Here is a 57,671-nt window from a genome sequence, read left to right as displayed (position 1 = left end):
TGGTGGTGGAAATGATGTGCTAACCGGAGGTGATGGAGCAGATACGTATCGGTTTACAGCTCCTAGCGATCGCCTGGATACGATTAATGGCTTCAGCGGTTCTGCTGGCGACAAAATACAGATATCTGCTGCCGGCTTTGGTGGCGGATTGGTCGCAGGCACCCTCACCCCAGACCGTTTTCGTTCCGGTGCGGGCATTAGCACAGCAAACACGACAACTCAGCGATTCATTTACAATACATCGACTGGAGCTTTATTCTATGATGCCGATGGCAGCTTAGGAGGTTCTGCACCATTACAGATTGCCGCCTTATCTGGTAACCCTGCCTTGAGCAACACCAATATTGCGATTATCTAAACGCCAAAGATAATTTTACAGTCTTTTTTATCTATTTGAACCATGATCCCCTGTAGGCGCACAACTAGCTGTGTGCGCCTCAAGCATAATTTAATTACTCGAAAATTAGTCTGAAATTCACACGCCTACTTTGGTTAATTCCACTTCCCGCCGCCTGGGTATTTCATGAACCATGAAATCATAAGCCATGTCGGTACTCTTAAAAATAGCCCGAGCTTCCTGAAGCAAATCTTTTAACTCTAAGTTATTTCCAGGAGCATAGCGGGGACTAAAATGGGTCATAATCAGCCGATGTGCCCCAGCGGCTAAAGCTGTTTGGGCTGCCATTGTGCTTGTGGAATGCAATCGCTGAAAAGCCATATCTGCATCTTGATGAGCAAATGTGGCTTCATGAATTAATACATCTGCATCATCAGCTAATTCCACTGCGCCATCACAAAAAATGGTGTCTGTACAATAGGCAATCTTGCGACCAATTTCTGTAGGGCCGCACAATTCGACGCCATTAATCACCCGTCCATCGTTAAGGGTTACTGTTTCACCACGCTTGAGTTGACCATAAATGCGACCAGGAGGAATTTGCAACGCTTTGGCTTTTTCAATATCAAAGCGTCCTGTGCGGTCTTTTTCAGCTACGCGATAGCCGAAAGCTGTAATCCGGTGATGTAAATTACCGCAGCTGACGATGAAGTCATCATCTTCATAAATGACGCCAGGACGGATGGCATGAACTTTAATCGGGTAGGAAAAGTGTGTGTGGGAGTAACGTGAAGCGGTTTGAATATATTCATTTAACCCAGGTGGACCGTAGATGTCAATTCGTTCTACATTGCCAGCTAAGCCGCAAGTAGCAAGAAGTCCCATCAAGCCAAAAATGTGGTCACCGTGCATGTGGGTGATAAAAATTCGGGAGAGTTGACTGATTTTTAGTTCACTCCGCAAAATTTGATGCTGAGTACCTTCGCCACAGTCAAATAACCATAGCTCTCCCCTTTGAGGTAATCTCAGGGCGACGCTGGAAACATTACGCGATCGCGTGGGTACACCGGAACTCGTCCCTAAGAATGTTATCTGCACAGCGTTCTTTAGTCTTCCTCTTACTCAATTTGCAGCTCTATTTTCTATAGTGGCACGGTTGATGAGCAAAATACTCTTTACAGCCAACTTAAGTAAGTCGGCGTTAGCAATTGTTGTTGGGATTAAGCAATACCCATAAGGATTTTATCTTATTTAATTTTCCTTGACATAGTTTAATTTTTTGTACCAGCTTACTTATAGTTGATTTTGCCAATAAGCTAGTCGGGTTTGAAGGGTGCTGATATGAATTAGATGCCGTTCGAGTAAAGTTTTTAGTTCTCGCGCTCTTGTAGTACAATTTTGTTTATAGACTAATGCCTGACGAACTTTATCTTCACTAGAGTTTATCGAGGCAATTTCGATTTGTTTTTCCCAAGCGATCGCCAAAGCTTGGAGGCGATCATAATCTTTTTCAACAATTTGCTTGGCTGTATTTGACTCAGCAATAGCCTCCTGTAAACTTTGAAGATAACAATTCCAGGTGTCTGCTAGCGGCTTAACGTTTTTATCGTCTGGTTGCTGATTTTGTGGATATGAATGTGATTTTACTTGGGTAAAGAAGTGATTTAATTCTACCATATTTTTACCCCAGTTAATAGTTATTTTACTTAAATTAACGACTTTTGAATAAGTTGTAAGTCTTATTGCTCAGTATATAAAGAAGTAATTAGCCAAGTCATTAGCTTTTGTTGATAACTTTATTACAGAATTGAGAATAAAAATTTTGAGTTTTGGGAAGCGAGTTATTTCTATAAAATACACATTCTTAAAATGGGTAAGTAAAATACTTGGTTCATCCGTTAGACAAACCAATTTATTATTTAAATATAGTAAATTTTCTGCTTGTTTGTAATTTTATACTTAACTCAACTGCAAGGCAAAATAGCCTTGATTCACTCAAGTAGACTAAGAGATTTTTTTAGTATATTTAACTGTAAATAACTATATAATTAGCAAATACTTACTATATAAATGATTACGAACAATCATTTATTAGAGTACCAAAACTTAGTTATAGGCCAAGACAATTCACAAATTGTTCCTCTTGAAGAAAATGGTACTCGTTGAAATTTACCTTTGAGTTGTTTTGCTAAATTTCTAAACTGTTGGGTGCCGCGACCTTCTCGAGATGAATTGACACCCAAACCATCATCTATAATACTCAAAGTGTACCAGCCTTCAGATGAAAAGCAAGTGACTTCGAGGCGAGTTACTCCTGTAGCATGTTTCCCAACATTGCACAAAGCTTCTTCAAGAAATCGGCAAAGTCCTTGCTTTTCTTGTATGCTTAAATATCGCTCATCGATGGGTTCAAAAGTACGGATTTTCACTTTAATTGTTCTAAAGCAAGGAAAGTCTCGCGCTAAAGTATGACTGTAAACTTGATAAAGAATTTCGTGCAGAGGATCTTGCAAATTTAATACTAAAGTATTTCCTAAATAAAGACTACTGTCTTGAGTCGGATGTTCTCGTTGTAAAAAATCATAAATTCCTCGAAGTTCGTGGTTGAGTTTATCAAGTTCTTTTTCCAATTCTGGAAGTAATTCTTTAATTGGCAAATCTTCACCTCGAACCATTTTTAAAACTTTAGCAAGGCTTTGCAATGGCCCATTATGGATTGTTTCAAATGTACGTTCAATAACATCTTGCCTAGCTTTAATCCCCGATCGCAAAGCTTTATCGCATTGATATAAAGCAGTGAGTTCTATCCCATTGAGAGTTAAAACAATAATTGTCGGAATTACTGGAACCCACCAACCCCAAGTTAAAAGTAAATAACTGGCGACTACTAAGCTTGAAGTTGTAGTACCAACAATTATCAGATTTGCCAAAGGAGACTTACTCAATCGAGCGATCGCAATTCCTAAAAACCCCCAGGCAAAAATCCACAAATATTCCCATCCATCTGACCAAGTATTTAAAAGTGGTCTGTCATCAAGCACTGCGCTAACAATTTGGCTAACAGCATGTGCTTGGATTTCCACTCCATAAATTGGTCTTTTGATAGGTTGGCTAGATGGAATTGTGGAAGTATTCATCAAGTCTTTATGGCTAGGGTAAGTTATGCCGAGAATCACAATGCGATCGCGTAACCATTCAGAATTAAATTTACTGCTATTAATATCATTTAAAGATATAGTTCTAAATCTTTTTCGACCACTACGAAAATTCAGCAGTACTTGAACTCCGGTTGCATCAGTCTGGACATAGCCTCCAGAGTTAGGAAAAAGTTTTGGTAGCGCCAGATTACCAAAATGGATGGTAGTGCCATCCATACTACTATTTTTAAAGCTAATATCTTGATGAGTTAAATAAATTTCTGCTAAACGTAGAGAGAAAGAAAATTTGTCTCCTTGAGATGTTGGTATTATTAATAAACTTCGTCTGAGTTTACCGTCACCATCTGTAATTTGGTCTGCAAAGCCAATTTGTTCAAAAGACAAATTTGGTGGCGGAGCAATTTGCTTGGGCAATACTTTTTCAATAAAAATTAAATTTTTGATATTTTTAAAAGCTTCTACCAGTTCTGTATGACCGGGATTAACTGGAAAATTTCTATAAATATCAACACCGATAACTCTAGGTTGACAACGATGTAATTTCCACAATAGTGCTGCTAAATCTTGATCTGACATTGGAAAATTTGTCAAGCGATCATCTTGATTAATGCCCACAATTACAATTCGTTCATCTATAGGTTCCTCAGGACGCAGACGTAGAAGACTATCAAAAGCTAGCCACTCTAAAGATTGCATTAAACCACTCAACCGAGCAACTATCACCAATGCAATGATTATAATTCCTGGGAATACACCTACACGCCAAATGCGAATTTCTTCTTTGATTATTTTCCAAAGTCCAGGCTGCATAAGCTTTCCTCCTAGCCTTTAGCTACAAGTAACTATTTAAAGAATTTTAATAAATAATAATTTTTTTTAAATGCTAATAATTATAAAATTAAATATTGGTAAAAACTTAATCAATTAATCCTTCTTCTCTAGCTCTAATTTCCGTTTGAATCCGAATATTTTTTCCTTCATCAGGATAAACATTCAAAGCATCTTGTAGCTTACTCCAATAATGACGTACCATCCGTTCAGATATACACATTTTTTCAGCAATAGTTTTGTCTTGTAATCCTTCTTCAAATGCTAGAGTTAATACTTTGAGCCACTCTGCTTTTAACTCTAATCCCGAATAGATTCCTTTAATATCTTTGGTGTGAGTTAACCCTTGTAGTGCCCAATCAACTCTAGTCAACATTTCTTGGCTAGAAAGACTTTTATCCGCGACTGTAAAACCTCCTTTATGACTATCAATATCAGGTCTAATTCTTACTAATGTTCTCACATGAGCGGTTTGGACAATAATATTCAAGTTGGGATATTGTCTCATGAAAATTCTAAGTAGTTGAACACCTGTGTCAGGTCGCGCTGTAATCCCATAATTTTCTGGAATCGAAAGATCCATAACTACAAGATCTAAGTGTAAACTACTAACTTGATTGAGAGCTTTATTAGCATTGATAGCAGTGATAATTTCAGCACCAGGGTAATGCTTTTGTAAAATGTCTACTGTTCCACTTAAAACTGACTCATGGTCATCAATTACTAAAATTTTCAGCAACGCCTTTTCGGATACTTCTTGTTTCATAATTCATAGCCTGCTGAGAAAGTACACAATTATAAATTCTTACTTATCATCTACATTTGCTAATCATTTATTAACAAAAAGATGAATAAAAATTACCAATAAAAACACCAAGAAATTCTCAAATTACTAGTTGTACTAAAACATTTACCTGAAGTGAGTAATCGAAAACTTTCATAAAGGTAATTTAATTCTGGTAGGCGAGAATGAAGTACAAATGAAGACATATTAGTATAAGTAATTTCTACAATTAGTTTTCCAATACTTTTCTGCTCTTTTAAATTGATATAAATTGATGTTGATGCCATAACTTCTGCTAAAGTTATGGTCAGTAACTCATTTAAAGCTGTTAAAACAATTAAACTACGTTCAGCTGGCTCATGTCGCCAATAAACGGGTAAATCAATTTGAAAGTATAACTGGGGATTGGATACTAACCAAGGTTCTAATAAGTATTCGATGGCTAAGGGAAAACTGTCTTGAAGGGATGCTGGAAATAAGCGATCGCTCAGTTGTACTAAAGAGTGGTGAAAATTGTCAATTTGTTTTAAACATTCTTGAATTTTATTGTCTGATACATTCAGATTATCTACTCTCAACAAATCTAAATTGCGACGTATTGTAAAAGATTCTTGTAACAAATCATCCCGAATTTTCTCTGCTTCCACAAAGAGTTTCATCGACTGTCTAGAAGACCACCATTGCAATGATTGTTGAATTCTCTGATAAGATGTCAGAAACCGCACAAGGGACATAACGTAGACAATTCAAAGTATAATTTGCTTACACAATTTCACGCTCACATAATATTCTTATGTCAGCTATTTTAGTAGCATAATCAAAAATTTATATGCAAMCCACGACATATTTATGCCAAAAAAATGCCAACCCGTACAAAATAATTGCCCAAAAATGCCACAGTAATTTATTAATCCTTTCTCATGTATTATTAATGCATTTCATATCAAATTTATCGATTTTACTAAATTTAAAAAAGACAAAACTCTCTTCCCTGGTTTAAATAGGAAAGAAGGAGTTATGATGGGTAGATACTAGATATTACATTGATAGAGCAGAAATCAGAAATTCTGATTTCTTAGTTTTTACTTATTAAAGGTCAGTAATTAATCTGGCCTTTCTCAGCATAAATTGTAATGCAGTCTCTTCTTGGGAGATAATATTAGCTTTTGCATTCATCCCCGATTGGATATGACACTGAAGACTACCATTGCCAAATTTTAGCATTTCAGGTTGAATTGTTGCTTCAAAATAACCACCAACAGCAGTTGATGTAGCTACGTTGATATTGCCAGCCATAGGTGTAATTACATCCGGAGAAATAGCGCTGACAACAGCTTTGAGAGTGCCATAATCAGGATATGGACAAGCATCAATTCGCAATTGCACTTTTTGACCAACTGCAACCTTTTGAATTTCTGCGGTAGGAATCATTGCTTTAATCACCAAAGCAGCATTTTGAGGAACAATCTCAGCAATAGATTCGCTAACACGCACAACTTGGCCAGGATTTCGTAAATTGAGCTTAAGAATTGTGCCATCACTAGTAGCACGAATAATGCTGTTTTTTAATTGAGTTTCAATTTGCTGAAGTTCTTTTTGATATTGCTTGAGTTGGGTTTGCATTTCCACACGCTGCTGGATTAAAGCTTGTTTTTCTTTATTTAAAGTAGCGATGGTGGCTTCACCTCTAGCAATTTCTTGAGAAATGCGTTCTTCGGCGATCGCAATTCTTGCCATACTGGGATTAACTACAGCTTGGGCTGATTGTAGTTTAGCTTGAGCAATTTGAACAGATATTTTTTCAGATTCAATTGTTAATTTAGTCTGCTCAACAACTAATTTTTTCTGCTCAAATTCACGCCGCCCGATTGCGCCAACTTCTGCTAATTGTTCATAGCGATCGCTATCTATTTTGGCAAAGTCTAAATCGGTTTGAGCTTTTTGTAGATCTGCCTTGGCTTTTTGCAAGCTAGCTACTGAAACTAACAATTCACTTTCAGTAGTTATTTTTCGTTCTTGATACTCTCGTTGGTTACCTGCCAAATCTGCTTTTGCTGAAGAAACAGTTCGTTCTATATATCTTTTTTCAGCTAACACTTGAGTATTTAAAATAGCAACTTGCGAATCAATTTGACTTACTTGTAATCTACTTTGTTCGATATTACCTTGAAGTTGACTTTTTTTGATTTGCAATTGTTGGGTATCCAGGCGAGCAATCGCTTCTCCCTTTTTGACAATTTGATTTTCTTTGACAAAAATGGTTTCAACAGTTCCCTCCATTTCTGGTTGTACTAACTTCGTGTCGCCTATGGGACGAACAGTAGCAGCAGTTTCCACCATAACATTGTATTTAATCCATGAAGAAAGAGCGATCGCAGAACCAATAGTTCCAACCAGAAATACTCCAGCTAAAGATGTCCAAGCACTGATAGGAGGAAGAAACTCATCCTTTTGAAGTGATGGTAGAAACTTTTGATTATGGGTGTACAGCATATTTTTCCTAATAATTGAAAATCGAGCAATTACAATTCCGAACAAGTTTTGTATAATTACTAAATTTGAGAGAAGGAATTTAAATAATTAAACATCATACAAAGTTTTATATTTATGAGGAAACAAGACTTTTCAATAGTTTAAATGCCTCATAAATTTAATTCTGATTTCTTCAAGATATTAAAAAGTCCAGATGCTCTCCTGGTTTTGTTCGCAATTCTTGCAAAGAACCTTGAAGCTTTAATTTGCCACGATCTAGCAATACAATCCAATCAGCCCGATTAACTACTTTCGGACGATGAGTAATTAAAATCGTAGTTTTACCCCAGCGATGCTGAAATAATTTATCTAGAACTTCTGCTTCACTTACTGGATCTAGTCCACCAGTAGATTCATCTAAAATTAGAACTGGCGGATCTGTAACAATGGCTCTTGCTATTGCCAGTCTTTGACGTTGCCCACCAGAAATATTTGCACCAAATTCACCTAAAATAGTTTGATATTTATCAGGTAAATTACTAATAAATTCATCAGCCTCAGCGATTTTACAAGCTCTTACAATTTGCTCAAACGTTACCTGGGGTGCGCCTAAGCGAAAGTTTTCAACAATAGAACGACTCCAAAAATGAGGTTCTTGAGGAACAAGAACTACTTGTTGACGTAGACAATCAAGAGAAAGGTCTTGGAGGTTATAAAGTCCAATACAAATATTCCCAGATTGCAGTGGATATAACCCAGCAATCAATTTTGCTAAAGTACTTTTACCACAACCAGATTTGCCGATAACAGCAATAACTTTTCCACCCGGAATTCTTAAAGAAAAGTTATCTATTAAGTCAAGCCGACCAGCATAGTGAAAGTTGATATTTGTACAAATTATATCAGCATTTTCAGGAATTTCKGCGAAAGGTTTTATCTCATCGCCCTCCGTTTCTGAAGTAGCATCTATAACTTCTGTAAGACGTTGTGTGGCTGTTTTAGCCCGTGTAAATTCCTCAACAAAACTGATTAAAGTAGCAATTAACCCCAGGAAATTACCGTTCATTGAGTTAAAAGCAAGTAGTTGACCAATGCTGAGGTTTTCTGCTGGAGTTATTACTAAATTACCACCGAACCACAGCAATATTACACCACCAATTCCCGCTACCAAGCCAGAGAAAGTATTATTGATAATTCCAATTTGAATCGTGCTAAATGTCACGTTAGCGAGACGACCAAATCTGCTTTGAAATTCATCCCAAAATTGCGGTCTAGATGTGGTAGTTTTGAGTGTGAGAGCGCCTTTAAAAGTTTCTACTAAAACTCCTTGGGTTTCAGCTTCTTGAACTAAAAGTTCACGAGTTTTTTGACGCAAAGTAGGCTGGAATACTATTGTAGATAAACTCATCACTATCGCAATGAATACAGCTACTACTGTAAGTTTCCAGCTATAAAAAACCATCAATCCAAAAGAAATTAAAGCGATAAAAAATTGACTTGGAAGAGTAATAATTAAATTAGCAACTAACTGATTAATCTGGTTAATATCTCTCAGACGGCTAACAATTTCACCGCTACGTCTGGCTTCGTAATAAGAAAGAGGTAATCGTAAAATTTGCCGCCCAAATTCCATAACTAGACCTAATTGCAGACGTTGAGCAAAGTGAGCAATTAAGTTAGACTGTACAAACGAAAGACTCCGAGAAACAACATTCATTACTACTACAGCGATCGCTACAGTAGTCAGTAGTTTTGTATCACCTCGAACTAATACATCATCAGTAAGAATTTGCAGCAGAAAAGGAGAAGCTAAAGATAGCAAACCTAATGTTAAATTCAAAGGCAAAACTTGAGCTAAAATCGTGCGATAAATCCAAACACGTTTGAAAAAACGCCAAAACCCACCAACTTTATCATTCTCTTGGGTAAAAAACCGTATTGGATCGGGTTCTAATAAAAGTATTAACCAATCTGTCCAGCCTTCTGCTATCTCTTTTTGAGAAAGATAACGCACACCTACCGCTGGATCTGCAACTAAACATTTTTTCCCTTTCCTACCATATAAAACAACCCAATGATTTCCTTTCCAGTGAATAATTGCTGGTAGCGGTGCTTCATTCATTCGACTGAGAAGTTCGGACGAAGTTTTCACTGGACGAGCATTAAACCCAAGTGTTTCGGCTCCACGTTTTAAACCTAATAAAGTAGTCCCAAATTGTCCAGTACCCACTGCTTCCCGGATGCGGCTGAGAGTAAAAGTACGTCCGTAATATTTAGCAATAGTAGCAAGACAAGCAGCTCCACAATCTTCTTTACTATGCTGTTTAACAAACTGGTATTTCATCGGTAAATTACTCTAGATAATGATAACTTTTACCGCAGATACATAAGCTATAAGAGATTATTAAAAGTTAAATAATCTTAGTTCTTTAACTTTTAAACGCAGCAAATTAATACTGATTATTTTCAAAATATCAGTCTAATTCAATAGCTTGAAAATTAATAAAAAATGGCTACTTTTTACTGAAGATGTAATAGGTTAAAATTTTAGTTAGAATAGGCTTGATAATGTCAATCATATCAATAAAGTAAAGTAGACTTTATTTGACAATCATTTTTATTCTAAACTTTTATTTTGAAAAGGATAATTTTGAACAAAATATGACCCATATAATTATATTATTATGGATCATATGTTGGATCTTTCGTATCAAGTTATGTTAGAGTGTGCCGATAATCTAATATTATCAATTCTGACCTTTCCACTTACACCTCTAGGAGATTATTTTTAGCGGTGGTTTTCCTTGAAAATATCAAAAATCTGATTAGCATCTAAAGCTAAAAAAGCTAACCCAGCAGTCTTAATATTTGTAGATCTACCATGAGAAGTAGTAACGCTACCATTTGGCCCGGAATAGCTACTTCCACTGAGAATATTTTCGCTAGCTTGATAAAAAGTACCATCTATTTGAAAATCAGTACCACCAGCTACTACTTCTAGTTGTTCATCGGATAAATCTGTAAATAATTCGTCAGACACAGCTGCAAACCTCATAATTTTGATTTGAGAAATTTTAGCTATTAGTTACGTGAGATCACATTCTCATCGGAGATAGGCAAGGTTAATTTTTTATGATTAATGCCATTCATCTCTAATGCTTTTTACTAAACTATTTTGATGGAACTCACGTATTAATTTATTAGATTTTTTAGCTGCTAAACTTAACAGCTGTATCTTTAGAAAATATCAGGAATGTCACAAGCATCCAAGCCTAAAAAAGCTACTCCAGCAGTTTTAATATCTGTAGACTTACCGTTAGACCAAGCGTTACTGCCATTTGGATCCGAACTGCTATCGCCATTGAGAACATTTTCATCTGCTGCAAAAAAAGTTGCATCTAGTTGGAAATTTACACCGCCAGCTACAACTTCTAGTTGTTCGTTCGATAAATCAGCAAACAATACACTAGACATAGTTAGAAATCTCGTAAGTTGGATTGGGAAATTTTAGCTATTAGCTACGTGAGTTTATAATTGAGTGTCGAAAAGTTAATGTTTTTACTTATCAACCTCTTTTTATTAAACTCACGTATTAGCTAATTGTAGTTTTTTAGCTACTCAAATTAATGACTATATCCTTTTGAAATATCAGGAATGTCAGTAGCACCTAAGCCTAAGAAAGCTAGTCCAGCAGTTGTAATATCTGTAGATTTACCGTTGGAGTTAGCGCTGCTACCACTAGGGTCAGAACTGCTACCACCATTGAGAACATTTTCATCTGCGGTAAAAAAAGTTGCATMTAGTTGAAAATCAACACCACCAGTTACAACTTCTAGTTGCTCGTTGGATAAATTTGTAAACAATATACTAGACATAGTTAAAAACCTCGTAAGTTTGATTTAATGAACCTTTAGTATTGACTATGTGAGTTCAAAACGAAAAGTTAGAAGATTGATTTGTTAGAATTAGAGAGAAAATCTCTAATTCCTTTTTAACAAACTATTTTGCTTGAACTCACCTATTAGTTGATTGCTATTTTTTAGCTGCTCGACTTAATGGCTTAATACTTTTGAAAGATCAGGAGTGTCACTAGCATCCAAGCCTAAGAAAGCTAGTCCAGCAGTTGTAATATCTGTAGATTTACCGTTGGAATTAGCGCTGCTACCACTAGGGTCAGAACTGCTACCACCATTGAGAACATTTTCATCTGCTGTGAAAAAAGTTGCATCTATTTGAAAATCAACACCGCCAGCTACAGCTTCTAGTTGTTCGTTTGATAAATCTGTAAACAGTACACTAGACATAGTTAGAAACCTCGTAAGTTTGATTTAATTAAGTTTTAGCTAGCTATTAGTTGATTACCTTTTGATTGGCTGCTCAACTCGCTGCTTGTTTAATACGATATAGGTTAATAACTATGCAAGTCATTTACAATTTATGCAAACTTAATTACCATGCTGAGAAGAACTTGTTGCACAATTAAGCCAGTAGTCTGTCTGAAAAATACATATATATAAAACTTCTATTTCTACACTCTATCTTGAGGGTGATTAGTTATAAAAAGTGCCAGCTTAGCTCATTTATACTCTCCTAATGCCTGTTACATCTTTATTCTTGCTGATAATTTGTTTAAAGTCGCTTGTGTAACTAAAATTACCTCATAAAAGTAAATATCGTGTTACCAATGTCGCAATTTTTGTTACAATACTCGGTGAAATTAGGTTAGCGATCGCTTTATACCGAATTCCTATTTGATTGCGTAAAAAACTCGCCTTCAACTCCAAAAGCCCGACCGTCAGTCTAAACGATCAATTTTCGACTGCACATGATATTACCTGTATATGCCAATATCATTTGAGTTGTAAATTGCTGTAGTTATGTTCAAGCCTCGTTTTGTTCGCTTCTTTCGTCACCTCAATTGGCGGACACTTCAAAAAACTTTCGCCAGGACAATTGAAAGACGACTTTTGGGATTAGCCTCGGAAATTGCTTTTAATGCGATGTTATCGTTGTTTCCAGCGATTCTTGCTCTGCTTACAGCTATTGGCTTATTAGCAGAATCTTTACAAAATACTTTTAAACAACTGGCGGCGCTACTGAGTCAAATTTTACCTGAAGAAGCTTTAGTTCTGATTCGTGATTTTGCCACTACAGAAATTGCCAATTCCAAAAATAGTGGTTTATTTTCTCTAAGCTTTTTATTAGCAATTTGGACTGCTTCAGGCGCGGTGAGTACTGCAATGACAGCCCTCGACCAAATCCATCAAATTCCTCCAGAACAAATACGCCCTTTTTGGAAAGCCAAGCTCGTTTCTCTGGGCTTAACACTGGGTACTATGTTGCTTTTGGTGTTGGCTTCTTTTTTAGTGTTTACCAGCGATTGGCTTTTGGCAATGGTAGCGCGTGAAAATGCTTCTTTAATCTTTTTGTTCGATATTTGGCAGCTGTTACGCTGGCCTTTAGCTTTAAGTATTGTTGCTTACGCTTTTGGCTTTGTCTATCGCTACGGCCCGAGTGTGTGGAACTCAGGTACGCCAATGATGCCTGGAGCAATTTTAGCAGCTGTTTTCTGGGCGATGTTATCTGCTTTATTTCGGCTTTATGTGGCGAACTTTGGGAATTATAATAAAGTATATGGTGCAGTTGGAGCTGTGATAGTTTTAATGCTTTGGCTGTCGATGAGTGCTGCTGTGATGTTAATCGGCGACCAGTTAAACGTAACTGTTGGCGAAGATATGCGTTCAAAAGCACAATCACAATCTGCCGAAAAGTATTAAAAAATATTAATTGATAAATCCCTAAAGAAACTTTTGCAAAAGTTCGATTGGGGAGTAAAATGTCTAACGATTGAATACAAAATTAGCGATCGCTTTCATGCCTGATTCTTCTTTTCGGTCTTCGATGATTGAACCTGATGCCAAAGCACCTACCTTAAAGCGCCTGCGTCAAATCAGTCGGCTGCTGGATAATGCTATTACTATTCCCGGAACCAAAGTTGGTATTGGTATCGATCCAATTATAGGATTACTACCTATTGGTGGTGATTTTTTGGGAGTCATGTTTTCTTGCTACATCATTTTAGAAGCAGCACGGCTGGGTGTATCTAGAGCCGCCTTAGGCAGAATGGTTTTGAATGTAATTATTGATGGTTTAGTAGGCGCTATCCCAGTTGTGGGAGACGTTTTTGATATTGCTTGGACAGCTAACAATTATAATCTGAAACTATTGGAAGAACACTTGAAGTTTCMCAGCCAGCAAAAGAGTGCAGATAAGTGGTTTATCATTGCCGTTTTGGCTGGGTTATTGCTAATTTCTATTGTCTTAGTGGCATTACCTGTGATATTAATTAGAATAGTGTGGAATGCCTTAACTGGTACTTAAATTATCATAATTTAGAATTGAGAATTCAGAATCTGGAAGTCACAATTAAAAAGACCCTGAAACTCAAGCTTAATAATTTGAGTAATATTCAAAAGCTATAGTACCCTTGATTTTATAATACAGCAGATTTAAAGTTAGTGAAGTACACTATCTATGTCTAGTAGCTAGGCAGACAGACGATTATAATTTTGAATTCTGAATACTTACCTGAAATTATTGATTTATTAAGGAATGAAAGACTGGTGGCAAGCTACTTTTCCTAAAGGGCGGCAAAATTTGATTATTAGTGATGCTTATGGGTATCCTGTACAAATTGCTTATGGCGAAGTAGGTAGAGGAAAACCGCTAATTCTCTTACATGGTATGGGCAGTTGGAGCTACAATTGGCGCCATCTGATAGCACCATTATCTAAATATTTTCGGGTCATTTGTTTTGATGCCAAAGGGTTTGGTTTTTCAGAAAAACCATTGTTTCGTAAAGAATATAATGGTCATCAAGTTATTGAATTTAAAAGAATTATTCAAGTATTATGCGATGAACCAGCAGTGATTGTGGCTGAATCTCTGGGAGGATTAATTGCTCTTGCCCTTGCTCAAGAACATCCTCAAGTAATCGGGCGGTTGGTAGTAGTAAACGTACCTATCTTTCCGGAACGTTTACCGCATTGGGCAATGTGGTTACTTGCCCAAACACCTTTAGAAATCATGCAAACAATAGACTCCTTGCGTCTGGCATATCTGTTTGCACCTTTATTGAGAGAAATTATGGCAATAGAAAGACGTGCAGTACTATTCGATCCTTCAATTCTGACACAGGAAGATATTTATTGGATAACTTACCCGTTTATTGAACTACCTGGTACAATCGGCAAAGTTGCCGAAGAATTACAAATAGCAGCGCGGGAAATAGAGAATTGCCAAGCAAATAAGCCAAATATGCTCAATAAAATTCAAAATAATTTAAGTCAGATTCAGTGTCCTACATTAATTTTGTGGGGAGAGCAAGATAGTTGGTTTCCTGCTAGTCATGGTGAAAAATTACATCAACAGATTCCAAATTCTAAATTCCAAATGTTGTCTAACTGCTATCATGATGCCTCAACTGGTGCTTCTGGGGAAATGAATACAGCAATTCTAGAATTTTTGCAAGACACTGGCTTTGACTAAATAAAAACAATTTATACTGAATATTGACTTCTGAGTTCTAAATTCTTATATCATGTTCGGCTAATCACTTATGATATATTTAAAGCGAGTACAACCAAGTGAAACCAACCAATCACTTGGTCTTGTATAATTGCTTGGTTTCGTATCCTACGCGTTCTCCGTTCGCGTAGCATTTATCCGAACATAATATTATTCATAAAAAGAGAGTGGGAGGAAGCATATCAGTCAGCTTTCAAACTCCCACTCTACCATTTGCTACTGAAGTGAACAGGAATGTATACAGACGTTGCTAGTGATTTGGGGGCTAATGCGTACTTCAACAACAATGCCCATATACATTTAAGATTCCTGTTATAGCAAATGTTAAACCTAATTATTGATGTTTATCTACTGTAAAAATTATCTTCAAATAATTTAATATAGATGCTCGATTTGGGATGTCAATCAATTAGTAGATAGTATTTTTAGAAAAAGATTTCCTTGCTTGGTAGTCCCTGATAACAACACCCTTGAAGTCATTTATCTTCTATAATTTAGCTTGGTTCATCCGAATATGGTTGCCATTTTGGCAGATTTTTAACTTTTTAAAAGCGGCTAAATCTCCATCTGCCAATCATAAAAAATAAGATTCCTGACTTCTTAGAGAAATCAGGAATCCTGGTCACCTTAATTAGCAAAAAGTATTAATTTAACAAGTTTTTACTTTACAGTATTATTAATACTGGCGTAAAATTGCAGATAATGAGCTATCTTTACGAAGATCCATCAAGTCTGCTAAAGATTCCGGGCGTGTATCCAGGTGGTGCTTGTGTTCTGGTGGTAGAACCGTCACCAAATGCTTTGTTTTAGGTTGTATCTGCATCATCGGTATTAGTTGTCGCTGGGGCACAAAAATTGGCTGGTTTTTGGGAAGCCGTGGTTCCAATCTTGTGTAGCGGGCTTCTGCCAGGCGTGCATGATAGTGACTAACCTGTTTTGGAACTGGGACTTTTTGCGGTTGCTTTGTCCGGTTGAGCATTCGGAAAATGACCAAGCAACCACTACCACAGCTGAGGGCGATCGCAACCACCATCCATAAAGGTGTAGGATTATTATTCTCAGAGGGCGTATTGATTGGTTGTTCAACGATAACTGGAATTTGCTCTGGTTCTTCTTGTGTTACTTGCCCAGCATTACCTAAGCTATACAAGGCAAAAGTACCACCTCCGATAAACATAGCTAAAGACCCAGTTAACAATAGCCAAGGATGATGTGCAACCAAATATATCAGACCATTTGAGCTTTTTGTTAATCTTGATTTTCTCTTTGTCAGCTCTGGAGTGGCCCCTATTAGTTGGGTTGGCTCGTGCTGTACACTCTGACTTTTTTTCATGATTACTTTCAGATTTGTACCCCTCTAGTCAATAAATTGTACTGGAGGAGTCAAGCATCAGGTATCCGTAACAAAAGTTCAGATTCAAGTAACTTTTTTGTAAAACAAAGACGACTAAATTGGGCTAACTTTTGCCGAAATTCTGTATTTCTTGTTACTTTCTGCTATATTTATCTGGAAATCACTTCCCTGATTGTCTAGCGATGGCAAATTGAACTAATTGATCAACTAATTCAGGAAAGGAAACTCCACTATGCTCCCAAAGTTGGGGATACATACTAGTTGCAGTAAAGCCTGGTAAGGTGTTGATTTCGTTAATCAAAACTTCTTTTGTGGCTTCCACGTAGAAAAAATCTACCCTTGCTAAGCCTGCGGCATCAACAGCGGCAAAAGCTTGCAAAGCCATGTCCTGAATTTGACGGACAATTGCATCTGGAATGCGTGCGGGTATCAGTAAATCTGCTTTCCCTTCAGTATATTTGGTTTCATAATCATAAAAATCACTGTCATAACTAATCTCTCCAACGACAGAGGCCTGAGGGTGGTCATTACCTAAAACGGCACACTCTACTTCTCTGGCGACGACCCCAGCTTCTACAATTAGGCGGCGATCATAACTGGCGGCATTATCTAAAGCAGCTTCTAATTCTGGGCGCGATCGCACTTTGGCAATGCCCACTGATGAACCTAAATTAGCAGGCTTGACAAAAGCAGGATAACCTAATGTTGCTTCAATTTCATCGCATAGTTTCGGAAATACACAAGGATTAGACCACACTTGCGCTCTAGTTAAGGCCTTGTATTTCACCTGCGGAAGTCCCGCTTGCTCAAAGGCCATTTTCATCGCGATTTTATCCATCCCCATTGCCGAACCTAACACCCCAGAACCGACAAAAGGCACTTGCATCAAAGTGAGTAACCCTTGAATTGTCCCATCTTCACCGTTGGGACCGTGGAGAATCGGAAACCAAACATCGACTTGGGCAACTTGAGAGGGAGATTGCCATTGGCTGAGGATTTGGGTTTGAGGGTTAGATGTCAGTTGTCCGTCAGATGTTGATTCTTGGGCTTCCAGTAGTGGGATGCCGCTTTCTAAAACCTTTTGGGGTGCTTCCCCGGCTAGCCAACGTCCATCTTTTTGGATGTAAAAAGGCAATATTTCGTACTTACTAGCATTTTGCTCTGCACTTAAGGCTTTAGCGATCGCCCGTGCTGAGTTGATTGAAACTTCATGCTCTCCCGAACGACCGCCAAACAATAACCCCACGCGCAGCTTAGTCATTTTCAGTACCTCGAAACTCCTCAAGCAGATAGCGTATCACAACCTACAAAAGTTGCTATATTTTTTCATATTATTGTCTGTCTTGACCACCATAACAGAAGATATACAGCAGATTTCAAGCAAAATGAAGTACACAAGCTCAGTTTGGTAGCAAGCAGAAAGCTTGTTTACTCCTGAATTTTGACGCCTTAGCTAGCTTTCTTTGCTTTGCTCTTGAATACACTTAGTACACATGACCACAAATAAAATGCATCAATGTCAAAAAAGCAACATCTCTTAAACAAAAAACTTGGTTGGTCTTTGGATGAGCGAGATCCAAAGTTCATCAAATCTCTGATGCCCCTCGCGGGCTTTTTATATGACTACTATTTCCGAGTTCAAACTAGTGGCTGGGAGAATATTCGACCTGAAGAAAATGTCTTGTTTGTCGGTTCGCACAATGGAGGACTCGCGGCGCCAGATATGACGATGATGATGTACGACTGGTTCCGACGCTTTGGTGTAGAGCGGCCCGTTTATGGTTTGATGCATCCGAAGGCGTGGCAGGTTAGCCCGCCACTAGCGCAACTAGTTGCCAAGGCTGGAGCAATCATTGCTCATCCGAAAATGGCTGCCGGTGCTTTGCGCTCTGGAGCTAGTGTGCTAGTTTACCCAGGCGGAGCCGAAGATGTCTTCCGGCCGCATTATTTGCGTAACAAAATTTATTTTGTGGGACGCAAAGGATTTATCAAATTAGCGTTGCGAGAAAATGTACCAATTGTACCTGTGATTTCTTGGGGTGCCCACGATACGTTAATTATATTGACTGATTGGTATAAAATTGTGCGCCAACTCCATGAGTGGGGTATGCCTTGGCTGTTGGGAATTGATCCAGAGGTTTTTCCCATTTATCTCGGACTGCCTTGGGGATTAGCGTTTGGCCCCTTGCCCAACATTCCTTTACCTGTGAGCTTGTACACGCGGGTTTGTCCTCCAATTGTATTTGAACGCTATGGTCGGCAAGCAGCTAGCGATCGCCACTATGTTAATCAATGTTATGAATTAGTTGTTAGTCAGATGCAGCAAGAATTAGACAATCTAATAAAGCTCTCTACTAAGTCATAGGCTAATACGCTGGCGTCAAGCCCAAAAAATAAATTGCGTAGCTTGGGGAGCCACTTTAGTTGGATGAAGCTTCCCGGCTCGTTGAGTGGCGTTTGATAAACCAAATCCAAGATTTTCGGGATTTGTTGGCTGATCACACAGTACCCATATTGACTGCTAACTCTGATAAACTCCCCAGACTGGATTCGAACCAGTGACCAATCGATTAACAGTCGATCGCTCTACCACTGAGCTACTGAGGAACGCTCACATTTTCTAATCTTAAACCTAAACGATAGGATTTGGCAAGTACTTTATAATATTTTTTCTGAGATCAAATTCGTGAGATATTAAGGTTTTTAGAATTTAAGCATCGTACATAATTTTTAGCAGTGTGTACCTGGGAAGATTGGTCATATCTGCGTTGCTTATGAGAGTATAATATTCAGCAATACTCTCACTGTCTAACTTTTGGTAACAATGGAGGTTAGCGGACTCGAACCGCTGACATCCTGCTTGCAAAGCAGGCGCTCTACCAACTGAGCTAAACCCCCGTAAAATTAAAATGGCAGGCAAAGCCTACTTGCCGTTGTTATTGTAACTCAATATTGTTCAATTACTAAAGGGATGAAGCCAGAAAATATCGAGGTTGTTGCAACACTGTATAAATTCGTCAAGCTGCCAGATTTTGCCGAAAAACGAGAACCTCTGCTATCTTACTGCCAAACGCAACGTGTCAAGGGAACAATTTTACTAGCAGAAGAAGGAATTAATGGTACAATTGCAGGCTCGCGTCAGGCGATTGATTCTGTTCTCTGGTTTTTGCGTTCTGACGTTCGTCTAGCTGACCTAGAACACAAAGAATCTTATACCCAAACTCCACCGTTTGAGCGGATGAAGGTGCGGTTGAAGTCAGAAATTGTCACTTTAGGATTGCCAGAAATTGACCCAAATCAACGAGTTGGTACTTATGTGACTCCCCAGGAATGGAATGATTTAATTTCTGACCCAGAAGTAACCGTGATTGACACCCGCAATGATTATGAAGTGAATATCGGTACTTTTCAAAGAGCAGAAAATCCGCAAACTGGCTCATTCCGGGAATTCCCTGATTATGTGCGCCATCACCTTGACCCAACAAAACATAAAAAAGTTGCTCTGTTTTGTACGGGTGGCATTCGCTGTGAAAAAGCCTCATCCTTTATGCTTGCCCAAGGCTTTGCAGAAGTCTATCATCTCAAAGGCGGCATTCTCAAATATTTGGAGGAAATTCCAGCCCAAGAAAGTTTATGGGAAGGGGAATGTTTTGTTTTTGACGAACGGGTAGCCGTCAGTCATGGGTTGGAAGAAGGAAGCTATGAGTTATGCCTAGGTTGTGGGCGTCCAATTTCTGAGGAAAATAAAGTTTCTCCCCAGTATGAGGAAGGTATCTCCTGTGCTTATTGTTTTGATAGCCTCACTGATGAAAAAAGAGCGCGTCAACTGGAAAAATGGCGACACTACCAAACCCAAGTTACAAACAAAAATAAGGATGTTAAAGAACTTCAATAAATAAATTATCCCGTTTGAAGTTGATGACTGATGACTGTTGACTGTAGGATTTTTTTATTTGTCAGTCTCTTAGCTAACGGGACTTAGATAACAGTTGTGCAATCGATGGTAAGTCACCTCTACAGCATTTTTAGCCATCTGAAAGAGGTTTTTTCTCTCGCTTTCTCCTAATAATCCCCCTATATAGTATCTAAACTCTCTTTTTTGAGCTTTATTGCCATCGCTTATTTGAAGAAATAACGTTAAAAAGCTTACAGCCAGTGCTTGGGATAAGTCCTATCTTGTGCCAGATTATTAAAAACCACAGCACAAAGCACCAAAATAATAGAACCCTCTAAAGCAGGTGTTAACAGAAATTGCCAAGAAGCTTTTGTCATCATTACGACTAAGGCAACTGCTCCTGAAGGTGGGTGTACAGTTCCAGTAAGCTGCATCATCCCGATGGCTGTTGCTACTGCCATTCCCATTGTCCAAGGTGAAGAACCGAAAAGATGTAGAACAATTAGGCTGACTAAGGTAGCTACGAGATTACCACCAATCACATTACGGGGTTGAGCCAAAGGACTATCTGGTACACCAAATATCAATACACTAGTAGCACCAAATGGAGCCATAAGTAAAGGAGAATTTGTTTTCACAGACAGGTAAGCCGTTGCTGCTATTGCGAAAAAACTACCAAGCCAACTCCAAAAAATATGTCTGTGATGAGGTTTCTCTATAGGACATGTTAAAGGACATGACCGCCAGGTTCCGCTGATCTTAAACCAGTAATTCTTCCATTTCAAGTGAAGGTTTTTGTAATTCAATAATCTTAAATAGGGATAATTAGTTAGTTTTTTTGGTAAATTTCCTTTCATAAACTCTACAATAATAAATAAGCAGTAACTAAAAAAATGATTTGTAAAAATTTGCTGTAGCTGCTTATAAATATAGGAATAAACAAATACAAGCTATTTGAAGTTCGTTATCAAAAATAGTATCTCAAATCCAAATTCGCTGCTCCACTAAAGATAACAACGCACATAGCACTACTTTTCTAAACTGTAGATAAGGCATCGACTAGATTATTCAAGATTTTAAGAGCAAGATTTACATACACCTATTAATGCAAATTAACAAGTTTAATAGAATATTGCTTAATGTCATGATTCTTTAACATTGTACCATTAAAGTATCTTTAAAATTTTTTAGTAAAGCGTATATTGAATATAAAAAACTTTCAAATATATAATATTTACTTATAAACTTCCTAGATTAGTTCCATATAAAGATATCGTTACTAACTCAACAAAGATGCTAGCAGAGTTAACGGGACTTAAACAAAAATTATGCCGAAATGAAACCCAAACTGGTGATATTCGCAGCAAACAGGTCACGATGAACGGGTCAGCCAGTCTAAAAATCGACTCATAGATAGCTGTTCAAAAAGCGTTATTACCTTCAATAAAAGTGTTCAAATCTTTGTTTGCCCATCTTCGTCTTAACCCCCCAGTCAGCTGATGCCAAAGAATAAAAGTATAAGCACAGAACACCAAGATAAAACGCCTCATTAGACTTTTTTTTATCTCGCACTTGATATTCTTTCAAGCCTAACCACCCTTGGCCTCTCGATAAAAAACCTAAGAGTTATTCTCCCCCTGCTTCCTCATCTCCATTATCTCGCCCACGCCCCATTCCCTTTTTAAACCACCAGGTATTCTCAACTTGGCATAATCGCCGCCTAATTGAACCTGTGATGGTGGCTGGTGTAGGACTACACAGCATCTTTGAACTGCGGCTTGGTACTCTCGCCATTGCTTACGAATTGCTCTACTAGTAGCATCATCACCCAAGTCTGAGAATTTTAGCCCTGACCGAATTAGCCAAGATTCTACGTCTGTTGTTTCGCCAATTATTTCTGGAATGGGATTAATCTCGTTCATCAGTAATTTATAATACCAGCATATAAAATCTATAATTTCACTCTAAGAGAAACTATCAATAATAGCCAGTACTATTTTTTTTCATAATCATAAATAAAAATGATTAAAAAAATCATCGCATCTGAGTACAGAAACTCAGATGCGAGAGAATGAATCGCGATCGCAGATGGCAGATATCATTGCTAAGAAACTCCGAATCAGCCGTTGCGATTCCTAGAAGCGATAACCCAATCCTGCTTGGAAGCTTACAGCATCAGCATCACTATTTCTATAAGCGTCAATGCCCCATTTCGTATCACCATAGGCGATGACATTTTTGCTAACTTCTGATTCAACACCAAGGGTGACTACAGGTGCATTCCGATTGCCCAATGGGCTATTTTGACCTTCGTCAGTGATAAAAGAATAACCACCACCGAGGTAAACGTTAGTGTTTCTAGCAATGGGCGCATCGTAAGTGACTATAGGCATAATGGCAGCAGCATCACCACCATATAATACAGAACCCCGCACAGAAAGAGGTGTTTTCGGCACGGCGTAGCGTCCTTGAATATTCCCACCAAATTGTGCATTATCGTTTCCTTGTCCGCCACTGGTTGCACCAGCAGCAATACCAGCACCGATATAGTTACCGTTAGTACCTGCTGTTTGAGCAGAGGCAATACCACCCGAAAGAATAATAGAAGTTACAGCGAGGAAAGAGGCAGCTAATTTTGTCAGTTTCATAGAATTCTTCTCACTAGAGTTAGGTAATATCAATGTTCTCTAGTACCAGAATCTCTTTTTTTAGAAAATCTAACCTCCCACACTCGGTTCACCTTACTGGCTGAATTGTTTTTCACCCAATAAGGTGATATGACTATTCAATTTACAATTCAATAGAAATACAGATTGGGGTGACTATTTTTTCAAAAAGCGCTGACGTAGACGAACCGCAAAATTATTTACTTCTGGTATTTTCATCCATGAGGCGATCGCTGCAAACACAGCTATTCCCAAAAAGCCAGATATAGACAATTGCAATAGCAGAATCAGTAAACCTGTTTTACCTAATAATTGTTGGGAAACAACCAAAGTTTCATGGCTGGCTACACCTGCTACCAGACTAGCAACAATTAAACCGAGAATCGGCATACTCCACTCACGCCAAGGTAAACCATTAAGTTTGCGATCAAGTAACCACAACAGCATCAACATGGAGCTGCAATTTACACTCACTGTTGCTAAAACTAAACCAGGAGCGCCAAAGGGTTTAACGAAAAACCAATCTAATACAATATTGAGAAAGATATTAATACTACTGATGCGAAAAGGTGTCTGCCCATCGCCCAAAGCATAAAACACCCGCACCAAAACATCACGTCCCAAATAAGCAAACATCCCAATACCGTAAGCGACTAGTAACGATGACACTAGTTGTGTGGCTTCTGGCTTGAAAGCACCCCGCTCATATACTACCTGGACAATGGGTACAGATAGCGCCACCATCAGCGCTCCTAGCGGTAGCATGGTGAAGGCAGTAAGTAGCAGTCCTTGGCGAATGCGTAATTTTAGCTCCTGCCAATTTTCTGGGTCAGCGAGTTTGGCAAATATCGGCAATAAGGGCAATAAAATGATATTAGAAATAATTCCTAAGGGAGTTTGTACTAATAGATTGGCATAATTAAATCCTGCTGCTGCACCAGGGATGGGACTAGCAAAATAAAGGTCGGTGGCAACATTAATTGGCATCATTCCAGAAGAAATTGTCGCTGGAGTCATGATTTTAATTACTTCTTGGACGCCAGGAGATTTAAAATCAAACCGCAGGCGTAATGTGCCTAGTCCTAACCGCCATTGAACAATTAACTGCACCAACCACTGGAGAATTGCTCCTGCTAAGGTTCCCCAAGCTAAGACCATACCACCAATGAAAGCATAATCCGGCTTAATAATATCTTTGCCCAGTTGCATAGCCAAGATACCAAGACCGCCAACGACGGTAATACTCGATAATAAGGGACTAATGGAGAGTAACCAATATTGATTGGCTGTATTGAGAGTACCGAAACCAATGCCAATTAATCCGGAAAATAAAGCCATTGGCGCCATAATTTGCAGCTGTTGAATTGCGATCGCTCTGGTTGTTGCATCCAAGCCATGACCCACTAAATCGACAATCTCATCTGCCAAGAAAATTTGAGCAAATGTTACCAGAAATAGAAATCCACCTACTAGCGTTGTTACTGTTTCTACTAGGGGAGCAGCTTCTTGTTGCTTACGCTTGGCTAAAACGCTGACAAGCGCGCTGTGTAATGGGCCGTTTACGCCACCTAGTAATATCAATAGAAAGCCAGGAATAATATAAGCGTAGCTGTAGGCAGTCGCAGCTGCACCAACACCAAAAGCAGCAGCGATCGCTTGCTGCCTAATTAAACCAAACACTTTACTAATTAATGTAGCAATGGCAACAATGCCAGCAATTCCAGCGAAAGAACGAGAGGGTTTTTGGTCTTGTTGTGTCACGAAGAATACCTAAATACTCTTGCAGAGTACATATTTGAAAACATTTAACTTAAATTTTAGGGTCTGTCAGGCAAATTTAGATAAGTCAGTCATTAGTGTAATCGCAATTAGGGAACTCCAAGAAATAAAAACAACCAATGACCCAGAACTAAAGTTTTCATTCATACTTCTTTCCTCCAGCAAGAACTGCCCTCTGCCTTGTCTGATAAAAAATTACTCATTAAATGATAAAAATACTTATGCGTAAGTTTTTTAGCAATTCAACATCGTCTGTTTATTTCTGCCAACCTGTACTATAAGGTATTGACATGATCGTGCAAAATTACAAGAATATTTCATCACACAGACAGTGATCACTGCCCATCTAGATACCTCTGTGTGCATTTAAAAACATTAATATTTGATGCCAATCTCTACTTTGACATCCAATTAAATTAGCGAACAATCAACAATTAAGCTGTTATGCATTTAAATTGTACTCTAACTAGTGAGCGCTGTCATTTGAGTTTACAAAGGATTAATGACAATCTTCACCACATTAGCCCGTCGTAGTTTACTTTAGAGATTTCAACCCTTAACTCAAATCCAACCGTGATAGAAGTGGAAAACCGTACAGAAGTCTGAGAACTGATTATTAACAAGTTGTGAAGATAGGTCAAGAAAGGGGAACTATAACAATAGGCATCTTCTTTAAAAGAATTGAATACTTCAAGAATAAGTTTGTCATACTTACAAGCTTGACGTTGTTCAACTGGACGAAGTTTGGCATCATAAATTTTTGTAGAAATATTTTTAAAATCAATAGCAATGGAACTCAATTCAAGTTTCACAGAAAATCAACTTTTATTGTCAAGCGCTCAACTTCAAGAGCAACTAGAGAAACAAAAGGCTCTAGCGAGTGTAATTGTACGAATTCGAGAGTCTCTTGAGTTAAATACGATTTTTCAAACTACAGTTACACAAGTGCGTCAGTTGCTCAATGCTGACCGAGTAGGAGTCTTCCAATTCGATCCTCAAAAAGACTGGGAAGGAGAATTCATTTCTGAGGATGTTGCACCTGGCTGGACTTCAGCAATGGAAGTAAAAGTTTACGACCACTGCTTTGGAGAACAATTTGCTAGTAGTTATCAACAAGGACAGGTGCAAACAGTTGCTGATATTTATCAGGTGGGAGTAAGTGATTGTTATAGAGAAATTTTGGATAAATTTCAAATCCGTGCCAACCTCGTTGTCCCTCTATTACGAGAGAAGAAACTGTGGGGATTACTTTGTATCCATCAATGCAGTGAGGCGCGGAACTGGAAAGAATCAGAAATTGAATTTATTCGCCAAATTGCTGACCATTTAACAGTTGCGATTCAACAAGTCAAGCATCTTCAGGAAGTCGAATTACAAGCTGCAAAATTAGCTCAAGCAGCCCAGCGCGACCAAGTAATTGCTCAGCTTGTGGATACAATTCGTTCACCTCTGGATATTGACATTATCTTTAAAACAACAACTCTAGAAATTCGCAAACTACTGCAAGCCGACCGAGTTGCAATTTTTCGTTTTAATGCTGATTGGAGTGGTAACTTTGTAGCTGAATCATTTGCTGAAGGGTGGACTGCCTTAGTTAGTATTCAGCCTGCGATCGCTGATACTTATTTGCAACAAACTCAAGGGGGACGTTATCTAAAAAATGAGACATTTACAGTCAATGACATTTATCAAGCAGGATTAACAGATTGCCACATCAATCTGTTAGAGCAATTTCAAACAAAAGCCTTTGCAACTGCCCCAATTCTCCAAGGAGACAAACTCTGGGGAGTGATTGCTGCCTACCAAAATGCCTCATCCAGACAATGGCAATCTTATGAAGTCGAATCATTGACCAAAATCGGTACACAAATTGGTGTCATATTGCGACATCACGAGTTGTTAGCACAAGCTCGGTATCAAGCAGAACAACAAAAAACATTAACCAGCGTGATTACTCGTATCCGGAAGTCTCTGGATTTGGATACAATTTTTCAAACTTCTGTCACCGAAGTTAGGCAAATGCTACAAACAGACCGAGTGGCAGTTTTTTGTTTCGATCCTCAAAAAGACTGGGAAGGAGAATTTATTTCTGAAGATGTTGTAACTGGATGGGACTCAGTAATCACTGCAAAAGTCTACGATCACTGTTTTGGGGAACAGTTTGCTATTAATTATCAACAAAACCGAGTGCAAGCAGTAGCAGATATTTACGACGCGGGATTAAGTGAATGTCATGCGGCGATTCTCGGCAAATTTCAAGTACGGGCTAATCTGGTGGTTCCCTTGTTGAAGCAAGGGAAATTATGGGGATTATTTTGTGTTCATCAATGCAGCAATCCTCGAACTTGGCAATCTTCGGAAATTGAATTTGTCAGCCAAATTGCGGAAAATTTAGGGGTTGCTTTACAACATAACAAACTTTTACATGAAGCTCGATATCAAGCAGAGCAACAAAAAATATTAACTAGTGTTATTGCTCGAATTCGGGAATCTTTAGATTTAGATACAATCTTTCAAACTTCTGTTACCGAAATGCGGCAACTGCTGAAAGCTGACCGAGTAGGCGTGTTCCGCTTTCATCCTCAAAATGATTGGCAAGGAGAATTTGTTTATGAAGATGTAGCTGCTGGTTGGACTTCGGCAATAGCAGAAAAAGTTTATGACGACTGCTTTGGTGAATATTTTGCACCGCTTTACGCCCAAGGTCGAGTAAATGCGATCGCTGACATTTATCAAGAAAATTTTCAAGGTTGTTATGTACAAATTTTAAAAGCATTTCAAGTGCGTGCCAATCTGGTCGCTCCACTATTGAAAAAAGGAGAGCTTTGGGGATTGTTATGTATTCACCAATGCAACGCTCCTCGTCATTGGCAACAGTCAGAAATTGAATTTGCAACTCAAATCGCCGAGCAATTGGGAGTGGCATTGAAACAAGATTCTTATTTCAAACAAGTTCAAATGCAAGCTGTGCAGTTAGCAGAAGCTACCGAACGAGAAAAAGCAATGGAACGACAAGAATTATTGGCTGCTACTATTGACAAAATACGTCAATCCCTCGATATTCAAACTATTTTTAAAACTACTACTCAAGCTGTGCGAGAGCTACTAGAAGTTGAGCGAGTTGCAATCTACCGCTTTAACTCTGATTGGAGCGGTAAATTTGTGGCAGATTCTTTCAAAGATGGTCGCAAACCTGTTGTACAAACTCAACCATTGATTATAGAAACCTTTGAAGATACAGATGATGATAACGAACTTCCGCGTAACGAAACTTTCGTTCCCATTCGTCAAGGTGAAAAATTATGGGGATTGTTAGTTGCTTATCAAAATTCCCAACCGCGCTATTGGAAAGAAGAGGAAATTAATCTTCTGGCTCAAGTAGGAGTGCAATTAGGAATTGCAATTCAACAAGCAGAATTACTTGAACAAACCAAACGTCAAACTTCAGAGCTTACTCAAGCCCTGCAAGAATTAAAACAAACTCAAAGCCGATTAATTCAGGGTGAAAAAATGGCTGGTTTGGGACAGCTCTTAGCCGGAGTTGCTCATGAAATTAATAACCCAGTTAGTTTTCTTTTTGGTAATCTCACACATTTAAAAGAATATACTCAAGAACTGCTAGATGTAGTAAAACTTTATCGGCAAATTCCAGAAGTACAAAATAAAATTGAAATACCTGATTTAGATTTTATTATCGAAGATTTACCTAAAACAGTTGATTCTATGCAGGTTGGAGCAGAGCGAATTCATGAAATTGTTCTATCACTGCGAAACTTTTCTCGTACTGATGAGGCGGAATTGAGAGCAGTAGATGTTCATGAAGGATTAAATAGTACTTTGCTAATTTTGGGGCATCGGTTGAAAAATACTAGCGATCGCCCAGCTATTGAAGTGATTAAAGAATATAATATTATACCTTTGGTAGAATGCTATCCCGCACAACTAAATCAGGTATTTATGAATCTCTTGAGTAACAGTGTTGATGCATTAGAGGAAAAATTCAAAACTATCCAGCAAAAGTATTTAGAATCAACAGAAAAATGCCCCCGGATTCCCTTGAGTATCTGGATTATTACCCAAATTGTTAATAATCAAGTTGTAATTAAAATAGCTGATAATGGTTTAGGTATTCCAGAGGAAGTGCGATCGCACATTTTCGACCCCTTCTTCACCACCAAAGCACCAGGTAAGGGTACAGGCTTAGGATTGTCTATCAGCTATCAAATCGTGGTTGAAAAACATCATGGCGAAATTAAATGTTTGTCCAAACCAGGAGAAGGTACAGAGTTTTTAATTAAAATTCCTACAGATAATTAAGCGTGTTGTTTTAACGTGAGTCTTTAACGCAGCTTATTTGTCCTCTAGCAGAAATTGACCTTACATCAGGCTCACTAACAACAAATAATTAGATTGAGCTACTTATCATGTCCAGTAAAAGACTTAGGGACTTCCAATTAAAAAAATATTCCATCCCTGCGGGACGCTACGCGAACGCCTTGAGGGCAGGGGAGCAGGGGGAGAGAAAGTCGTTTTGATGGGTATGAAATTGGATAATTTATTTTCTGGAAGTCCCTTATCATTTGGGCTGAGGCAAACAGAAGTCGGAGCGCCGACTTGTGGTGAGCCGAACTTCTCCTTTAAAGACACTGCGCGAACAGACGACGCACGGAGATTTTAATCACAAGTGATTAATTTGACATGATATGAGCTATTGCTAAACTCTTAATACAAACTTATCTCACTGAAAATGCTTCGCTGAATCGTCGCGTTACTGGCTCAGTAATGAAGGTAAGAATTGATTTTTTCCGAGTAACAATTTCACCTGTAGCAGCCATCCCTGGTGTAAATTCCACTTCTTGACCCCGGACGTTGACTGAGTGTTTACTTAACTTAATTCTTGTGGGAAAAACTAAGCCTAATTCTTTATCAACAATTGCATTTGGACTGACTTGCATGACTTCGCCATCGACAGTACCAAATTCTTGGAAGGGGAAAGTTGCCATTTTCACTTTCGCTCTCATTCCTTGACGAATAAACCCAATGTCACGGTTAAGGATTTTTACCTCTAGGAGCATTTCTTCTCCTTCCGGCAAAATTGATAGCAATTCTTCACCTGGTTGCACTGGGCCCTTGGTAGCTTTGACTCTGTAAATCGTACCACTAACGGGAGCGTCGATAGTTTCCAAAGCTTGCTGCTTTCTCGCCTGCTCTAATTGACCTTGAACAGTTGTCAATTCTTCTTTACGCTTGTTTAATTGGGTCAAAATTTCACTTTGGCGTTCTGATGCTACACGCTGGGCTTGATTTTGTGCAGCTTTGTAAGCTTCTTGGGCTTGGCGAATTTCTTGGGCTTGAGCAGCAATATCTTTTTCTAATGATGTAACTTTATCTTCAGCCTCAGTGATTCTATTTTCGGCATTAGTCACATCGTCTTGTGCTTTGGTGATGTCTGTCTTGGTACGAGTTAATCTTTCTTGGGCTTCTAAGTAATCAACTCTCGGTACAGCGCCGGGAGTGATTAGGGTGCGTAGGCTTTTTTCTCTTTCTTGGGCGATCGCCAAATTACTTTCAATTTTAGTACGGATACTCTGGGCGTTAGCAAGGTTGGTTTTAGCATTAGTAACGCCAGTTTTAGCAGCCACTGAGTTGTCTTTCAACCGAGTCAACCGAACTTTAGCTTGATCGATGAGTGCTTGTTGGCGATTTGCTTCGGCTTCGGCAGCTGCTTGACGCGCTTGGAAATCTTGCAGACGGGAGCTTAAAAGTTCATCTTGCAGTTTCGTACCAGCAATTTTGCTTCCAGTGCGTTCTGCATCCAAACGTTGCAAATCGTCCTGAATTAATCTAGTAGATTTGGCTAAACGCGAAACATCAGTGATCTGCAAATCTGGATCTTTTTGAACCAGAACTTGACCTTTAGTAACGCGATCGCCTTCTTGGACTTTGACGGCGACAATCGAGCCTCCACCCAAGGATGTCACTGGTCTTACCTGTGTAGAAGCAATTAATTCCCCTGGTGCTGTTGCTACTTCATCGATTTGCGAGAAATGCGCCCAAGCGATCGCTCCAAATACGATAACGCTAATCGTTCCCGCTAATAATCTCGTATACAAAGGTGGTAATTCCTGTACCGCCTTTCCTAATTCATAGGTAAGTTGTTCCTCTGGTTGGGCGAATCGCTCTTTTGTCTGACGTGCTTGAGCAGCATTTACAGTTAGGGGAGATCTCATAGAATTTTAGATTTTAGATTGGGGATTGGGTACTGGGGATTGGGTATTGGGTATTGGGGATTAAGAGTTAAAAGAATTATTTCCTAGTCCCCAGTCCCTAGTCCCTACTCCCCATTCAAACTGCCAGATAGCGCCGCAAAAAATTTTCTAATGTCTCCAACTTGAAGTTAAAAATTGCTTCTAAATTGGTAATTTCATCTTTTGTACAGAAAAATTCATTTGCTAGCAATGTCCGAAAGGTTCCCAAAGCTTTTTGCATTCGGGGATTAAATAAACCCAATGCACCTTGTAACCCATCAATTACAAATAGTGGTGAATTAATTATTACTGGTTCTTTGGCAAAAATACGACCAAAAATCCGCGGAATATCTTCTCTTAATAAAATCTCCGGCCCTCCTACTGGTAAAATCTGGTTGCGAGCGCCTTCAAATGTTACAGAATCCACTATTATCCTTGCCAAATCATCCGTACTAATAATTGAGGTACGATTTTTGCGATCGCCAATCAGCAGATACAATCCAGTTTCCCGAAATCGTTCGACCAGTGGCAGTAAATTAGATGCTAATCCAGCTGGACGTAAAATTGTGTAATTCAAGCCACTAGCTTCTAAATATCGCTCTACTGCTAGTTTAGCTTTGAAAACGGGAGCGTCTTCATAACCGCGATCGGCTCCTAGTACGGAAATAAACACAAAATGCTCTACGTCATTAGCTTTTGCTTGGTCAATCAGTTCAATGTTGGCACGGTAATCTAAAGATAAAGCATCGCTATCAGAACCGTGGGCACTGATAATATACTTCACACCTTGACTAGCTTTTTGAATATCTTTTTCTTGCTCCAAATCACCGATGAAGATTTCTGCACCCCGGTGTTCTAATTCGCTGTAGCGCGAGGTAAGACGAGCAAATGCCCTCACAGACTGCTCTCGTTGACGTAGGAGTCGCACAACTCTGCGACCAATTCCTCCTGTTGCTCCAGTTACTAGAAACATATGAATACCTAAATTAAATATTTACAGCGTTTACACTTCTCGAAATGCTCAATATATGCCCAAAACTTTATCAATAATTAAACATAAAATACGAGCATTTTTTTATACTTGGTAACCATGCTCAAGATATCCTCACGCCAACTAAGCTAATAGGTCACACCTTATTTATCTTAATACTCCAAAAACCAAAAGCTGATAGCAGAATCTAGGAGTCAGAATTGGGAAGTAAAACAAGCTTGACGCTAGGGTTTGAGACTTAAAATTATCTATTTCACTTTCCTTGAAATCCACTGTAAATTCCCGACTTTTCAAACAAGTCGGGAATCTTGTTGTTCGTTTTAATAGCTTAACAGTCAATAGCTTGTTCAAGGGACATCTTAGCCTTATGCAAGTTCAGCAAGTTCTCTTGTTCATATCGCTCAGGATAGTTCATTTTCCTACCCTCCAAAGTTATCCGAGTCAGTGCTGCTTGCTCATCTGTGGGAGAATTCATCTCCTCAATAGCCGAACTGATGACCTGGATAGCATTAAAGTTAGGAGATTTTAACCCTTTTCCTTGCTTCATTTGTTGCAGCGCTTTTAAATCAGAGAGGGAAGAACCTTTAAGTGAGCGTCTTAACTTACGTGTCACAAAAACTATGAAGGAAGAACTATCTACCAAAGATGATCCTCCAGAATTTTGTCGTCGTGCAATTCAAGAAGCATTAGAGAAAGATAAAGAAAAGTAATTTCAAAGCGATAGTTGTCACGAGTGTGTGAATTACTCGAATGAGTCAGCAATCAAACATATTGCTTTCTCAATATGCTTAATTGCTTGCGGAAAACACCGAAATGAGAAACCAAACTGGGGTTTGAGAAAGTAAAAGCTCATTTTGTTTGCGGAATACACCAAAATGAGAAAGTAAACTGGGGTTTGAGAAAGTAAAAGCTCATTTTGTTTGCGCCTGTAATTCCCGTTTTGCTTAGGAATACACACAGCAGCCTAAACTCCCAATTTTTCTTAGGGGTCATACGTGGGTTGACTTTCGGACAGATACTGAGGCTATAGAAAACTTAATTTGGGGTATTACTGGAAAACCGCCAGAGCGAAAACCAAAGCTACAGTTAGTAATTCAAGCCGACGACCTCAGTTCTGAGAAGGGAGTAAACTACACGCAATTGCGAGATTTGCTAGCAGCAGGCAAGTGGAAAGAAGCGGATGAGGAAACTTTAGCTGTTATGCTCAAGGCATCTAGCAGGGAAAAGCCTCGGTATCTAGTAGCGCATTCATCCAAAGTTCTTCCCAATTGCAAAAATGCTGGATGCCATTGAGTTATACCATCGTTACTCAATCTGTCATGAATGCCATAGTTGCTGAAATCGAAATTCGCGGTTATTACAACGAGTGGTAATGTGATAGCAAAATCCAGATTGAAAATTTCGCGGTGAACGAGTCATAAACCAATACAGTTTAGATAAGACCAAAACACTTGTAGAGACGACGATTTATCGCGTCTGTGAACCGTGTTTAGTCATAAACAATTCGTAATTAAAAGTTTTCTCAATTTAAAATCCCCCCGCATTTTTGTAGACGCAGGGGGAGTATTAACAATTCAAAATTCAAAATTTAAAATTGTTTCAGATGACGATTTAAACGGTTTGTGCAAACAGCCCACCTCAAAACTATTCAGATACTTTGTTATTAGCCCTATTAGCACGCGCCTCAGCCGAAGCCATCACTTCATCGAAATTCTCTAGCACTTCCCCAGGGAAGTTTTCTAAAACTCTGGTAGAAAGAGCAACTCGCCCTTTACCTTCATCCAAATCAATAATTACAGCTTTAATTGGTTGACCAATTTGAAACACTTTTTCTAAAGATTCAATAAATTTTTGGCTTACCTGCTTGATATGAAGTAAAGCGCTCATTCCATTTAAATCGACAAACACACCAAAAGGTTTGATACCAGTAACTTTACCGTCCACCAATTGACCGAGTTCTAACAAACTGAAATTGCTAGAACGTGTTGCCAAACGTTGAGAAAGAATAAGTTTATTGTTGCTTTTATTAATTTCCAAAAAGCCGACAGTTAGAGTTTGACCTTTGAGTGCTTCTAAATTATCGCGCTCAGCCAAATGCGATCGCGGAATAAATCCCCGCAAAGATAGAACTTCGGCCGTGACACCACCTTTATTCACACCAATAACTTTTACTTGCACAGTCTGGGCATTTTCCTGCATTTGGGCTAATCGTTCCCAGATGTGCTGAATTTCCAACTGCTTTCGCGAAAGGGTGACTTGACCTTCTGCATCTTGATCTCGAATAATCAAAAACTCCAGTTCCTCTTGCAATGGCAGCACTTCCGATAAATCTGTTACTGCTCTCAAAGAAGCCTCATCGCGCGGCAGAAAAGCTGACGATTTGCCGCCAATATCAACATACGCTCCATCATGGTCAAGTTGGAACACCTTACCATGTACAACTTGTCCCTTTTGAAATTGGTAGTCGTGTTTTTCTAGCGCTTTGGCAAAATCGTCCATTGTAAACGACGAATTGGCTGTTTGAGAAAGTTTCGATTCGGAATTCATGACTTTTGAAGATTAATTTTTATTTGAACTGATGCCACTGGAGTTTAAATTGTGATTTGTCCTTTGTCAGTTGTCCTCTGTCTTTTGTGTCAGTTGTCCTTTATTTTTGACTAATGACCAATAACCAATGACGAACTTGGCTGTATGGGCTTCAGTTGAGTTGACTAAAGAGTTGTTGCACCTGCTCCCAAGCATCCGCAGCAGCTTTAGGATTATAACTGCCACGATGGTCACAGAAAAATCCGTGGTCAGCTCCATCGTAGCGAAACAGACGATGAGGAATTTTATATTTTTCTAACTCTGTTTCAATCTCATCTACTTGTTCGCCTGGAATGCTAGCATCTTCTTTACCAAAGAAACCATACAGAGTACCTGTAATTTCTCTGGTGCGGGTAAGTGTAGAATTGCCACCTCCTGGGGTGCGGGTGGTAATTCCAGCACCGTAGAAGCAAGCTGTAGCCTTAATATCTGGTAAAGTGGCTGCAAGATAGGCAACATGACCGCCGAAGCAGAAACCAATACAGCCAAAGCCATCTTTTTTGACGTTGGGGAGGCTTTTGAGGTAGTTAATTGCTAGTTCAATGTCGCTCAGTAACTCTGATGCTTTAGTCTGTTCCCAAGCGTATTTTCTACCAATTTGAATATCTTCTGGGGTGTAACCAGTTTCAAAGCCAGGGGCAATACGTTCAAAAAGTGCAGGTGCGATCGCTACATACCCAAGTTTTGCAATCCGTTCTGTAACTTCCCGAATGTGAATGTTGACACCGAAAATCTCCTGCAACACTACGATTCCTGGATAAACTCCAAATTTTTTTGGTTGTGCTAGATAAGCAGACACTTGAATATTATTTTGCAAAAGTTTAACCGTTGTGGTAATTAGTGCTTGCTCTGTCATAATAATTTTTACCAGTGTTATGTGATTAACGGTGTATTTCTTTGATATAACTATGCCAGTATGTCCAGGTTATTTTCAATAAAATTATCAATTACCATAGTCAGCGCATTCAAAGTTTGTAATAGAAAAATTTCATGTATAAATCGAATATTTGACATGTAAAAAATGCAGCCGTTTGACTAAGAGCAAAGGACACAAAATGACGGAGCAGGGAAAGATGGAGGAGATGAAAGAGTCAACTACTTTTATTCCTCCTCATCTCCTCAATGCCCCTCATCCCCTACCTCTTTTAGACACTTGCTGCTACTAGTATTTAGGAGGTTTGGTGATGATTCAATTCCGTATTCAGCCAGACAGCGAAATTCCCGCATCAACCCAGCTGTTTAATCAAATCCGGTTTGCGATCGCTTCCCGGCAATATCCACCTGGTTACAAATTGCCAAGTACACGGGCGCTGGCAATGCAAACTGGGTTACACCGTAACACCATTAGCAAAGTTTACCGTCAACTCGAAGAAGACGGATTTGTGGAAAGTCTGGCTGGTTCCGGAATTTATGTACGCCCCCAAGGTCATGAGGGTGGTAGCAGGCTACAATCACCAACTCTCAAACAACATCCCAATGCATATAAAATTGTCCAGCAAGCACTAGATGAACTACTCTCCCAAGGATGTTCGCTGAGTCAAGCTAGAGAGATATTTTTAGCAGAAATTGACTGGCGCTTGCGTTGTAGTGCGCGGGTATTGGTTGCAGTTCCATCTCATGATATGGGCGCTGGTGAGTTGATGGTATATGAATTAGAGCGATCGCTGAAAATACCAGTACAGTTGGTAGCAATCGAAGAATTAACAGCTGTGCTAGATAAAACTACTTCTGCAACAGTAGTCACAAGTCGCTATTTTATCAACGATGTGGAAGCACTCGCCGCTCCCAAATCTGTACGGGTGATTCCTCTGGATATCTACGACTACACCAAAGAACTCAACTTCTTGAAAACTTTGCCCAAAGAAAACTGTGTAGGTATAGTTAGTCTCAGTTCTGGAATTGCCCGCGCGGCAGAAGTTATTCTCCACGGTTTGCGGGGAGATGAACTACTGGTGATGACTTCCCAACCAAAAGATGCTTATAAACTTCAAGCAATCGTCAAGCGAGCTGAGGTAATCATCAGTGACCTAGCCAGTTTTCCAGCCGTACAAGCGGCTGTGCTAGCAGCTGATGAAGACATTATTCGTCCCCCAAAACTGATTAAAGTTGAGAATTATATTGGCGCTAATTCAATTAACTTGCTCAAACGAGAACTGGGTTTGAGTTAATCTCAAGCTCGTTCGACCAACATCTTTGAGAGCAACTGATACAGGAGGAATGCGGTGATGCGGATTGTGATTGTGGGCGCAGGGCCTACAGGTACAACACTTGCCCTGCTGCTTGCAAAACGTGGTATTGCTGTAACCTTAATTGAAGCAGCAAAAGACTTTCATCGTGTATTTCGCGGTGAAGCATTAATGCCCAGTGGCTTAGATGCATTAGAACAAATGGGTTTATCGAGGTTATTGGCAGATATTCCCCATCGACAACTCGACGCATGGGAATTTATTTTTGGAGAAAAGCTGTTGTTTCGAGTTGATGAACCAATGGGGGCGTCCCAACCTTGTACCCTGCTTCCACAACCACCACTGCTTGAAGCACTGATTTGTGAAGCTCAAACCAATAAAGGGTTTCAATTTATCCAAGGTGTTGCTATCAAGGATTTACGATGGAGTAATCAACGCGTCGCAGGTGTAGTACTCAGCGATGGCAGAGAATTTGCTGCTGATTTAGTGATTGGAGCAGATGGTCGAAATTCTCTTGTACGACAACGTATAGGATTGGAATTGGTACGCCAGCCCAAAAATATAGACATTCTCTGGTTTAAGCTTGCTGCCAGTCCCAAGTTTGCAAGCGATAATGTGTTTCGTACTATCTTAAATGGCGATCGCGTATTTAGTATTTTTCATGCAGCAGAATCAGGAAAACTGCATCTAGGTTGGGTAATGTCCGCTAACGAAAAGACTGACTCCAAGCAGGCCAACTGGGCAGAGATTTTTGCCTCGTTATCACCCTCATGGCTAGCAGAGCATTTCCGTAATCACGCAGATACCATCGAATCCCCGATTCGGCTTTCTGTTATAGTCGGTTATTGTCCACGATGGCACGCACCTGGTGTACTGCTTTTGGGCGATGCTGCACACCCAATGTCTCCTGTGCGTGCCCAAGGGATTAATCTCGCATTGCGTGATGTCATTGTCGCCGCCAATCATCTTGTACCGCTGTTCCAGACAGAAGCTCAATGCCAAGAGATTGACATGGCATTATCGCAGATTCAAGCGGAACGTCAGCCAGAAATTATCCGCGCTCAGCAACTCCAGCTAAAAGAAGCTACACAAGGCGAACTACTGCGGAAAAATCCACTGGTGCGATCGCTGTTGATTCAACTTGCTCCCTTGCTCGGTAAAATAATTCAAAAGTCTTGGTTAAACCGACAATATCAGATGCGTCAAGGCATAACCCAAGTACACTTAACCGTTTAAAAAACTTTTATCAAAAGCTCGTTAACTGTTGAGTGTCAACTGTTAACCGTCAACAGGCATCTTAATTTGCAAAAACTCTTTTACTCGCTGCAAATAAGTTGGTACATCTTCCAACATCGGAAAATGGGCTGTATTCGGAATCAGGACAAACTGAACTTTGTCACTTAATGCTGCTGCTTGACGCCCCATCTCGGCTGGAATAATCTTGTCATACTGCCCCGCCACGAGCAGAGTTGGCACTGTCAGCTTGGCAAACTCTTGGGGCATCAATTCAGATTGTGCCTTAGAAACTGAAGTAAAAATTGTACCTAATGCTGCGTCATAATCTGCTTGCAGAAAATCTTCTAAAAAAGCCTGTCGTTCGGAATTTGGTATCGGACTATAGAGAAATCTCGCCATGAACATCCGGTCAACAAATGGTATTTTCCCTAACCATTTGGGACGAAATTTAACTACATAACCACCGAATTTATGAAAGGCAGTAAATGCTTTTTCGTCGTACTCAAAAACACCGCTACAAGTTAAAATTCCTCGTTCCACTCGTTGGGGGTAGAGGTTAAAAAATAAAGTAGCTACAGAGGCGCCCATTGAATGAGCATGAATATAAACACGCTGAATATGCAACTCATCAAGCAAAGCTGCTAAATCATCAGCGTATTCTTCTAATTCATAAGTTAACTCTTTAATTGCCTCTGATGCTTCTTGAAGTGACTGTGACTCGGCAACAGATTCACTTGCTTGGGCTATGGTTGGTTTACCACGAGAACGACCAAATCCTCGTAAATCGTAGAGTAAACAATCAAATTGCTCAGATAAAACATCAGCCGTACTGTGCCAATATCTGGCCGAACCAGCCCAACCGTGGATGAAAACCATCACTGGTTTCGTCAAAGAACCAGAGGGTTTTTTCACCCATTCGTAGTAATGCTCAACCCCACGAACATTAATGTAAGGCATTTGTCCTTTGTCCTTTGTCCTCTCGTGCAAAGTTCTAATGCCTCTGTCTTGCCCCTGCGCGTCTACAGAGGAAAGCTTGCAAGAGACTTCGCACTTTGTCCTTTGCCATTAGTCACTTGTCATACATACATTTTTATTATTTCTTAGTTTTTGACTAATGACTAATGACCAATGACTATTAGGCTGATTCTGGCTTCGGTAATGAAGATGGATGGACGATCAATTCGGCTGTTGATCGCTTCTCAACCATCTCGCGTGTTACTGTACAACGTGTTACATCTTTACGAGACGGTAACTCGTACATCACATCCAGCATCAATTCTTCAACAATACCCCGCAACGCTCTAGCACCAGTTTTTCGACGGTAGGCTTCTTGAGCGATCGCTCGCAGAGCATCTGCTTTAAAATCTAACTGGACATTGTCCATCTTCAGCAGTTTTTGGTATTGCTTCACTAGCGCGCTGCGTGGTTGGGTGAGAATCGCCATTAGCGCTTCTTCATCTAGAGGATCTACCACTGCTACCATTGGCACGCGCCCGATAAATTCTGGAATCATGCCAAATTTCACTAAATCATCTGGTTCTAGATAGCGGAGAGTGTCTGCTGCCCGTTTTTCTTTCGATTGTCCTTCTCCCGGCTGCACAAAACCTATTGCTTTTTTGCCAACTCTCTGATCCACAACCTTTTCTAAGCCGACGAAAGCTCCACCACAGACGAACAAGATATTGCTAGTATCAATCTGAATACAGTCTTGGTAGGGATGCTTGCGTCCTCCTTGGGGTGGTACATTGGCGATCGTTCCTTCTAACATTTTCAGCAAAGCTTGCTGCACGCCTTCCCCGGAAACATCACGGGTAATCGAGGGATTTTCACTCTTGCGGGCGATTTTGTCAATTTCATCAATGTAGATAATTCCCCGTTGGGCTTCCTCTACATCCAAATCTGCTACCTGCAACAGTCGCAGCAAGATATTTTCCACATCTTCTCCCACATATCCCGCTTCCGTCAGCGTTGTAGCATCAGCGACGGCAAACGGTACATCAAGGATTTTTGCTAGGGTTTGGGCTAAGAGAGTTTTACCGCAACCAGTCGGCCCGATTAGCAAAATATTAGACTTTTGCAACTCTACTGCATCATCAGCCCCAGCTTTGCCACTCGCTTTTGACTGGATGATCGCCAACCGTTTATAGTGATTGTAAACGGCGACTGATAACACTTTCTTGGCTTCGTCTTGACCAATAACGTGTTCATCAAGATACTTTTTAATCTCTCTTGGTTTGGGTATTTGATTAAACGAAATACTCGAAGAGCGGGTACGGCGTTTTTGCGGTGGTTCCGATCTTGGTGCAGGTTGGGCTGCTGCACCATTTGTATCGAGTAACTCCTCGTCTAGTATTTCATTACACAAGTCGACGCATTCATCGCAGATGTAGACTCCCGGGCCCGCGATTAATTTACGCACCTGCTCTTGAGACTTGCCACAAAATGAACATTTTAAATGGGAGTCGTACTTAGACATACCAGCCTCTTATTTCAGAATGGTGACGTTTTCCCCTGCTGTGGGAAGATTTTGCCTGGAAATGACTTGATCGATCAAACCGTAGTTCTTCGCCTCTTCTGCCGACATGAAAAAGTCGCGTTCAGTATCTGCTTCGATTCTTTCTAAAGGTTGACCAGTATGTTGAGATAGTAACTGATTTAACTTTGCTTTAACGTAAAGAATTTCTCTAGCTTGAATTTCGATGTCAATGGCTTGCCCTTGAGCGCCACCAAGTGGTTGGTGAATCATAATCCGGGAATCAGGTAAAGACATGCGCTTACCCGCTGTCCCTGCTGTTAACAAAAATGCTCCCATGCTTGCGGCTAATCCAAAACAGATAGTAACAACATCCGGGCGAATTTGTTGTATTGTATCATAGATTGCCATCCCTGCGTAGACGGAGCCGCCAGGAGAATTGATGTACAGTTGAATGTCCTTTTCTGAATCTTCAGCGTCCAGGAATAACAACTGAGCGACAACTGAGTTGGCAATGGCATCGTCTATTGGCGTTCCCAAAAAGATAATCCGCTCTCGCAGTAGGCGGGAGTAGATATCGAAAGCCCTTTCTCCCATACCTGATTGTTCTACCACCATCGGCACGATGTTGTTAGGGCTGCTCAATTGGGAGTTAATGTTTATTCGACTTAAGTTGCTGATGGGATTATTTCCCGACTGCGATACAAGCATAAAAGAGTTAACCATAACTGGGACAAAGGTCTAAACAGCAGATGCTGCCTTATTGACGAGCGGAATTTTATTTAAGCTACGTGTTAACCATTATGCCTCATATAAATTCCTCTCGCATAACACAGTATCAAGCCCAGACGCAAACGATGTCACTGTTTCCTGAAAATTCTTTAATTTTTCATTTTATCTCTCAATTCTTGGGAGGACTGGAAACTCGGACATTTGCCAAACTTAGAAAACAGGGAGTTGCGAGGATGGAGAAGAAAAATAGCTATTACTTAATAATTCCTTACTCCACACTCCCCATCTCTCGATACTCCCTCATCTGGCTCATCTTCTTTAGCTTACCCATTTCACCAGCACCTTAACTCAGGACTGGTGAATAATTACAGCTATGAGTCTTTCATCAGCCTTGTGTGGCTTCTATAGAAGGTTCAGTGCTTTCTTCTTCTGTCTGAGGTGCATTGGCATTTACATCATCTAATTGTCCTATTTCGGTTTCCTCTGCCGGATTTAAGGACCCTTCAGGCACAAGTTCAACTGAGGAGTGTTCTAGGAGCCAATCAATAATTTTCTCGCTCAACAGTTCATTTTCCACCATTGAGCGCAGTTTTTCTTCGTCGATGTCTTGCTCATCTCGATACTGTTGTAAAAGTTCTGTGACTCTGGCTGCAATTTCGTCTGGTGTGACCTCGATAGATTCGCGTTTCCCAACTTCCTGTAACGATAAAGAACGTTTTAAGCGTTCAATCGCCTCAGAGCGCGATCGCTCCCGCAATTGAGGAATAATATCTTGAGTAAACAACTTCCTGACATCTAGTCCTTGTTGAGACAAGCGAATTGCTGTTTGAGTAAGCATTGCATCCACTTCTTTCTCAATTAAAGTTGCTGGCAAGTCAATTTCTACGTGCTTAAGCAGTTCCGTTAACAAGGCTTCTTGCTGATTGGTTTTAGTTTTTTCGGAGGCCTCTTTTTGATATCGCTCTACCAGAGACGTGCGTAACTCCTCCAAAGTTTCAAAGTCGCTGACTTCTTGAGCAAAATCATCATTTAATTCTGGTAGCTCTTTTTCCTTGAGTTCTTTAACTGTCACGGTGAAAGTTGCTGCTTTTCCAGCTAAATCTTCATTAGCATATGGATCTGGGAACTGTGCTGCAATTTCTTTGGTTTCTCCAGGATTCATACCCAGGATTCCAGAGACAAAACCTGGAATAAATTTATCTTCCTGCAACTCAAGTTGAAAATCAGTCGCTTCGGCTCCAGGAATAGCTTCTGGTTCGGCTGTTTCCTCTTCACCCTCGGCTTTTGAAAACACACCTTTAAAATCGACTACGGCAATGTCACCAAATTGAGCTACACGTCCTTCTACAGGAATTAATGTTGCCAGTTCTTGACGTTCCTTGTCTAGGGTGTTCTCTACTTGCTGTGGATCGTAGTTGACTTCTTCGGCTTTAGCTTGTAAATCAGTGTACTGCACTAAATTCACTTCTGGCTCTACATCAACAGTCGCCGAAATCGTCAGGGGTTTTCCTGGTTCATAATTATTAATCAAATCCTCAAACGACGACCGCAGTTGCGGTTGACCTATCGCCGGGATGGCTTCTTGTTTAACTGCTTGCTCAATACCATCTTGAATTAGTTCTTCTAGGGCTGCTGCCTTAATTCGAGTCGTACCCAGCCGTTGTAGTAATATCGGCCGAGGCACCTTGCCTTTACGAAACCCAGGAATATTGGCAGTACTCGCTAAGTTTTTAATGACTTGTTCGTAAGTTTGCTTGGTAATTTCCGGCGTAATTTCTATTTCCAAACCAATTTGGCTGGCGGGAAGTTTTTCCTGGGTGACTTTCATGCTTCGTCTCTAGTTTTCTGGTATTTTAAACTCTGAGTACACACAAGACGCAAGTAATCGCGTTTATGGCTTGATGTCTCTTAAGGGCAATGGGAGGTTGCCACAAGGGTTGATGATATCCAAAGATGGATGGTTGTCCTGGGGCAAAGATCCAGTGTACTGCCAATGTCCAAAGACTTGACACTTTAGCTTCATAACAATTAGTCATTGGTGATTTGTGATTGGTCATTGGTCATTTCTCCCCCTACCTCCCCATCTCCCTCATGCCCCTAATCTCCCCATTAGCCCTTATCCCCAGAGGGGGCCCCACCTTCCCTATTTCTCCAAACAATTGCTCGCTCATGAATTAATTATTCACTGGGCTGACACCGTGATATCCTGGTTCTCAGCCAGTAGTTAGTATTTTAAAGTTAAAGCTATAGTATTGAGTCTAGCTATTAACTTGCTGTACCAAAGCTCATCTCTTAATCTAGCCCGATAGCTGAGTTGAATGTTGTGCTAGCTTTATTTAGTTGAAATCTACAGTATATTGATCATCTTGGTAACGCATTTGGCGACTAAGACTTGATTGCATTTACACGTAGTAGAATGCTTCTGAAAAGACCAGGTGCAGATATATCAAATTATTATGCTAAATAGCGGTTTGTTGTATAATGAATCTAAAGTTTAAAATTATGTAAAAAATGAATAAGAAGAATTGGAAAATGCAACATCAGTGAAACTTGTGAAAAAGTCAAGAAAATAAATTTATTGCATTATATAGAGATAGATAAAATTAGAAAAAATCTAAATTTATTCAAAACGTATTTCCAGAGTGTGATCGCCATTTAAATATTAAGTAAATTGACAATTGTTCTAAATTACATACAAACCTCTTAAAGGAGGAAGCAAGTTTGTCTAAATCCTATCGTGTAGCTATTTTGGGAGCCACTGGTGCCGTTGGTACGGAGTTGCTAGAATTATTAGAAAACCGTGCGTTTCCGGTTGCTGAGTTAAAGTTATTGGCATCAGAGCGGAGTGTCGGGCGATCGCTGCGGTTTAATGGAGAGAATATACTAGTAGAGCCAGTTAGCGATCGCGCTTTTGAAAACGTTGATATAGTACTTGCTAGTGCGGGCGGCTCCACATCCAAAACTTGGGCAAGCGTCGCCGTCGAAAAGGGCGCAGTGGTAATTGATAATTCCAGTGCCTTTCGGATGAACCCCCAAGTACCCTTAGTAGTACCAGAAGTCAATCCCCAAGCCGCAGCCAATCACCAAGGCATTATTGCCAATCCTAACTGTACAACAATTTTAATGACTGTGGCAGTATGGCCATTGCATCAAATTAAACCAGTGCAGCGGATTGTAGCCTCAACTTACCAATCTGCCAGTGGTGCTGGGGCAAGAGCAATGGCAGAAGTGAAAACCCAAACCAGCGCTATACTACAAGGACAACGACCAGTTGCCGAAGTATTGCCTTACCCATTGGCATTTAATTTATTTCCGCATAACTCGCCGTTAAACGATTTGGGTTATTGTGAGGAAGAAATGAAAATGGTCAACGAAACCCGAAAAATTTTTAGCAGCCAGCAAATCAAAATTACTGCGACTTGTGTACGGGTTCCCGTACTTCGCGCTCACTCAGAAGCAATTAATTTAGAGTTTGCAACTCCCTTTAGTGTAGATGCAGCCAAAGAAATATTAACTTCTGCACCAGGAGTAAAATTGGTAGAAGATTGGAAAAATAACCATTTTCCAATGCCAATTGAAGCGACAGGTCAGGACGAAGTTCTAGTGGGAAGAATTCGTCAGGATATTTCTCATCCTTGTGGTTTGGAATTATGGTTATGTGGCGACCAAATCCGCAAAGGGGCAGCATTGAATGCTATACAAATCGCCGAGTTATTGGTAGAGAAAAATCTACTCAAACCATTAGTTACTAGTCATTAGTCATTAGTCATTGGTCATTAAGTTATTAGTGAATCAACAAAGGACAAAGGAAAAAGCACAAAACACAATTGACAAAGCGCAAAGTCTGTAAACGCTTCTGCGGCTTACCGTAGGGTGCGGAGGTTTCCTCCAAACAGAAGTTTGCAGGAGAAGACAAATGAGACTTGAAAAAAATTTGCAAATAGATTATTACAAAAGAAAACCACCAATTATATAAAAATATGGGTAATTAGGAGTGACAAAGAGGGTGGGAGATTTTGGCAATGTTTTAACCGCTATGATTACACCGTTTAAAGCAGACGGGAGTGTCAACTACGATGTAGCGGCAGAACTGGCAGCGCATCTAGTTAGCAATGGTACAGATACATTGGTGGTGTGTGGCACAACAGGGGAATCCCCTACTCTGAGTTGGGAGGAAGAATACCAGTTGTTTGTTGAAGTGTTGCAATCTGTAGCAGGAAAAGCCAAGGTAATAGCTGGTTGTGGTTCAAATTCCACTAAAGAAGCGATCGCTGCTACCCAAAAAGCGGCTAAAATAGGAGTACATGGTTCCTTACAAGTTGTTCCTTATTACAACAAACCACCGCAAGCGGGATTAAAAGCTCACTTTCAGGCTATAGCACAAGCCTGTCCCGACTTACCACTGTTGTTATATAATGTCCCTGGTCGTACCGGACAAAACCTCCAGCCGGAAACCGTTGCCCAGTTAGCTCAGGTGAGCAATATTGTCGCAATCAAAGAATCCACCGGTAGCATAGATCAAGCGAGTGAAATTCGTCGCTTGACACCAAAAGAATTTCAGATTTACTCTGGTGATGATTACATGACTTTGCCTATGTTAGCAATCGGGGCAAAGGGTGTAGTAAGTGTGGCTTCTCATCTGGTAGGAAACCAACTACAGCAGATGATCCAAGCTTTTAGTGCGGGTAAAATTGAGGTAGCGAGTGAGATTCATCTCCGACTCTTCCCGTTGTTTAAAGCTTTATTTCTCACTTCAAATCCCATTCCAGTTAAAAAAGCCCTGAAACTTCAAGGTTGGGAGGTTGGTTCTACTCGTTTGCCGCTATGCGAAGCAGACTCAGATGTCAGTCAAAAGTTAGAGGAAGTTCTTAAAGAACTTAGTTTAATCTAACCGCCAGCTACTTCAGTGCTACTAATCTATGTTTAGGAAACATACATAATAAACAACGACCGCAATTATTAACGGGTTGGTATTAAAAACCTGTATTAAAACTCATAGATATACTATGAATACTTTAGTATGCCGTCCTTTTTATTAAATAAACAATTGAAAATTTCAATTAAAACTAGATTGCTTTGGGACTGACTGAAAAGACAATTAAAGTTGTTTGAAATACAAAATTGCTAACTATCAACTTAATTAACAAAAAGTAACAATCTCAGGAGAAAATGGTTAAAAACGAAGCTAATAATTCCGCCTTTAAAATTATTCCTTTAGGTGGTTTGCATGAAATTGGAAAAAATACCTGTGTTTTCGAGTACGACGATGAAATTGTTCTGTTAGATGCAGGATTGGCTTTTCCTACAGAGGCGATGCATGGAGTAAATATAGTTCTCCCTGATACGACCTATTTGCGGGAAAATCGCCACAAAATTAAAGGGATGATCGTTACCCACGGTCATGAAGATCATATTGGTGGAATTGCTTTTCATCTCAAGCAATTTGACATACCCGTGATTTATGGCCCGAGACTAGCAATGGCAATGCTAGAAGGGAAATTAGAAGAAGCAGGAGTACGCGATCGCACAGAATTAAGAAAAGTTCTACCCCGTGATGTGGTGCGGATTGGTAAAAACTTTTTAGTAGAATATATCCGCAATACTCATTCGATAGCTGATAGCTTTACTGTTGCTATTCATACACCACTCGGTGTAATCATTCACACAGGGGATTTTAAAATTGACCACACGCCAGTAGATGGTGAAAAATTTGACCTGCAAAGGTTAGCAGAACATGGTGAAAAAGGTGTTCTTTGTTTACTAAGTGATTCTACTAATGCAGAAATACCAGGTTTTACACCTTCAGAACGTTCAGTTTATCCCAATCTTGATCGAGTATTTGCTCAAGCCCCTGGGCGATTGTTTGTCACCACCTTTGCTTCTAGCGTCCATCGTATCAACATGATTTTGGATCTAGCCAAGAAGCATAACCGTGTAGTGACGGTGGTGGGACGTTCCATGCTGAACTTGATTGCTCATGCCCGGAATCTAGGTTACATCAAGTGTGAAGATAATTTGCTGCAACCTTTGCACGCAGTCCGCAACCTGCCAGATGAAAATGTGTTAGTTCTGACTACAGGTTCCCAAGGCGAACCAATGTCAGCAATGACGCGCATTGCCAATAAAGAACACCCTCACATCAAAATTCGTCAAGGCGATACAGTAGTATTCTCTGCCAATCCGATTCCCGGAAATACGATCGCTGTAGTCAACACCATCGATAAATTGATGATTCAAGGGGCAAATGTGGTTTATGGTCGGGATAAAGGAATTCACGTCTCTGGTCACGGCTGTCAAGAAGACCAAAAGCTGATGATTGCCTTAACTAAACCGAAGTTCTTTGTGCCATTCCACGGCGAACATCGGATGCTGGTGAAGCACGCCCAAACTGCTCAAAGTATGGGTATACCAGCAGAAAACACAATCATTATTCAAAATGGTGATGTTATAGAACTGACTGAAAACTCTATCCGCGTTGCTAGTAAAGTGCCATCTGGTATAGAACTAGTAGATACCACAAGTTCCGGTATGGTAAGCGCCAAAGTGCTGCAAGAACGGCAACGCATGGCAGAAGAAGGTATTGTTACTATTGCTGCTGCCATCGATTGGAATGGTAAACTCTTGGCAAAACCAGAAATTCACCTCCGGGGTGTAGTTACAAATTTAGAGCGATCGCTCCTACAAACCTGGGTAAAACAACGGATTGAAGAAATTCTCACTGCACGCTGGTCAGAATTTGCTGCTGGAGAGGGAGAAGCAGCAGATATAGACTGGGGTGGATTGCAAGGTACTTTGGAGAGAGAATTGCAACGTTCCATCCGTCGAGAATTGCAATGTCAACCATCTGTAACTTTGTTGATGCAAATCCCTGATGAGCCGCCGGTGAAAGTTGCTGATGGCAGAAGACGGCGCACTCGGACTGCTGCTCAGGTGGCATCTTAATAAAAAGCTCACGCAGAGGCGCACAGACGCGGAGTTTTTGAGAGCGTCTTTGCGTTTCGATGTGAGATTTAGAGAAAAATCATTCCAAAAAACTAGTTTCCAAGAAAGTTGTCGAACTTATCTCTCAAAATTAAAATTATCTCAACCTATCAAAAGTCTTGATCAGACGATATCCATTGGATAAAGTAGCCACAGTAATCCTACTTGAATTACCAAGCCTGCAAGGGCAACAGATGCTAATACACGGAGAAAATCTAGGTAAGGAATGCCTGAAAAGGAGCCAATCAAGATGTTTTGCGGATTAGTGCTCAAGCTAGCTACCGAGCCTATATTAGTTGCATCGGCGATCACTAGTAAATAAGGTATCGGATTTAAACCCAAAGTTTGAGTCAAGCTCAAGGTTAAGGGTGTGAAAATCAGCGCTATGGTGTTATTGAGAAAAAAGGCTGAAAGAATCTCACTGCTAAAAGTTAAAGCAATCAACAAGCTTAAAGGACTGCGAGTAAGACTCAGTATTACAGATAGCGATCGCCGAAAAAACCCTCCATAAAATAGGTTGGCGTTCACTAGCATCATGCTCAAGAGAAACATGATGGTATTAGTATCGATAGCCTGCCATGCTTATTGTAGATTTAGAACACCTAAAGCAATTAAAAAAGCAGAACCAACTAAAGCGATGGTGGCGCGGTTCATGCGTAAACCCGGAATGTAGCCCAATGCTAACCCCAGGTAAGTTAATCCTAAGACGCTATAGGTAGCAAATTATCGAAAAATCACTAATATTAGCCTGATTATTTTAGTTAGGCAGACTTTGTTTCGGTAACCTTTGATTCAAGGCTAGGGAGAATTTCTCTCTGTGTGTCTTTTGCATTTAGCTAGCAATTAACAAAATATAAAACTCAAGGACGCAAAAACACACAGACGAAAAACTGCCCAATAAGGTATTACTGTTATTTATACTTACAAAAAATACTTTGAAAAAGATTTTATTTTAAGTTTTGTAAATGTTACACTAAAACCTACCCAACGGTGGATGTCTTTATTAAAATTTAAACTGTGTCAAGTTACGAACAAGATTAGATTACTACAGTACCGATCCCGCGAAAATTGCGGTTAACTTAACGTAGTAATAAATATAGATTCTGACTTAAGTGGCTAATCGGGTATTAAATTATATCGTAGTCAGGACGCGAATATTCCGGAAAGTTCGTTGCCACGTTGTATACATTCACCAGAAAGGTGAACAGCCTCAATAATACAGAGGATTAATCATGAAGGTATTTGATAATACCACAAAAAAGATTTTTCTGGCAAGCTGGGTCTCAATCAATCAACCAGAGACTAGTGACCAGAAACTAACCCAGCTAAACCCTTCTGGTTCTAGTCATTACTGGGATATTCTCCAACCCCTACGGCAACGGGTAGAAAACATTCAAGTTCGTGATCGCCAGCTAGCTCATTACTTGTGCAAACTAATTCCATCTCAGTGTCCCTTTGAACGAGATGTCAAATTATTTGGCAAAACCCTGTTTCACATTCCGCCGATGTGTAAGCTCAACCCCCTATATGAAGAAGTGGTTGGTTTACGTTTTCGAGCGCTGTGCTATCTAGCCGACGAATGTGGCGAAGATGTATCGCAGTACTGCTAATCATAGAGTACTGAGGCAAAAGTTAAAGGTTAGGAGTTATGAGTGTAGAACTAAAAATATAACTCCTAACTCCTAACTCCTAGCTATTTTTTTACTATTTTTTTACTATTTTTTTTGCCATTTTTGGATGGCATCCTGAGCATCTTCGTAAGAAGCTGTCTCCTCTGGTACTAAAGTAGCAGTTTCAATTGCGGTATTGAGTTCACCTACGGCAGCGCGACGCTTGGCCAAGTCTAAAATTTTCTCACTCCAGTTATTGATCGATTTTTGGGCAGTATCAAAGCCTGGTTGATCTGCTGGTACTTTTTTAGCAACTTCGATCGCCCGATTGTATGTAGACGCTTGTCCAGACTTAATTAAGGCATTAGCTGCGTCTAAAAGAGTTTTGTTGCTCACATACTGCTTGCCTTCTAACCGCCACAAATTAATCGCCGCTTGGGCTTTGGCATAAAGCGGCTCGTCTTTGGTAATTAGTCGAGCCGCGGCAATAGCATTAGCATACTGTCTTTGTTTAGCACGACCCTCTGCTAAATCTAAAATCATCTGACTCCAAATATTAATATTTTCCTGAGCTTGCTCATACAGTGGTTCACCGGTTTTAATTCTCTTAGCTGTGGCAATTGCTAAGCTCAAATCGCTAGCCTGAGTTTCTTGGAGCGACATTTTCGCCAAGTCCAATACTGCTTGATTGCGCTTTTGCGACTCGAAACTTGAGGCTGTTTGGGCGCTAGATTGATTTTTTTGTCTAACTGGTAGAGTAGTTTTAATTACTGAGGGGTCATTTGGTAAATTCTTGATGCCCTTAGAACTACTAACAGCAGCATTGGGCGATGTGCTTGAGATTTCCTTAATTCTAAAAGTCTCTTGATTACGCAGAAAAACTACTGCGATTAAACCTGCTACTAGCAAGCTACCTCCACCCCACAAGATAAACTGCTTCCACAAAGAAGTATTTGGCTGATTGTGTGGCAATCGAGAGACGTAGGCTTGGGAGGAATCAGGGATAAATCTTTCCTTGCTGTTCACTCGTAAAGAACTTTCTACCAAAGGATTTGTCTGCGGCTGGGAAACTAAGCCAGCAGCCGACTGTTGAACTTCTTTGCCATTAGACTTGTAAACTTTGGAATTAATAGTTGTTTCTCCCCATCTGCCCTGATTTATCGAGGAATCGTCGAGGGTGGGAGCTGCAAGGGCAACAGCAAAGGATTCTTCTGGATAAATCAGCGCTTCTGGTTGAAAATCGTTTTCTAATGCAAATTTTGGCAAAATTATTTGCGGTCTTGATGGGATGATAATAGCGGGGTTTTGGATGGGGCGCCAGTGGTGCTGACATAGTTTGGGCACTACCAGGCTCAGGTAGCTTTCTAAATCTGCCAAGTTGTTACCATTACCAGAACGCAAGGCTTCTAACAAAGCTGCTGTAAAGAATCCGTGACCGAGTTCGCTACTTTCGTGGGAAAACTGCTCTGGCTGACAAGAAAAAATAGTGGCAAGTTCTAGTTCTTGGGCTAATTCTATGGTTTCTTCCCCAACGGGAGCATCTGCTTGAGTGCCAAAAGCACGGTTAATATCAAGCAGAAATAATACATTCATTTCAGCCAGTTGCAGACTTTGCATTAGTGATCGCAATTCTATGCCTGTCTCTGGCACGAATTCGGGGTTACCCTCGGCTGGCATTAAGTAATCTTTGCCTTTGTAGTTGACTCCATAACCGCTAAAAAATAACCATAGATAGTCTTGGGGTTGCCAACATGTTGCAGCTAAATCCTCAAGCAGCAGCAGAATATTCTCTTTAGTCGGATAGGTGGATCTATCTTTAATTGGTGGTGAGGTATCTGTCATGAGGAAGCAGTGTCCGGGGACAAAACTTGCTTCTGTCACCAAGATATCCTTTAGTGCCTCAGCATCTGCTTGGGCATAACTTAAAGGTTGAAATAACTGATATTGATTGATACCAATAGTGATCGCCCAGTAATTTGCCATCCCGCTCTTTGTCGGTTATTGTTTGCTGGTCTAAAAATTGCAGTTGGCTTTGCTCAAAAAACAAAGCTAACGTGATGTTTTCTAGTTTAGGTGATTCTATACGAATCTTCGGATAAAATGTAATTTTTATTACGTTAACTGACCGGAAAATACTTTCACCTAATTTTAATTTACAAATTGTTTAGTTAGGAGCTATAAGGTCATGAGTCAGATTTGTGCTCACATACCATCATCGATCGCTTCCTTTTCAGTTATTAGCCAAATTGCCAGAACAATCCGGATAGTTCCTTTAGTAGTTTTGCTCATATCTACTGTTCCTGCGTGGTTTTTGACAGAAGTGATCGCACCTCAAGTTGTACGAGCTTACACCGCCAGAGTTGACCTGGCGATTGATCGCCTGCCAGAAGAAAACTACGAAACCATTGTGCGAAGAGCCGAAGCAGCCGCTCGAGCAGCCGCTCAGCGGAGCTTTGACCAAGATATTTTAGTTACAGATGTTTCAATTATTGTATCCGTACAAAGTTATGGAGCGATCGCACCAGTTCTGACATTAGAAGTCAGTCGTCCAGAATGGCGCAGCCGCCCGGATGCTCAAAATTGGGCAACTTACTTCAAAACTGCGCGATCGCTACTGTTGTTTGAAAAATAGCGATTACTCCAATCTAGTTCTAGCAGCTTGGTTCTAGAGTCAGGAGACTGGTAAAGATGAGGCAGTGTGGGGAGATTAGAAAAAAGCTTTCCAGCCTTGCCGGACTCACAATCCACCATCTGCCCTAGTTTCAAGCTCAACTTACTTAATTCTTGGCTAAATTGGCATCTTTGGCGTCGGTGAATGGCCTAAAATAAAAAGGTTGTCAAAAATCACGATATCTGCTGACATGGCTGTTCCTAAGAAGAAAACTTCCAAATCAAAACGAGATAAACGCCGAGCTACTTGGAGGCACAAAGCCGCCATCGAAGCTCAGAAAGCTCTGTCTCTGGGCAAGTCTATTTTGACCGGACGTTCTACATTTGTCTATCCAACTGCGGAACAAGAGGAAGAAGAATCATAATTTTCCAGTCAGGAAAGGCATGAACAGCACCGACAGATTTGATTGGCAAAAGTCACCGCTCAAACTTCTTACTAATGGATAAATGCTTTTTCTTAGCTTTCCTGATAGGCTCGTGAATTATAGATACTCTACACAAGCTCATTAAATCCGGAAAATTGGTAGTGAGTAATTGGGAACATCCATTACCCATTACCTATCATTTATGGTTAATGATTTAAGAAGTTAATGTGCTTGCAAGTTGGATATTATCTGGTTAAGACCGCGATTAGTCAGTGGTTATTGGTTATTTGCAAATAACAAAGGATAACCAGATAAAGTAATTCTGGAATTTCAATGTGTTTAGCCCAATTATAATCAGGGGTAATGTATCTGGCGCTATTGGCAACTTAGCACAAAAGTTTCTAAATATCTTGAGAAAACTTATTTTTCTCCCACTATGTTAGGAAAATTTTTTCAGAAACCAGGAAAAGCAGACGAAGAACGTGTTCCTCCAGGTCAACATTTAGCCAAGGGTTTCCCAGTATTAACTTACGGTGCAACTCCCCAAGTTAACACTGAAGAATGGGAGTTTCGGGTTTGGGGTTTAGCAAAACCTACCAGCTTTAATTGGTCAGACTTTATGGCACTACCTCAACACGAATTCACAGCCGACTTCCACTGCGTAACGCGCTGGTCTAAACTCGATGTTAAATGGACTGGTATTAAAGTTGTAGATTTCATGGAGTTGATTGAGCTAGACGCCAAAGTAGCCCACATTATGGAACATTGCTATGGTGGCTACACTACTAATATCTCTCTGGAAGACTTTATGCGAGAAGAAAACTTCTTTGCTTTTAAAGTTTTTGGTGAAAATCTTCCAGTTGAACACGGTGGTCCAATGCGGCTAGTTGTTCCTCACCTCTACGCTTGGAAAAGTGCTAAATGGATTAATGGTTTAGAGTTTTTATCTAGTGAAGAACTTGGTTTTTGGGAGCGCAATGGCTACCACAGCCGTGGTGAACCTTGGACTGAAGAACGTTACAGCAGTGCGTTTGCCTTTTAATAGTTAAGAACCATTCAATTTTTGATTTTAGATTTTTCCTTAAATCCAAAATCTAAAATCTAAAATTTGCAGCTTTAGAATTTAAAAAATAGCTTGTTAACCCAAAAGTTTCTTAATTAAGGGCAATTTGTCTTTGTAGGGAGCATAGCGGAATTTTAAATCCAGCCAGAAGGAGTTTTGTAATACACTTTTGTGATGAGAAAAGGTGTCAAAACTAGCTTTGCCGTGATAATTGCCAATACCACTATCTCCTACTCCTCCAAATGGTAAAGATGAGACGGCAACCTGCATAATTGTATCGTTAATACAGACTCCACCTGATGAAGTTTCCTCTAAAACTTGCTTTTGTAGGTTTTTGTTTTGAGAGAAGAAGTATAGCGCTAAGGGTTTTGGTCTAGAATTAATCAAGGCGATCGCTTCGGTAATATCAGTGTATTCAATTATGGGCAGAATGGGACCAAAAATCTCTTCCTGCATTATAAAATCTTCTAAGGAGACATTATTAATTATTGTCGGGGCAATATAACGCTCTGAAGATTTAGTTTCTCCGCCAATAATCACTTCACCATTTTCAAGGAATTTAACTAATCTATCAAAGTGTTTTTGACTAATAATTCTGGCATAATCAGGACTATTCGCTGGATGATCGCCATAAAATTCCCTTAAGCATTTTTCTATCCCATCTATTAAATCTTTTTTGATTTTTTTATCAACTAAAAGATAGTCAGGAGCAATACAAGTTTGTCCAGCATTAATAAATTTGCCCCAAGTAATTCGTCTAGTAGTGTGTTCGAGATTAATATCAGTATCAACTATACAAGGACTTTTACCACCCAATTCTAAAGTAACTGGTGTCAGATGTTTTGCCGCTGCTGCCATAACAATTTTGCCCACAGCTGTACCACCGGTAAAAAAGATATGGTCAAATTTTTCTGCTAGTAGTTTTTCACTCGCTTCTATGCCTCCTTCGACTACTGCAATATAAGCTGGTTGAAAATATTTGCTAATAATTTTAGAGACAATACCAGAAGTATGGGAGGCAATTTCTGACGGTTTAATAATTGCACAATTTCCAGCAGCGATCGCACCTATTAACGGAAAAATCATTAATTGAAATGGATAGTTCCAAGGGGCGATAATTAACACAACTCCTAGTGGTTCTGGATAAATGCTAGCTGAGTAGGAAAAAAAATCAAAGGAAACGGGTGCTTTTTTGGGCTTAGTCCAAGTTTTGAGATGTTTTATAGCATAATCAATTTCTTTAGTGACGTTGATTTCTGTTAGATAAATCTCGACTTCCGGTTTATGTAAATCTGCTTGTAAAGCCTGGATTATCTCTTGTTTATGTTCAACAATTGCTTGCTTGAGTGTTTGGAGTTGCTCAAGGCGAAAATTTACATCTTTAGTTTTGCCTGTTTGAAAAAATTTACGCTGATTCTGGATTATATCACCAACGTTAGATAATTCAGTGGTAATCATTTTTTGTGCGATAAACAACTACTTATTTAATCCTAGCGCTACCTCAGTATATTTGTGGTAACACCCTACAGCTTTGCTACCCAACAAAAAGCTTGTCTGATAAAAAATTTCAAACACTGATGAATTAATAATTTTTAATTGTTAGACTTATTATATTTTTTGGGGTAAAAGTACAATAAATTTACTACCTTTACCTAATTCGGAATTCAGCAAAATAACGCCTTGATGTGCTTCAATTATTCGGCGAGCAAGGTAGAGTCCTAAGCCACTACCAGAACTCTTGTGACTGCCTTGGCGAAATCTTTCAAAGATGGTGCTTTGTTCTTCAAAAGAAACACCCGGCCCAGTATCGGCTATCTCAATACTAATATAGTCAGCATCAGATTTTCCAGAGAATTGATATTGGCTATTTTTCTCAAACTGGGTTTGAGAAGTAAGACGAATAGTCACTGAACCAGACTCGGTAAATTTAATTGCATTGCCGATTAGATTAGTGAATAAACGATGTAATTCTAAGCGATCGCCGAGTGCTGTATTTGTATTTAACTCCTCACTCAATTTCAGATTAATAGACAGTGTTTTCTCTTGAGCTAGAGGTGTCAATTCTCCAACTACCTCCTGTAGTAAGTGTGCTAAATTAATAGGTTGCAGTGCCAAAGTTTTACGACCTGCTTCAAAACGATAAACTTCTAATAAGGTATTAACCATAGAAAGCAGGTTGATATTGCTGCGAGCCATGATTGCAATTACTTCCTGCATTTGCGGTGATAATGCTCCTAAAGCGCCTTGTTGAAATAGCATTAACATCCGATCAGCTGCTACTAAGGGAGTGCGTAAGTCGTGGGTGAGGCGGGAGACAAAATCTTCTCGCTGGCGTGCTATTTCATCGCGTTCATCCATACTACGCTTCAAACGCAAAAGCGATCGCACTCTTGCCAGTAATTCGTCTACTGTTACTGGTTTGCGGATAAAATCATCAGCACCCAAGTCTAATCCATGAGCAACGTTGGGCGTATCGTGGGCAGTGATTAGCAGTATGGGAATATATTGTGATAACTTCATCTTCCCGCGAATATATTTAGTAACTTCGTATCCGTCCATACCTGGCATCATCAAATCCAACAGCACCAAGTCACAAGGAGATGCTTGCAATTGCGCTAATGCTGAAATACCATTTTCTGCGGTGTTAATGGTATAACCTTCTTCCTCCAAAATAGTTTTGATTAAAAACACATTATCAGGAGAGTCATCAACAACCAGAATTTTGTCAGAACGAGAAGATTGTAAAGTCATGTCACGGCAAGGTATGAGGTAAAAATAAATTTTTGAAAGTTGATCTCGTGTTTGTATCAATTTGTCTGCTAATTCTTTGAATTGACCTCACACTTAAGATATATTATTTATTTGCAAGTTGGTATTTAGCGACTGTAGAGTTTCCCCTGAAGTTAAACTGGGCTGGATTTTTATCAAAAAATAACTAATTAATATATAGCTGTAGTCACACTTTTTAGGACACAATAACAAGCATGAATGCTAGGAATAGTAATAGTTCTATCTCCAGCAATAACAGCTAAAACTGCCTTGTCTTCGACATGCTACGCGAACTGCCTCCTGCTATAAATTATGGCTAGTAAAATTTAAAATCTCGATTCAGTAAATGATGCTAAAGAATAGGTAATATTTGATATAGTAATTTCTATAGTAAACTGAAGATAAAATTGCGTAGGCATCGCCCCTTAGACACAATTTACATAGATTAACTATTAATTTATGTTAAATTAGCCAAACAGACTGCTTTAAATTTATCAAGCATTTTCATTGAACACCGATAAATTATAAAATAGCTAACCGCACAGGAGATAGAGGACACGCAAAAAGTCAATAGATAAGGCTTATTTAGATCATAACTCCACTGGAAATTAGATTTTTTAATTAGTGCTGATATTGAAAGCAAGTAAAGCAAGTTTCAGGAGTGCTAATCAAGATGTCACAATCAACGTTTGGCAATAAAAGTGGGTCATAATACATCTTGAAGTCAGGAAATCTGGACAGTAGTGATTTACAAAGGAAAAGCCTGGATTTGCGCTGACTCTCCCACAAAACTCCCTTAATTTTGGCAAGTTAAAAATATTTTCTGTAGAGTTTTACTAATTAACGAAGGTGCGTTAAGCTGCGTGAACCCACTCTACGGATTTCAAATTGATTTGATAAA

At 39.7% G+C, this 57,671-nt stretch carries 47 protein-coding genes, 2 tRNA genes and 2 pseudogenes (1 of these 51 running past the window's edge); 17 read left to right on the top strand and 34 right to left on the bottom strand.

Annotated features, from left to right (window positions below; genetic code table 11):
- Window positions 1-358: the end of a DVUA0089 family protein gene (locus FCR06_RS06810; protein ID WP_138498072.1), read on the top strand. Its footprint begins 2,456 nt before the window's first position; only the last 358 of its 2,814 coding nucleotides appear in the window; its start codon lies off the left edge, out of view; the stop codon is at window positions 356-358.
- 117 nt (window positions 359-475) lie between these two features.
- On the opposite strand, the gene FCR06_RS06805 is transcribed toward FCR06_RS06810, so the two are convergent.
- From FCR06_RS06805 to FCR06_RS06755, 11 genes are all read right to left on the bottom strand, one after another.
- Complete coding sequence (locus FCR06_RS06805) at window positions 476-1,435, bottom strand: ribonuclease Z (RefSeq protein WP_138498071.1); 960 nt, start codon at window positions 1,433-1,435, stop codon at window positions 476-478.
- Window positions 1,436-1,630: 195 nt separating this feature from the next.
- Window positions 1,631-2,014 (bottom strand): PspA/IM30 family protein, encoded by a 384-nt coding sequence (locus FCR06_RS06800; protein ID WP_138498070.1) that lies wholly within the window; start codon window positions 2,012-2,014, stop codon window positions 1,631-1,633.
- 407 nt (window positions 2,015-2,421) lie between these two features.
- A complete protein-coding gene (locus FCR06_RS06795) occupies window positions 2,422-4,305 on the bottom strand; it encodes a CHASE2 domain-containing protein (protein ID WP_138498069.1) in 1,884 nt (627 codons plus the stop codon).
- 106 nt (window positions 4,306-4,411) lie between these two features.
- Window positions 4,412-5,089, bottom strand: coding sequence for a response regulator transcription factor (locus tag FCR06_RS06790; protein WP_138498068.1), 678 nt, complete (start codon window positions 5,087-5,089; stop codon window positions 4,412-4,414).
- A gap of 92 nt (window positions 5,090-5,181) precedes the next feature.
- Window positions 5,182-5,841, bottom strand: coding sequence for a hypothetical protein (locus FCR06_RS06785; protein ID WP_138498067.1), 660 nt, complete (start codon window positions 5,839-5,841; stop codon window positions 5,182-5,184).
- 355 nt (window positions 5,842-6,196) lie between these two features.
- The gene (locus tag FCR06_RS06780) at window positions 6,197-7,600 is read right to left on the bottom strand and encodes an HlyD family secretion protein (protein WP_138498066.1); all 1,404 of its coding nucleotides are present in this window, start codon (window positions 7,598-7,600) and stop codon (window positions 6,197-6,199) included.
- A 172-nt stretch (window positions 7,601-7,772) separates the two neighbouring features.
- Window positions 7,773-9,923, bottom strand: a complete 2,151-nt coding sequence (locus FCR06_RS06775) for a peptidase domain-containing ABC transporter (protein WP_138498065.1) — start codon at window positions 9,921-9,923, stop codon at window positions 7,773-7,775.
- Between the two features lie 444 nt (window positions 9,924-10,367).
- Window positions 10,368-10,619 (bottom strand): CTB family bacteriocin, encoded by a 252-nt coding sequence (locus tag FCR06_RS06770; protein ID WP_138498064.1) that lies wholly within the window; start codon window positions 10,617-10,619, stop codon window positions 10,368-10,370.
- 197 nt (window positions 10,620-10,816) lie between these two features.
- A complete protein-coding gene (locus tag FCR06_RS06765; RefSeq protein ID WP_138498063.1) occupies window positions 10,817-11,053 on the bottom strand; it encodes a CTB family bacteriocin in 237 nt (78 codons plus the stop codon).
- A gap of 149 nt (window positions 11,054-11,202) precedes the next feature.
- Window positions 11,203-11,454: a CTB family bacteriocin gene (locus tag FCR06_RS06760; protein WP_138498062.1), complete on the bottom strand. Its 252-nt coding sequence runs from the start codon at window positions 11,452-11,454 to the stop codon at window positions 11,203-11,205.
- Between the two features lie 177 nt (window positions 11,455-11,631).
- The gene (locus FCR06_RS06755) at window positions 11,632-11,883 is read right to left on the bottom strand and encodes a CTB family bacteriocin (protein ID WP_138498061.1); all 252 of its coding nucleotides are present in this window, start codon (window positions 11,881-11,883) and stop codon (window positions 11,632-11,634) included.
- Between the two features lie 573 nt (window positions 11,884-12,456).
- Here FCR06_RS06755 and FCR06_RS06750 point away from each other — a divergent pair.
- From FCR06_RS06750 to FCR06_RS06740, 3 genes are all read left to right on the top strand, one after another.
- Window positions 12,457-13,356, top strand: a complete 900-nt coding sequence (locus tag FCR06_RS06750) for a YihY/virulence factor BrkB family protein (protein ID WP_138498060.1) — start codon at window positions 12,457-12,459, stop codon at window positions 13,354-13,356.
- Window positions 13,357-13,453: 97 nt separating this feature from the next.
- Window positions 13,454-13,960 (top strand): DUF4112 domain-containing protein, encoded by a 507-nt coding sequence (locus FCR06_RS06745; RefSeq protein WP_138498110.1) that lies wholly within the window; start codon window positions 13,454-13,456, stop codon window positions 13,958-13,960.
- 231 nt (window positions 13,961-14,191) lie between these two features.
- Complete coding sequence (locus FCR06_RS06740; protein ID WP_138498059.1) at window positions 14,192-15,127, top strand: alpha/beta fold hydrolase; 936 nt, start codon at window positions 14,192-14,194, stop codon at window positions 15,125-15,127.
- Window positions 15,128-15,842: 715 nt separating this feature from the next.
- On the opposite strand, the gene FCR06_RS06735 is transcribed toward FCR06_RS06740, so the two are convergent.
- Complete coding sequence (locus FCR06_RS06735) at window positions 15,843-16,499, bottom strand: hypothetical protein (RefSeq protein ID WP_223280052.1); 657 nt, start codon at window positions 16,497-16,499, stop codon at window positions 15,843-15,845.
- A gap of 181 nt (window positions 16,500-16,680) precedes the next feature.
- Window positions 16,681-17,781 carry a D-alanine--D-alanine ligase family protein gene (locus FCR06_RS06730; protein WP_138498058.1) on the bottom strand — a complete coding sequence of 367 codons (1,101 nt, stop codon included), beginning with the start codon at window positions 17,779-17,781 and terminating at the stop codon, window positions 16,681-16,683.
- 255 nt (window positions 17,782-18,036) lie between these two features.
- Between FCR06_RS06730 and FCR06_RS06725 the strand changes: the two genes are divergently transcribed.
- Window positions 18,037-18,885 carry a lysophospholipid acyltransferase family protein gene (locus tag FCR06_RS06725; RefSeq protein WP_138498057.1) on the top strand — a complete coding sequence of 283 codons (849 nt, stop codon included), beginning with the start codon at window positions 18,037-18,039 and terminating at the stop codon, window positions 18,883-18,885.
- 170 nt (window positions 18,886-19,055) lie between these two features.
- Here FCR06_RS06725 and FCR06_RS06720 read toward each other — a convergent pair.
- Window positions 19,056-19,127, bottom strand: a tRNA-Asn gene (locus tag FCR06_RS06720).
- Window positions 19,128-19,345: 218 nt separating this feature from the next.
- A tRNA-Ala gene (locus FCR06_RS06715) sits at window positions 19,346-19,418 on the bottom strand.
- A 73-nt stretch (window positions 19,419-19,491) separates the two neighbouring features.
- On the opposite strand from FCR06_RS06715, the gene FCR06_RS06710 reads away from it, so the two are divergent.
- A complete protein-coding gene (locus FCR06_RS06710; RefSeq protein WP_138498056.1) occupies window positions 19,492-20,415 on the top strand; it encodes a rhodanese-related sulfurtransferase in 924 nt (307 codons plus the stop codon).
- A 251-nt stretch (window positions 20,416-20,666) separates the two neighbouring features.
- Here FCR06_RS06710 and FCR06_RS33390 read toward each other — a convergent pair whose 3' ends face one another.
- The 5 genes and pseudogenes from FCR06_RS33390 to murJ form a co-directional block, all read right to left on the bottom strand.
- Entirely contained in the window at window positions 20,667-21,053 is a 387-nt protein-coding gene (locus FCR06_RS33390; protein WP_223280051.1) for an HPP family protein, read from the bottom strand.
- Between the two features lie 688 nt (window positions 21,054-21,741).
- Window positions 21,742-22,034 (bottom strand): annotated as a pseudogene (locus tag FCR06_RS06695) (IS701 family transposase); the annotation flags it as partial.
- Window positions 22,035-22,337 (bottom strand): hypothetical protein, encoded by a 303-nt coding sequence (locus FCR06_RS06690; RefSeq protein WP_223280050.1) that lies wholly within the window; start codon window positions 22,335-22,337, stop codon window positions 22,035-22,037.
- A gap of 213 nt (window positions 22,338-22,550) precedes the next feature.
- Entirely contained in the window at window positions 22,551-23,063 is a 513-nt protein-coding gene (locus FCR06_RS06685; protein ID WP_138498054.1) for an outer membrane beta-barrel protein, read from the bottom strand.
- 174 nt (window positions 23,064-23,237) lie between these two features.
- Complete coding sequence (gene murJ / locus FCR06_RS06680) at window positions 23,238-24,842, bottom strand: murein biosynthesis integral membrane protein MurJ (protein ID WP_138498053.1); 1,605 nt, start codon at window positions 24,840-24,842, stop codon at window positions 23,238-23,240.
- A gap of 807 nt (window positions 24,843-25,649) precedes the next feature.
- Between murJ and FCR06_RS06675 the strand changes: the two genes are divergently transcribed.
- On the top strand, window positions 25,650-29,177 hold the full coding sequence (locus FCR06_RS06675; RefSeq protein ID WP_138498052.1) for a GAF domain-containing protein: 3,528 nt from the start codon (window positions 25,650-25,652) through the stop codon (window positions 29,175-29,177).
- Between the two features lie 416 nt (window positions 29,178-29,593).
- Here the strand turns inward: FCR06_RS06675 and FCR06_RS06670 are convergent, their stop codons facing one another.
- From FCR06_RS06670 to FCR06_RS06660, 3 genes are all read right to left on the bottom strand, one after another.
- A complete protein-coding gene (locus tag FCR06_RS06670) occupies window positions 29,594-31,090 on the bottom strand; it encodes an HlyD family efflux transporter periplasmic adaptor subunit (protein WP_138498051.1) in 1,497 nt (498 codons plus the stop codon).
- Between the two features lie 115 nt (window positions 31,091-31,205).
- Complete coding sequence (locus FCR06_RS06665; protein ID WP_138498050.1) at window positions 31,206-32,081, bottom strand: SDR family oxidoreductase; 876 nt, start codon at window positions 32,079-32,081, stop codon at window positions 31,206-31,208.
- Between the two features lie 346 nt (window positions 32,082-32,427).
- The gene (locus FCR06_RS06660) at window positions 32,428-32,712 is read right to left on the bottom strand and encodes a hypothetical protein (protein ID WP_189523340.1); all 285 of its coding nucleotides are present in this window, start codon (window positions 32,710-32,712) and stop codon (window positions 32,428-32,430) included.
- A gap of 527 nt (window positions 32,713-33,239) precedes the next feature.
- On the opposite strand from FCR06_RS06660, the gene FCR06_RS33385 reads away from it, so the two are divergent.
- On the top strand, window positions 33,240-33,392 hold the full coding sequence (locus FCR06_RS33385; RefSeq protein WP_317616801.1) for a hypothetical protein: 153 nt from the start codon (window positions 33,240-33,242) through the stop codon (window positions 33,390-33,392).
- Between the two features lie 351 nt (window positions 33,393-33,743).
- Here FCR06_RS33385 and FCR06_RS06635 read toward each other — a convergent pair whose 3' ends face one another.
- On the bottom strand, window positions 33,744-34,646 hold the full coding sequence (locus FCR06_RS06635; RefSeq protein ID WP_138498048.1) for a S1 RNA-binding domain-containing protein: 903 nt from the start codon (window positions 34,644-34,646) through the stop codon (window positions 33,744-33,746).
- Between the two features lie 151 nt (window positions 34,647-34,797).
- Window positions 34,798-35,541, bottom strand: coding sequence for a dienelactone hydrolase family protein (locus FCR06_RS06630; RefSeq protein ID WP_138498047.1), 744 nt, complete (start codon window positions 35,539-35,541; stop codon window positions 34,798-34,800).
- Window positions 35,542-35,869: 328 nt separating this feature from the next.
- On the opposite strand from FCR06_RS06630, the gene FCR06_RS06625 reads away from it, so the two are divergent.
- Together FCR06_RS06625 and FCR06_RS06620 are read left to right on the top strand one after the other, a co-directional pair.
- On the top strand, window positions 35,870-36,853 hold the full coding sequence (locus FCR06_RS06625; RefSeq protein ID WP_138498046.1) for a GntR family transcriptional regulator: 984 nt from the start codon (window positions 35,870-35,872) through the stop codon (window positions 36,851-36,853).
- 54 nt (window positions 36,854-36,907) lie between these two features.
- A complete protein-coding gene (locus tag FCR06_RS06620) occupies window positions 36,908-38,107 on the top strand; it encodes an FAD-dependent oxidoreductase (protein ID WP_138498045.1) in 1,200 nt (399 codons plus the stop codon).
- 42 nt (window positions 38,108-38,149) lie between these two features.
- Here the strand turns inward: FCR06_RS06620 and FCR06_RS06615 are convergent, their stop codons facing one another.
- From FCR06_RS06615 to FCR06_RS06595, 5 genes are all read right to left on the bottom strand, one after another.
- On the bottom strand, window positions 38,150-39,064 hold the full coding sequence (locus tag FCR06_RS06615) for an alpha/beta fold hydrolase (protein ID WP_138498044.1): 915 nt from the start codon (window positions 39,062-39,064) through the stop codon (window positions 38,150-38,152).
- Window positions 39,065-39,242: 178 nt separating this feature from the next.
- Window positions 39,243-40,583 (bottom strand): ATP-dependent protease ATP-binding subunit ClpX, encoded by a 1,341-nt coding sequence (clpX, locus tag FCR06_RS06610; RefSeq protein WP_138498043.1) that lies wholly within the window; start codon window positions 40,581-40,583, stop codon window positions 39,243-39,245.
- Between the two features lie 9 nt (window positions 40,584-40,592).
- Window positions 40,593-41,291, bottom strand: coding sequence for an ATP-dependent Clp endopeptidase proteolytic subunit ClpP (gene clpP / locus FCR06_RS06605; protein WP_138498042.1), 699 nt, complete (start codon window positions 41,289-41,291; stop codon window positions 40,593-40,595).
- A 406-nt stretch (window positions 41,292-41,697) separates the two neighbouring features.
- The gene (gene tig, locus FCR06_RS06600; RefSeq protein WP_138498041.1) at window positions 41,698-43,140 is read right to left on the bottom strand and encodes a trigger factor; all 1,443 of its coding nucleotides are present in this window, start codon (window positions 43,138-43,140) and stop codon (window positions 41,698-41,700) included.
- A gap of 25 nt (window positions 43,141-43,165) precedes the next feature.
- A complete protein-coding gene (locus tag FCR06_RS06595; protein ID WP_189523338.1) occupies window positions 43,166-43,369 on the bottom strand; it encodes a hypothetical protein in 204 nt (67 codons plus the stop codon).
- Between the two features lie 664 nt (window positions 43,370-44,033).
- On the opposite strand from FCR06_RS06595, the gene FCR06_RS06585 reads away from it, so the two are divergent.
- From FCR06_RS06585 to FCR06_RS06575, 3 genes are all read left to right on the top strand, one after another.
- Window positions 44,034-45,071 carry an aspartate-semialdehyde dehydrogenase gene (locus FCR06_RS06585; protein WP_138498038.1) on the top strand — a complete coding sequence of 346 codons (1,038 nt, stop codon included), beginning with the start codon at window positions 44,034-44,036 and terminating at the stop codon, window positions 45,069-45,071.
- A 247-nt stretch (window positions 45,072-45,318) separates the two neighbouring features.
- Entirely contained in the window at window positions 45,319-46,203 is an 885-nt protein-coding gene (dapA, locus tag FCR06_RS06580) for a 4-hydroxy-tetrahydrodipicolinate synthase (RefSeq protein WP_138498108.1), read from the top strand.
- 278 nt (window positions 46,204-46,481) lie between these two features.
- Window positions 46,482-48,254: a ribonuclease J gene (locus FCR06_RS06575; RefSeq protein ID WP_138498037.1), complete on the top strand. Its 1,773-nt coding sequence runs from the start codon at window positions 46,482-46,484 to the stop codon at window positions 48,252-48,254.
- Between the two features lie 177 nt (window positions 48,255-48,431).
- Here FCR06_RS06575 and FCR06_RS06570 read toward each other — a convergent pair.
- Window positions 48,432-48,983 (bottom strand): annotated as a pseudogene (locus tag FCR06_RS06570) (SLC13 family permease); the annotation flags it as partial.
- A gap of 542 nt (window positions 48,984-49,525) precedes the next feature.
- Between FCR06_RS06570 and FCR06_RS06565 the strand changes: the two are divergent.
- Window positions 49,526-49,903: a Mo-dependent nitrogenase C-terminal domain-containing protein gene (locus FCR06_RS06565; protein WP_138498036.1), complete on the top strand. Its 378-nt coding sequence runs from the start codon at window positions 49,526-49,528 to the stop codon at window positions 49,901-49,903.
- Window positions 49,904-50,008: 105 nt separating this feature from the next.
- Here the strand turns inward: FCR06_RS06565 and FCR06_RS06560 are convergent, their stop codons facing one another.
- Window positions 50,009-51,886 carry a caspase domain-containing protein gene (locus FCR06_RS06560; protein WP_138498035.1) on the bottom strand — a complete coding sequence of 626 codons (1,878 nt, stop codon included), beginning with the start codon at window positions 51,884-51,886 and terminating at the stop codon, window positions 50,009-50,011.
- Window positions 51,887-52,088: 202 nt separating this feature from the next.
- On the opposite strand from FCR06_RS06560, the gene FCR06_RS06555 reads away from it, so the two are divergent.
- From FCR06_RS06555 to FCR06_RS06545, 3 genes are all read left to right on the top strand, one after another.
- Window positions 52,089-52,535, top strand: a complete 447-nt coding sequence (locus tag FCR06_RS06555; protein WP_138498034.1) for a hypothetical protein — start codon at window positions 52,089-52,091, stop codon at window positions 52,533-52,535.
- Between the two features lie 229 nt (window positions 52,536-52,764).
- A complete protein-coding gene (rpmF, locus tag FCR06_RS06550) occupies window positions 52,765-52,938 on the top strand; it encodes a 50S ribosomal protein L32 (protein ID WP_138498107.1) in 174 nt (57 codons plus the stop codon).
- Between the two features lie 436 nt (window positions 52,939-53,374).
- Window positions 53,375-53,980, top strand: coding sequence for a sulfite oxidase-like oxidoreductase (locus FCR06_RS06545; RefSeq protein WP_138498033.1), 606 nt, complete (start codon window positions 53,375-53,377; stop codon window positions 53,978-53,980).
- A 96-nt stretch (window positions 53,981-54,076) separates the two neighbouring features.
- On the opposite strand, the gene FCR06_RS06540 is transcribed toward FCR06_RS06545, so the two are convergent.
- Window positions 54,077-55,459: an aldehyde dehydrogenase gene (locus FCR06_RS06540; RefSeq protein WP_138498032.1), complete on the bottom strand. Its 1,383-nt coding sequence runs from the start codon at window positions 55,457-55,459 to the stop codon at window positions 54,077-54,079.
- A gap of 150 nt (window positions 55,460-55,609) precedes the next feature.
- Window positions 55,610-56,752 carry a hybrid sensor histidine kinase/response regulator gene (locus FCR06_RS06535; RefSeq protein ID WP_138498031.1) on the bottom strand — a complete coding sequence of 381 codons (1,143 nt, stop codon included), beginning with the start codon at window positions 56,750-56,752 and terminating at the stop codon, window positions 55,610-55,612.
- Window positions 56,753-57,671 lie beyond the last annotated feature (919 nt).

Origin of the sequence: Nostoc sp. PA-18-2419 (assembly GCF_005869855.1) — a bacterium.
Classification (GTDB): domain Bacteria; phylum Cyanobacteriota; class Cyanobacteriia; order Cyanobacteriales; family Nostocaceae; genus Nostoc.
This window is presented reverse-complemented; position numbering and strand designations above follow the sequence as displayed.

Bases quoted from the DNA above. Each gene is read 5' to 3' on its own strand.
- FCR06_RS06800 (WP_138498070.1), bottom strand. From the start codon at position 2,014: ATGGTAGAATTAAATCACTTCTTTACCCAAGTAAAATCACATTCATAT.
- FCR06_RS06795 (WP_138498069.1), bottom strand. From the start codon at position 4,305: ATGCAGCCTGGACTTTGGAAAATAATCAAAGAAGAAATTCGCATTTGG.
- FCR06_RS06790 (WP_138498068.1), bottom strand. From the start codon at position 5,089: ATGAAACAAGAAGTATCCGAAAAGGCGTTGCTGAAAATTTTAGTAATT.
- FCR06_RS06785 (WP_138498067.1), bottom strand. From the start codon at position 5,841: ATGTCCCTTGTGCGGTTTCTGACATCTTATCAGAGAATTCAACAATCA.
- FCR06_RS06780 (WP_138498066.1), bottom strand. From the start codon at position 7,600: ATGCTGTACACCCATAATCAAAAGTTTCTACCATCACTTCAAAAGGAT.
- FCR06_RS06765 (WP_138498063.1), bottom strand. From the start codon at position 11,053: ATGTCTAGTGTATTGTTTGCTGATTTATCGAACGAACAACTAGAAGTT.
- FCR06_RS06755 (WP_138498061.1), bottom strand. From the start codon at position 11,883: ATGTCTAGTGTACTGTTTACAGATTTATCAAACGAACAACTAGAAGCT.
- FCR06_RS06750 (WP_138498060.1), top strand. From the start codon at position 12,457: ATGTTCAAGCCTCGTTTTGTTCGCTTCTTTCGTCACCTCAATTGGCGG.
- FCR06_RS06740 (WP_138498059.1), top strand. From the start codon at position 14,192: ATGAAAGACTGGTGGCAAGCTACTTTTCCTAAAGGGCGGCAAAATTTG.
- FCR06_RS06735 (WP_223280052.1), bottom strand. From the start codon at position 16,499: ATGAAAAAAAGTCAGAGTGTACAGCACGAGCCAACCCAACTAATAGGG.
- FCR06_RS06730 (WP_138498058.1), bottom strand. From the start codon at position 17,781: ATGACTAAGCTGCGCGTGGGGTTATTGTTTGGCGGTCGTTCGGGAGAG.
- FCR06_RS06725 (WP_138498057.1), top strand. From the start codon at position 18,037: ATGTCAAAAAAGCAACATCTCTTAAACAAAAAACTTGGTTGGTCTTTG.
- FCR06_RS06710 (WP_138498056.1), top strand. From the start codon at position 19,492: ATGAAGCCAGAAAATATCGAGGTTGTTGCAACACTGTATAAATTCGTC.
- FCR06_RS06690 (WP_223280050.1), bottom strand. From the start codon at position 22,337: ATGAACGAGATTAATCCCATTCCAGAAATAATTGGCGAAACAACAGAC.
- FCR06_RS06685 (WP_138498054.1), bottom strand. From the start codon at position 23,063: ATGAAACTGACAAAATTAGCTGCCTCTTTCCTCGCTGTAACTTCTATT.
- FCR06_RS06675 (WP_138498052.1), top strand. From the start codon at position 25,650: ATGGAACTCAATTCAAGTTTCACAGAAAATCAACTTTTATTGTCAAGC.
- FCR06_RS06670 (WP_138498051.1), bottom strand. From the start codon at position 31,090: ATGAGATCTCCCCTAACTGTAAATGCTGCTCAAGCACGTCAGACAAAA.
- FCR06_RS06665 (WP_138498050.1), bottom strand. From the start codon at position 32,081: ATGTTTCTAGTAACTGGAGCAACAGGAGGAATTGGTCGCAGAGTTGTG.
- FCR06_RS06635 (WP_138498048.1), bottom strand. From the start codon at position 34,646: ATGAATTCCGAATCGAAACTTTCTCAAACAGCCAATTCGTCGTTTACA.
- FCR06_RS06630 (WP_138498047.1), bottom strand. From the start codon at position 35,541: ATGACAGAGCAAGCACTAATTACCACAACGGTTAAACTTTTGCAAAAT.
- FCR06_RS06625 (WP_138498046.1), top strand. From the start codon at position 35,870: ATGATTCAATTCCGTATTCAGCCAGACAGCGAAATTCCCGCATCAACC.
- FCR06_RS06615 (WP_138498044.1), bottom strand. From the start codon at position 39,064: ATGCCTTACATTAATGTTCGTGGGGTTGAGCATTACTACGAATGGGTG.
- clpX (WP_138498043.1), bottom strand. From the start codon at position 40,583: ATGTCTAAGTACGACTCCCATTTAAAATGTTCATTTTGTGGCAAGTCT.
- clpP (WP_138498042.1), bottom strand. From the start codon at position 41,291: ATGCTTGTATCGCAGTCGGGAAATAATCCCATCAGCAACTTAAGTCGA.
- tig (WP_138498041.1), bottom strand. From the start codon at position 43,140: ATGAAAGTCACCCAGGAAAAACTTCCCGCCAGCCAAATTGGTTTGGAA.
- FCR06_RS06595 (WP_189523338.1), bottom strand. From the start codon at position 43,369: ATGACCAATCACAAATCACCAATGACTAATTGTTATGAAGCTAAAGTG.
- FCR06_RS06575 (WP_138498037.1), top strand. From the start codon at position 46,482: ATGGTTAAAAACGAAGCTAATAATTCCGCCTTTAAAATTATTCCTTTA.
- FCR06_RS06565 (WP_138498036.1), top strand. From the start codon at position 49,526: ATGAAGGTATTTGATAATACCACAAAAAAGATTTTTCTGGCAAGCTGG.
- FCR06_RS06560 (WP_138498035.1), bottom strand. From the start codon at position 51,886: ATGGCAAATTACTGGGCGATCACTATTGGTATCAATCAATATCAGTTA.
- FCR06_RS06555 (WP_138498034.1), top strand. From the start codon at position 52,089: ATGAGTCAGATTTGTGCTCACATACCATCATCGATCGCTTCCTTTTCA.
- rpmF (WP_138498107.1), top strand. From the start codon at position 52,765: ATGGCTGTTCCTAAGAAGAAAACTTCCAAATCAAAACGAGATAAACGC.
- FCR06_RS06545 (WP_138498033.1), top strand. From the start codon at position 53,375: ATGTTAGGAAAATTTTTTCAGAAACCAGGAAAAGCAGACGAAGAACGT.
- FCR06_RS06540 (WP_138498032.1), bottom strand. From the start codon at position 55,459: ATGATTACCACTGAATTATCTAACGTTGGTGATATAATCCAGAATCAG.
- FCR06_RS06535 (WP_138498031.1), bottom strand. From the start codon at position 56,752: ATGACTTTACAATCTTCTCGTTCTGACAAAATTCTGGTTGTTGATGAC.